Genomic DNA, 57,671 nt, shown 5'->3' on the forward strand with positions numbered 1-57,671 from the left:
TTCCATCATTTGAACTTACCAAATTGACTCCATCCCCATTACGGATATCTGCTGTATGGCATGTTCTTGATCTCTGTTTTCTATCACAAGTTCGTTGAAAGGTTTCGTGGGAAAGATTTGGTCGGTCATTGCGTAAAGTCCGCCGTCCACAAAAACCTCTATGGACGACCAATCCAAAAATATACTCACATCATACATTTTGTCTTCAAGTTTATCTATAGGTGCATGATGTTTTTTGTTTCCAAATTCCGACTGAAAACTCACTTGTCCCGATTTCATACGATTCAATATTAAAGATTCACTTTTGGAATCCATGCTTAAATCCACTACCTCTCCGGATGCATTTTTTATACTGATTTTAAAATCCTTGGACTGCGTTTTGAACCTAATCTGAGATTGATGCAATCCTTCCTGATAAATGGTTTCGGTCTTACCTGCCTTAACTTCATCTACACGGGCTAAAACCGATTTTGCCAAATCATCTACTACCTGTAATGGATAATTAACCAAGACTTGGTCGTCCCCTACTTTTCTCAATCCCAAATTCCTTGGAAGAGTCATAGCACTTCGCCACTTTTTGGTTGGCGTATCTCTTGCGTAGTCCCAATTGCTCATCCAGCCTATGAAAATGCGCTCGCCATTTGGGGCATTGTTATAAGTGACCCCGGCATAATTGTCTGTTCCATAATCCAACCATTTAGGCTCTTTTTGGTCAGAAACAAAACGTTTTCCATCAAATTCACCAATAAAGTACTGGGTCCCGCTACCACCATTGGGGGCACCGGGATTAATGCTAATAATCAAGACCCACTTCTGCTCTTCTGAGTCTTCCACTGGCAATGCAAACAGGTCTGGACATTCCCAAACCCCGCCATGGGCTCCTTGCCCTTTACCAAAATCACTTAGATATTTCCATTTTTTTAAGTCGGAAGAGCTGTAAAACTTAGCATGATCCCCAGCTACTAGAATCATAATCCATTGTTCGGTTTCTACATGCCAAAAGACTTTTGGGTCTCTAAAATCCCGAATTCCAGAATTTTTTATCACAGGATTTCCTTCATACTTTTCCCAAGTATCCCCGTTGTCCAAACTAAAGGCGATGCCTTGGGTCTGAAAATCATTTCGTCCTGATTTCTCCCCCTCCATCAAATGATACGTGAATATGGCCACCAAAGGTGTTTCCCCATTTTTGGCAAATCCTGAAGTATTGTCTTTATCCACCACGGCACTCCCAGAAAAAATAAGACCATGTTCATCAGGATACAAAGCAATGGGTTTGTGTTGCCATTTCACCATATCTGTGCTTACCGCATGTCCCCAATGCATGGGCCCCCAGACAATATCATCTGGATAATACTGATAAAAGAGGTGATAAAAGCCATCATGGTAAACCAGTCCGTTGGGGTCATTCATCCATTTTTCCTGTGGGCTAAAATGAAATTGAGGACGATACGCTTCGGTGTAGTCACGAGGTTTTTCAATACTCTCTTCTTCGACTTGTTTTTTAGGATTGCAGCTCAAAAACAAAAAAAACGCAAAAAAAACGAATGAAAATGGTTTCATCTTGGGCGGAAATAAAGTTAGGCTTAAGATAACTATAAATGTTCTCTTATAATTCAAAAATATCAGGGCGAGTCATTAATTTTGAATTCATGTTCAAGTTCTATTTTTTCTTTCTTAGTTTCTGTATATCCTTTTGTGCAATTGGGCAATCTTCAATCCATAAATCTCTAGATGCTTTGAATGTTGGAAGTGTAGAATACGTCCAGCCCAAAAACTTGTTCAACTATAAAGATGTAGTGATTCTGGATGCAAGAGAGAAAGAGGAATTTGAGGTCAGCCACCTAGAAAATGCTATTTGGGTAGGGTATTCCAATTTTGATTTTGATACGATTCAATCTCATTTACCAAAAAAAGAAAGTACCGTAGTAGTGTATTGTTCTATTGGGGTTAGGTCTGAGGATATTGGCGAAAAGTTGATTCGAGCAGGATATACAGATGTCAAAAACCTATTTGGAGGCATTTTTCTTTGGAAAAATCTTGGGTATCCGGTATTTGATTCATGCGGAGAAGAAACCGAAAAAATACATGCCTACAGTAAGGAATGGGGACTGCTTTTGACCAACGGAACTAAAGTGTACACAACCAAAAAAGAATAGCTTGAGCACAGAAGAAACTAACCTGCTACTTATTTTCACTCGTAATCCAGAACTTGGCAAATGCAAAACCCGATTAGCGGCCAAAACTGGTGACCGAGCTGCCCTTAATATCTATAAATTCTTATTGAATCACACTGTAACTTTTACCCATAGACTTAGTGCCAGTAAATTTGTGTACTATTCGGAGGAAATCTGGGAAAATGATATATGGGACAACTCCATATACCAAAAAAGATTACAAACGGGCAAAGACTTAGGAAAACGTATGGAGCAAGCTTTTGCCCATGGATTTGATTCTGGTTTTAAAAAAATCATTATCATTGGTAGTGATATGTATGACCTATCCCAAGCAGACTTGGAGGATGCTTTTTCCAGTCTTGATAAGCATGATTTTGTGATTGGTCCAGCTCAGGATGGGGGGTATTATCTTTTGGGTATGACCCTTCAAAATTCCAAGGTGTTCCAAAATAAAAACTGGGGCACTGAAACGGTTTTGGAGGACACGCTGAAAGACCTTGAAAAGGAAAACGTTTTTTTGCTTCCTGAAAAAAATGACGTAGACCATTACGAGGACATCAAAGATGTTGAGGCGTTTCAGCCCTTTTTAAAACATATGAAGAATGACTAAAAAACAAGTTGAAGAATCACTACAATACCTCAAAAAGAAAGGTTTTGAATCACCAGAAATTGGAATTGTTCTGGGTACCGGTTTAGGACAATTGGTAGATGAGATTGAAAATCCCATTGAGGCACATTATAATCATATTCCCTACTTCCCTTTAGCCACGGTTGAATTCCACTCTGGCAAGTTAATTTATGGTACTATTGAGGGTAAAAAGGTAGTTGTGATGCAAGGACGTTTTCATCTCTACGAAGGCTATGATTTTTTGGATATCACCTATCCCATACGCGTTATGCATGGTTTAGGCATTAAGAAGTTATTCGTGTCCAATGCTGCAGGAGCCATTAATCTCGACTTCAAAAAAGGAGACATTATGCTTATTGAAGACCATATCAATATGCAAGGAGGTTCTCCTTTGGCATTCAAGAATGTTGTGGAATTTGGTGACCGTTTTGTGGACATGAGTGAACCTTATGACCTGGAAATGCGTAAGAAAATAGAAGAAATCGCTGAAAAGGAAAACATCTCATTGCAAAAGGGAGTATACGTTTCCGTGGTTGGACCTCAGCTCGAAACGAAAGCGGAATATCGGATGTTAAAATTATTGGGAGCTGATGCCGTGGGAATGAGTACGGTTCCAGAAGTAATTGTGGCTAATCATTTACGACTACCTATTGTAGCGGTTTCAGTATTGACCGATGAATGCGACCCTGATAATCTTCAACCTGTTAATATTCAAGAGATTATTGAAATCGCAGGAAAGACAGAACCAAAAATGATACAACTGTTTAAAGAATTAATTAAGGAAATATGAGTTATTTAGATGCAACCCAAGATTTGTATAAAGAAGCAGCCTTAACACCAGATGTTGGTTTATGTTGTACTACAAATCCCGTATGGCAGTTCCCAGGATTGTCCATCCCGAAAATCATGCAGGAAATGAACTATGGCTGTGGAAGCACTGTTTCTGCACAGGACTTGGTCAACGACCCGAAAGTACTGTATGTTGGTGTGGGAGGAGGAATGGAATTGCTTCAGTTCGCCTACTTTTCACGTCAAGTAGGGGGTGTCACTGGAGTTGATTCCGTAGACGAAATGTTGGAAGCATCTAGAAACAACTTTAAAATAGCCGAGGAAGAAAACGACTGGTTCAAAAGTGAATACGTAAACCTGGTAAAGGGTGATGCTTTAAACCTCCCAGTGGAAGACGAAAGTATTGATGTAGCGGCCCAAAACTGTCTTTTCAACATCTTCAAAATGGAAGATTTGAAAAAAGCGGTTTCAGAAATGTATCGCGTACTTAAGCCCCATGGAAGATTGGTAATGAGCGACCCTACCTGCGAGCAGCCCATGAATGACGAGCTTCGCAATGACGATAGACTACGTGCCCTTTGTTTAAGCGGTAGCATCCCTATAAAAGATTACGTAAAGGTTTTGACTGATGCCGGTTTCGGAACCATCGAAATTCGAGCAAGAAAATCATATAGAGTCTTGACTCCCAATCATTATCCCACGGATGAGTTGATTCACATTGAATCTATTGAGATTGCTGCGATAAAAGACCCTATGCCCGCTGATGGTCCTTGCATGTTTACTGGAAAAACAGCCATCTACTATGGTGATGAAGAGTATTTTGATGATAAAAAAGGTCATGTTTTACTTCAAAACCAGCCTTTAGCGGTATGTGATAAGACTGCTGCGGCCCTAGCAGAGGCGTCAGACCAGATTCATATAAGTGAAAGTACGTGGCATTACGACGGCGGAGGTTGTTGTTAAAAATTTTAATAAGGGCAAAATGAAAGTTTTGCCCTTTTTTTTAGACTTCCTTTATATAAAGCCATAAAATCTTTTGCTATGAATTTTTGGGGTTACACTTTACTTTTTGCTTCTTTTTTTAATTGTCAGCCAGAACTTACCCACGAAACGGTCTTTGAATCCAATACTTTAGCGTATAATATTGAAACTAAAAACCCGGACCATACTGCATGGAACGATTTATTGAAAAAGCATGTGGATGGAGATGGCAATGTAAACTACAAAGGTTTTAAAGCTGACATCCAATCGCTGGAGGCTTATATAAACACACTCTCCAATACCCCTCCGACCAGTTCTTGGACCAAAAATGAAAAGTTGGCCTACTACATCAATCTATACAATGCAGCAACCGTAAAACTGATCGTGGACAATTACCCCACCAAAAGCATAAAGGACATTCCCAACAGATGGAAGAAGCAATGGATTGCCGTGGGCAATATAACAACCTCCTTAAATGATATTGAACACGAGGTGTTGCGCAAAATGGACGAACCCCGAATCCACTTCGCCATTAATTGTGCCTCCTATTCCTGTCCCAAGTTATTGAACACTGCTTTTACGGCTAAGAATATGGAAAGTCTTCTCTCAAAAACAGCTAGTGACTTCGTAAACGATAGGAAAAGAAATCGTTTTAATGATGGGAAGGCCCAACTCTCCAGAATCTTTAAATGGTACAAAGGTGATTTTACAGAAAATGGTTCCCTATTAGAGTACATTAACCAATATTTAGACAACCCGATAAACGAAAAAGCGAGCATTAGTTATCTGGATTACGATTGGAGTTTAAATGATGCAAAGTAGTCTGAAAATAAGTGTTCTCATTCCTGTACTGAACGAGGAAAAAGGCTTGGGCACTATCCTAAAGCATCTAAATTTAAGCATTACCTCTTCGCAAATAGAGGAAATTATTTGTATTGATGGAGGAAGTACAGACCGTACCATTGAAATCGCAAAATCCTGTGGAGCAACCGTAATTTCTTCCAAAAGAGGCAGGGCCACGCAAATGAACGCGGGTGCCAAATATGCCAAAGGAAGTATTCTTTACTTTTTGCATGCAGATACACTCCCTCCCCATGGTTTTGATAGTATAATCCTTAAGGCCATAGAAAAAGGAAGCCAATCCGGGTGTTTCCGTATGAAATTTGATTCAAAAAATCCAATGCTTCGTTTTTTTTCTTGGCTTACCCGAATTAATCACAGTCTTTGTCGGGGTGGAGACCAGTCCCTATTTATTGAAAAAGAACTTTTTGAACTAACCGACGGTTTTAACGAGGATTATTTCATTTATGAAGACACCGAGTTCATTCGGCGCTTATATGAACAAACAGAATTTAAAGTTCTTCCTGACTACGTAATCACTTCTGCTCGAAAATATCGGGACAAAGGTTGGGTCAAAGTCCAGTTTCACTTTGGCATGATTCATTTAAAAAGTTACATGGGAGCAGGTCCGCAAGAGCTGTATCGCTACTACCGAAAAAATCTGTTGACCTAGATGATCAATTGTATTCCTGATTTTTACTCTTCTATCTTCAGGTCGGCATAGTCCTTTAAGATTCCATTGGCCAACCATTGCGCCAAAATTGTCTTATTGGACACTACTTCGATGCCTTTGGTTTTGGATTCGGTGGAAGTACCATCAATATCCAATAAACTTACGGCCGGCAATACATTTTTGGCAAGGTAAAGTGTATTGTCGTCATTAATGATTGCCTCGATACTCTTGTACGAACGATTTGTAACACTGTTCTTTTGAAAAACTTCCCGTAGGTTTTTGGCCAATCGCTTTCCTTCATCACTTTTTTTATGATGATACACCGAAACATCCATTTTGCCCTTAATTTGTCCATTGGCACGAACAATTAACAGCCTTTGATATTTTCCAAAGTGTTTTAAATATCTTTTATTGATGGCTTCAACGTAGGCTCCCATAAGTTCCAAACCTTCTTGTTCTTTGTTGGAATATTCCAATCCCTGTTGTTCGAGTACGAAAACATGTGCTCCATTTTCCAAGAGGGTCTTTGCCAAATTAAGCTCTACATCTTTTGCAAAATCATTCGAAACTTTTTCCTTGTTTTCGGTAATGAGATAGTACACCACATCTTTCAAAGCATCACTTTTTCTGGAAAGATTTTGGAGTTCTTTTTCAAAAATTGGCGCTTCGGTATCTGAAGCTAAAAATATTCTCACTCCAACATTTTTAAAAGACTCAGAGGCATAAGGAATATAGTACTCTCGCCCAACATGCAGAAAACTACCATCTTTGATGTTCTCTTGATTGAGCTCTATAAATTCTTGATAGTGTTCTACGGGATCTAATCCCTGTTTTCGTAGAATGGAGTAAATGCCATCGCCAGATTGGGCAACGACCTTATAGGCTTTTTCTTGGGCCAACAATGTGCATACCAGAAAAACCCACAATACTAGTGCGAGTCTATATTTCATCGAAAGAAATTTTGCTGGGATGCTTTACAAATATCTAAAAAAAGATGGGAAAAACGCATTAAAAGTACTGCCCTATCCCAAAAACAATCCCTCGAGAAGAATTTGTTGTGATTCCTTGGCCGTAATCAATTCTAAAAATGGCATTAAAAATTCGTTTGTGAATAAAGCGGAGACCTATGCCTGGATAAATTCTCAAGTTTTGATCATCTCCAAAATCGCTGAAATCACCCCCTGGATTTCTCCATGAACCACCATCCACAAAAACATTGCTTTGAAGCACAAACCAATCCTTGTCAATCAAGGTATGGCGGTATTCTGTATTCAATACAATAGCGGCAGTACCCCGGTCTATAACGTTTCCCACACCGCGTATGTTTAAATTATTATCAACAGCAAATGGCGCGAATGGTGTGTCCAAATTGCTAGAAATTCCCAATCGTAATCGACTTGCCCAATTTCCTTTTTTGCCTACACGCACAAAGTAGGTGAAATCATTGAAGCCAATCCAAAATTCAGGAAGTTGCCCATCGTCACTTTGTACGTATTGTAGATTCAACGAACTTTTAAATCCGGATAGATATTGATAGTGAAATTTAATCGCATCATAATTGTACAGTAGTTTTAGCAAGTGCTTGTTCACTCGTAATGCCAAGGGAACGCTAGGGTCGGTTTCCCCAGAAAGGAATTCATAGTCTTCGGTAAAGAAGTTTATTCCAAACTCAAATCTATTTTTGAAATTAAGTTGAAATAGCACCAAAGCTTCTATGGATTCATTGTTATAGCGATAATCGGCGCTACCGTTATCCAAAAAAACTGGCTCTTCTGTGGTTAAATCCTGATAGCTCAGAGCTAAACCCCATCTCCGCCCAAAGATATTGGGTGCCCGTATGTGTGCCCCGAAAGAATCAAAAATATCGCGTTGGTAAAATCCTCCTAGAGTAATATTTCGACCTAATACATTGAACTCTTGCAACCCAATCCGGAACGCAAATTCATCATCATTTGAAGTAAAAATACTGGCAAAAGGAATCAATGTGAAGTTTTCTTCTATTCCGTATACCACCTCAACTTGATTTTCCTCAAAGGATTTCAAAACTTGGTAGTACGCATGGGAAACCGAAGGCAAGCGTTTTAACCGATACATGTCTTCTTCCATCTTGGTAGTGTCCAACGAAGCACCTACTTCAAGCTTAATGATTTTTTGGAGAAAGGAGGTCTTGGTTTTTTCGTTTCCCTGAATTTTTAGGCTAGCTATGGTAGGCGTTTGACCGTGTCCAAAGAACATACTCAAGAAAACAGTTAAGGTAACCAAGCTCTTACGTATCACAACAATTCTTTTTTGATAAAACAGAAGCTTGTTTACTGAAAACCCATAGCTCCATTGCAATACACTTTTTTATACTGAGCTTATTCAAATTCAAAGGGTATTTCGGAGAACAGATTCACCCAGTTATCTTCACTTACGGCAAGCAAGGTGAAGTTATATGGTGTTTCCTGGGTTAATACTGGAGGGGGTTCCCGAGTGATATTCAAAACCACATTGTCCAATTTGTAATATTGGAACCTTCTTTCAAAGGTATACGTTCCCGATAAAAAATCATTGTCGGCATCGGTAACCACGTGAAAATAGATTCTAGAATCTGTGAACATGCCATCTTCCCATGTAAACTCTGGCATATTTCCCATAGTAAGGTCGGTCATTATATTTTCGGACAGGTATTCGGTGGGTTTAGAAAGCTGTTTTAGTCGAATAGGGTTTGAAATATGGACCAAACCGTCTTCCTCGAAACTGATAATGACCCACTTCTCATCTTTGGGTTCAACCTCATATCTTAACAAATAGCCATTAAAGACATCCAACAATGGAAGCTCTCTACCAGTGTACTGAGAAAAATCATTCTTATCCACATCTGCCGTAGCCGTTTCAAAATATCTGATGTTGCTCACGCCAGGCCTGGGATACAAAAAAACACTTACAACTTCAGTATTTCTATTGCTTGCCGCACAAGCGATGACATTATCCAAAACCACTTCTCTTCCTTCCAAAAAGGAGTCCAATCTCACCTCATTCAAAACAACGTCTTCTTCATCTGAAGAACATGAAAGCAGCGTTAGAACAACTAGAGTAAAAATGGCTCTGTACTTATTCATTGGCTTTTGAAAAAAAATTGCGTATTGTTTTTTCCGCAGGTTTGTTCTGTGGTGTAAAACGGTTATCCTCAGCACCACCAGACCTATCATGATGTATGAACCATTTCCAGATAAAACCTCCAGCGAACCAATCCTCATTCCAGAATTCATCAAAAATAGCCTGGGTGGCATCTGACTGCGCTTGAAGGTTAACGTCCATTTGGTTTCTATCCACCAACCAAGGCTTTTTAGCCGTGTAATCCATACTTCTGTATCCAAATTCCGTGAAAAGAATCGGTTTATCGGTGGTATTGGACAAATTCACCAACTTGGTTTTCCAAGGTTGCCATCCTGATTTAAGCTCATCCATAGTGGGATAACGTTCTTCAGAAAGTGGAAAATAGGCATCTACCCCTATAAAATCCAGTTCTTTCCAAAACGGGGTTCTTGTGAATTCATCCCAATTAGCCGCATATGTCAACTTTCCTGTATAAATCTTTTTAATTTTTTTAATGAGATTGCTCCAATACTCTGGTCTATACTTCACAAACTCCTCCAACTCGGTTCCTATGCAGAGTATTTCGGCTTTGGTTTCTTCAGCTAGCTTTGCGAAGGTGAGAATAAAGTCTTCGTACGTGCGTTCCAAGGTTTTCCAATCTTCTTCAGACTCCATCATCATATCCCCTGTGAACTCCCCACGCCAAATCCATATCTGGGGTTTCATCATCACCTTGACCCCATTTTTCTTTAACATTTCAATATATTGCTTCGCTCCTTTTTTGGTTTCCCCAAACCATTGTCTTTCCGTATCAAAGATTATTTTGGGGGAACTAAGGTTCCTTGCAAAACCAAAAGGCATTACCGCCGCATAGTTGGCATTGACCTGTAATACCGGTTCTATATGGTTTTGGTCGACTTTTTCCCGTGACCCTACAAAACTTACCCCATTTATTTTCTCTTTCTTTTGACTGGTACAAGAAAACTGGAGCATGCATAAAAAAAGAAGTCCTAATTTCTTCATGTTTTAAGAATTAAGACTTCTAATTTAGGCTTTTATGTAAGGTTTAGACTAGAAAACTGCTCGCAAACCTATGTTAAAGGTCTCACCGAGGCCTGTATCCCTTCCTCTAACAAAATTGGTATAGAGGAATTCCACGTTCAATTCATCGGTCAACTGATATTTGGCACCACCACCAAGGGCTGTAAAGTTCTGACTGAAGTTGTTACCCAAATCTATTAATTCGGTATGTTGCCCCAATACCAACACGGTAAACTTGCTACTTGGAAAATAACTCAAGAATATCCCAGGGGTTAACCGAAGACTGTTGTTGGCAAAACTCCCTTCAACCGTAATGCCATTCTCATCTTGAACCGCATCATCCCCAAAGTTGTATTCAGAATTTATCTCTGAAAATATTTGCCACTTTTTACCTGGAAAGGTGTAATCGTAAAAGAAACGATTTTGCCAAGTAAATCCATCCTGATCGAGGAACACGCCATTGTCATCCACTTCCTGACTAATCAATGGAATGGAAAAAGAACTTAAAATGGAAAAGTTACCCACTCTTTTAAATGGAACTATCTTGACGGATGGCGCAATTGAAGTAAGACCTGAAGTATTTCTTCGCTCGGTTGAACCATTTTCTAGGATGAAATCCCTGCCATTAGCCCTATATTCTGCAATCACCCCAACATTAATTCGTTTGGAATCGGATACACCTGTAAACACTTCTAAGGTAGAGGTGAAAAAGTTTTGCCGAATACCATCTTCCTCTGCAAATGTACTCTCGTTTTGCGTGTACAGATTATTGAACAACTTAATGTCCCACTGTCCTTTTCCAATAAGCTTGGAAGGTGTCAGATTTTGAATATTACTGCCCGATTGATCATCGTTCTGCGCAGATATCAAGGTCGCTCCTAGAAAAAAAAGGGCGAAAAAAGTGTTTTTAAATATTGTTTTCATGATGTTTTGAATAGTTGTTTTTTCTTATTTGGTTTCATTCAAGGTCCAATCATAGCTGTAGTACCCCACTTTGGCTTTTGGATCCAGTTTTTCTTTACGGTATTGGTTTACATACTCTATCAAGTTTTTACCGCCTTGTGTAAAATCTTTGGTATACCATTCGAATATTTGAGACAGATTCACCTTTTTCCCTTTGATCTGTATGAAGTTTGGATTGTTCAAGGCCAATTCTGTTTGCTTTTGCAGTTGAGATTCCAACTTTGCAGGAGTGTAGGCTTCATTTATAATGGGAGGACACCCAAGTCCAGCACAAACCAGCACAAAGTGAAAGCGTGATTCCTGTGGGAAAACAGCACGTAACAGTTTGTTCTCGATATCATTCAGTGTAGTCTGCTCTCCGCCGATGTCATATGTTTTTTTATCAAAAAAACCGGCTTTATCCAAAGGGGATTTTATCGGGTAATTGTCCACAATTCCCTTTATGACGGAAAGATTATATCCATTAATCCAAAAAGCTTGGTAGGTCTTTGCATCGCTTTTGGAAACTCTAATGTTCTTGGCCAATGCTAAAAGTTCATTTAACGAATTTGGATTAGCTTTAATTTTTTTATAGGCCACCCTTCCATTGCTTACATACGCACTGAAAAAAGCATCGGCTTTAGAGAAAAAGTCAGAGGTCTTCTGACCAAACCCAAATTGAGTTAGAACCAGAAACATGAGTACGATTAGTGTTTTATTTGTTTTCATTTCAATTGCTTGTTGATTAAAACTGACCATTATGTCGAGGGTCATTTTAACACCATACAGCACTGTTAAATTTTTATGATATATTTAAGATTTTAATAATCAGAGCGTTACATGTTCGCTATTTGAAAAGCAACCTTACGACAACAATTGATATTTAAATCGTTTCTAAATAATTCACTTTTGATAAGTTTCTATCTTTAAAAACGACACAACCAACAACCAATAATACCTCATGGAGAACATTGTTATTATCGGGAATGGTATTGCAGGTGTTTCAGCTGCCCGCCATATTCGAAAACTATCCGACAAAAGAATCATTATTGTTTCTGCCGAGACCGATTACTTTTTTTCTAGAACCGCTTTGATGTATGTGTATATGGGTCACATGAAGTTTGAGCATACCCAACCTTATGAAAATTGGTTTTGGGAGAAAAATAGAATTGAACTTGTAAACGCTTTTGTCAATAAAGTCGATACGGAAAACAAGGCACTCACTCTTGACGATTCAAGAACACTGCATTATGATAAATTAATATTGGCCACGGGTTCCAAACCCAATAAATTTGGCTGGCCTGGGCAGGACCTTCATGGTGTGCAAGGATTATACTCCAAGCAGGATTTGGATTTGTTGGAAGTAAACGCTCCAAATAAAGAGGTTTGCAAAAGAGCCGTTATCGTTGGAGGGGGATTGATTGGCATTGAGCTTGCCGAGATGCTTCGGACCAGAGATATTCCAGTTACCTTTTTAGTTCGGGAAAATAGTTTTTGGAACGGAGTTCTACCTGAAGGAGAATCCCAAATGATCAATGAGCATATTCTAGAGCATCATATTGATTTGCGTTTGGCCACAAACCTTAAAGAAATCGTTTCGGATGAAAATGGCAAGGTAAAATCCATCATCATTGCAGAAACCGGTGAAGAATTACCTTGCGATATGGTTGGGTTGACCGCTGGTGTAACGCCCAATATGGATTTTCTAAAAGATTCAGGGATTGAGCTGGGAAGAGGAATCAAGGTGAACCGATATTTGGAAACCAACGTCCCCGATGTATATGCCATAGGTGACTGTGCCGAACAACACGAGGCCATTGGCAATCGAAGACCCATTGAAGCTGTTTGGTATACGGGACGAATGATGGGCGAAACTGTGGCGCAAACCATCTGCGGCAACCGCATAGAGTATAAACCTGGACACTGGTTTAATTCCGCCAAATTTTTGGATATCGAATACCAAACCTATGGTTGGGTGTTCTCGGAAAGGGGGATGAAAGATTATGAAGCACATTTTCATTGGAGACATCCTTCAGAAAAACTTTGTATTACCGTAGCTTACAATAAGGAAACGGAACAGTTTCTAGGCATAAATACCTTCGGAATTCGAATGCGACATGAACTGTTTGATAGATGGCTGACTGAAGAACGTGATGTTAATTATGTAATGCAGCATCTGCCAGATGCCAATTTTGATCCTGAATTCTATAAACATCATGAATCAGCAATTCTGACCAAATACAATTCTGACAGAGGCACTTCAATAAAGCCCAAAAAGAAAAGCATCAAAAGAATATTTCAACTGACATAAATACAACCCTAATATAATGAGCACTTACGATAGAAGTATGGCCCTTACCGGCCAGCCTCCAAAAGAAATCAATCTAAATCAAAAAATTGCATCCGTCGTGGGCATGCTTGGACTTGCCATCTTACTGCTGGCTACGTTCAATGTAAGTTTTCCCAATAAGACCCTTTGGCTTACCCTTTCGTTGGCTTCCATTTCGGGTGGAACTATATGGTTTGCCTGGGAACAGTATAAAGGAAAATATCCTGGAATCAAAAATGATGGGGTCTGGTTCAAATCGCTTACCAACCTTGGGTTTTGGGGCTGGATTGCAGGTCTTGCCATTACTACTTTCTATGTGATTCTGTATTTTTTTCCCGAATATCTTGGACTTGTAAATGGAGGGGACAATAAAGGAGTAATTGCTCTTTTTGACCCATTGAGCAAAGCTCTTAGCGGTAATCCCGCTAGCCAATGGTTTGTATATGGTGCATTGTATACTGTAGCCATACTAGTGTTTGGGATAAAATTCATGTGGAAATATCGCCACAATCGTTATGAAAGAATACGAACTATGAGTGTCATGTTCTTTCAAACTTCTTTTGCCTTTTTGATTCCAGAATTTATGGCTCGACTGAATGGAAGTTCTGTACTTCAAGGAGGAAGTCTTCCCTTTTTGGATTTGAAAAACATCTGGCCACTTAACTATTACAACTTTGAATCGTACAGAATAAAAGGCTTTCTAAGCTCTGGCGATATAGGCTTTGCAATGCTCGTTTTTGCCATCCTTTCTGTTTTTGTGATTACTCCTTTTTTGACCTATAAATTTGGAAAGCGCTGGTACTGCTCATGGGTCTGCGGTTGTGGCGGTTTGGCCGAAACTATTGGTGACCCTTTCCGTCAATTGAGTGATAAATCCGTAAAGGCCTGGAGAGTGGAACGCTGGGTCATTCATAGCGTAGTGGTTTTTGTTACCCTAATGACCACTGCAGTTATCTATTCCTATTTAGGAAATGATACTAGTAAATATTGGTTGACCAAGACCACCTTTCTTTTAGGAGTCGCTGCACTATTGACCTTGGTGTTTGCTTGGGTTATGATTTTTAAGCGCGACCAACTACAAAAAGATGCTAAATATGGTGCTGTTGGATATTTTGTAATTATCATTTCATTGATTGCCATTCATTTTTTCAGTGGTGAAGGACATGTCTTTTTATTCAAATCTGGCGCCCTTAGAAAAAACTACTCCTTTCTTATTGGAAGCATCTTTTCCGGGGTTATAGGAACCGGATTTTATCCCATTTTCGGGAACCGTGCCTGGTGTCGATTTGGATGTCCAATGGCCGCCATGATGGGCTTCCAACAACGACTCTTCTCAAAGTTTAGAATAACTACCAATGGAGGGCAATGTATTTCCTGTGGAAACTGTTCCACCTACTGTGAAATGGGTATTGATGTACGTGCCTATGCCCAAAAAGGAGAGAACATTGTACGTTCCAGCTGTGTGGGATGCGGTATCTGTTCTGCTGTATGCCCAAGAGGCGTTCTCAAATTGGAAAATGGTCCTCTTCAAGGAAGAATTGACAGCAATCAGGTCTTGTTAGGGAATGATGTGGACTTAATGGAATTGGTGAACTCAAAGTAAGATGTTGCGGGTTTTGCTGCTCTCCATTTTTTTTATTTTTCCCTTTTCCATAAATAAAGAGTACCATCGAGAATACCATAATAATGGTGAGATTAAAGCTCAAGGTTGGAAAAAAGGGGATTCCAAAGAAGATTTTTGGAAGTTCTACTTCCCTAATGGAAAAATCAAAGAACAAGGTCATTTCAAAAACAATCTTAAAGTTGGATATTGGTATTTTTACAACAAAGATGGCAAACTGGACATGGAAGGACATTATGTAAAGGGAAGTATGGTAAAATGGTGGTTGTTCTATGATGAAAATGGGAAAATCAATCATAAATGTCAATTGCACAAGGGAGTAAAAAATGGGTACTGTCTTAAATACAAAAACGAAAAGCTGAAGTCCGCCCAAAAGTATAGCAATGGAAAAAAAATCAAGGAATGGTATGATTTCCGAAGCTTCAAGAAAGAAAATAAACTTTCCGATTTAAAATAAATGGCAAATATTAAAGTTATCATCCCTGCGGTGAACGAGGGGGATTCCATTGCCAAAGTCGTTACTGAAATTCCAGATTCTGTTTCTGAAATCATTGTAGTGAACAATGGCTCTACCGACAATACGGTCGAAAATGCAGAAAAAGCGGGGGCTACCGTGCTAACGGAAAACAGAAAAGGGTATGGATATGCTTGCCTAAAAGGAATGGAATATGTGGACCAACAATCCAAAAAGCCCGATATCATCGTATTTATTGACGGAGATTATTCAGACTATCCAGAAGAATTGGATAAGCTGGTGGCTCCTATTTTGGAAAATGACATTGATTTTGTGGTAGGTGCACGAAAAAAAGCACTTCGCGAACCAGGTTCCATGACTCCACAGCAAGTTTTTGGAAACCAATTGGCCACTTTTCTGATGCAACTGTTTTTCAGGGCAAAATTTACGGATTTAGGACCTTTTCGTGCTATTAAATACGAAAAGCTCAAAGCTTTGGAGATGGAGGACAAAACCTATGGCTGGACTGTAGAGATGCAACTGAAAGTTTTACGCAAAAAAATGTCATATATCGAAGTACCAGTACGTTATAAACAAAGAATTGGTGTTTCAAAAGTTTCAGGTACCGTAAAAGGTACTATATTTGCTGGCGTAAAAATTTTGGGTTGGATCTTTAAATACAGTTTAAAATAATGGGACTAACAATTGCTTTTATCATCATTGCCATTTACAGTACCGCGCTGATATTGATTTTTTTCTACAGCCTTGCACAGTTGAATCTTTTGATCAATTATCTTGGTCAAAAAAAGCAAAACGAAGAAGCCCCAAAATTTAATCTTCTAGACCCAAAAGAAATACCATTAGTTACCATTCAACTTCCCATTTACAACGAGGAGTACGTAATGGAGCGGCTATTGGATAATATTGCCCTGATTGAATATCCTAAGAGTAAACTGGAAATACAGGTTTTGGACGACTCCACAGATGATTCTGTAATTGAGACGGCCAAACGAATCGAAGAGCTACAACAATCCGGTCTAGACATCCAGCACATCCGAAGAGAAAATCGTCAAGGGTTCAAAGCAGGTGCACTCAAAGAAGGTTTGGAAATTGCCAAAGGAGAGTTCATTGCCATTTTTGATGCTGATTTTCTTCCAGAAAGTGATTGGTTAAAAAAGACAGTCCCTTATTTTAAAGATGAAGAAATCGGTGTGGTTCAGACCCGCTGGGGACATATCAACAGAGACTACTCTACTCTTACCCGAATTCAGGCTTTTGCTTTGGACGCGCACTTTACCTTAGAGCAAGTGGGTAGAAATGCCAAAGGACACTTCATAAATTTCAACGGGACTGCTGGAATTTGGAGAAAAGAATGCATCCTTGACGCAGGAAACTGGGAAGGTGATACGTTGACGGAAGATTTGGATTTAAGCTATCGTGCCCAATTAAAGAATTGGAAATTCAAGTATTTGGAAGACGTTGAAACCCCAGCAGAACTACCTGTGGTTATCAGTGCTGCACGTTCACAACAATTTCGTTGGAACAAAGGTGGCGCGGAGAACTTTAGAAAAACCGTTTGGAGCGTTATTACCGCAAAAAATATCCCATTCCGCACCAAGTTTCATGGAGTAATGCACTTGCTCAATAGTTCCATGTTTTTATGTGTTTTTACCGTGGCTTTATTGAGTATTCCCATGCTCTACATCAAAAATACCTACGGACATTTGGGTTGGATTTTTGAAGTCACCAGTTTCTTCATTATCAGCACAATAATTTTGTTCATCTGTTACTGGTTTACTTATAAAAGTATCCAAGGTAGCAGCTTTGACAATTTTGTGGATTACATAAAACTATTTTTTACCTTTTTCTCAGTAGCATTAGGATTTTCCCTGCACAACTCCATCGCAGTTTTGGAAGGTCATATGGGCAAACGCAGCGAATTTGTAAGAACTCCAAAATTTAATATCAATAGCCTTACCGATAGCTGGAAAGGAAATAAATACCTTGCTAAAAAACTATCTCCAAATATGGTCATTGAGTTTGCTCTGATGGTCTATTTCCTCTTTGGAATGTATAGTGCTATTCCGTTGAATGATTTTGGGCTTTTCCCGTTCCACTTGATGTTGTTCTTAGGTTTTGGATTTGTGTTCTTTAAATCATTGACTGCAAAGGCGTAGACCTTTTTTGTTCTACATCGAGTCTATTTCTGAATCTCATTGGGTTTTTTGACCGCATAAAATGGCTACTTTTATCCTGTACCCTAGCCCATTTCAGGTAGCATGGAAGAAAAACCTAGACTCTCACGACTTACAGCCATATTGACTCAATTACAATCCTCTAGGATTGTTACCGCAAAGACTCTTGCTGAAAAGCACAATGTTAGCGTACGGACCATATACCGGGATATACGCACTTTGGAAAAATCTGGGGTTCCCATTGTCACTGAAGAAGGTAAAGGGTATTCCATGATGGAAGGTTATCAGCTACCTCCAGTGATGTTTACTGAAGATGAGGCCAACGCATTGATTACTGCCGAACAACTTGTCTTGAAAAACAAGGATGCCTCCTTCGTTCAATATTACTCAGAAGCCATCCTAAAAATAAAAGCGCTCTTAAAAGGTTCGCAAAAAGACAAGGCAAGTCTACTCAAAGACCGAATCTATTTTACCGATAACTTTTCGCGTCAAACCACCAGTAGTTATCTCATGCAGATTCAATCGGCATTGACCAATTTTCAGGTTTTGAACATTGATTACCTCTCCCTTGAAAACAAATCCACCAATCGAGACATAGAGCCCTTTGCTTTATACAGCACCCAGGAAAAATGGTTGTTAATTGCGTATTGTCGTCTACGAAAAGCTTTTAGAGTGTTCCGAATTGACCATATCCAAAAAGTCACAAACACCTACGAAGAATTTGAATCGCATAACATGACTTTGGAAGAGTATTATAAGTCGTATGACCATTACAATGGAAGCTATTCAGACTCAGAGAATCAATAAAGACTTGAAATAGCATGTATTGGTCATAACAAATACAAATTTCACAAACGTTTATTTTGTATCAACGAAAATTCAACACAGATGAATTCAAAACTCTTCTTCCATTAATTCCTGATATTTTGGGTGATTATAGCATTTCATCCAAATAGGGTCTTTGACTACCCGCCAGACATCATAGGCCTTTTCACTAATTGCAATTTTTAATAAATCAATCGCTTCAGATATCTTTCCTTGCAATAGGTAGTTTTCTGCCAATCCAACATAAGACCACTCATAGTCGGGATGTTCTTGAATTAGTTTATGAAACAATTCTTCAGCATCAGTGTACCTTGCGAGGTAAGCATATGCTAGGCCAAGATTAGAAAGTGCAGGCAGCCAATCTTCCTTTATGGATAGTGCCTTTTTGAAGAGTTTGGATGCTTTTTTGTAATCTTTGGTCATATAAAGCGCATAACAGCCCCGAACATTCTCTGAAAATAACGTGTTCTCCTTCACTTTTTTATCCCATTCCTGAAATTTTTCAAAATCTCCCAAGCCATAATAAAAAATTGAGATTTCTACGGTTATGATGTCACACTGCGGAAGTATCGAAAGCATTTTTTTTGCCTGATTCAATGCGTAATTAAATTCCCAATCAAACACGCCACTTTTGAGCAACTCCCCTTTTTTCTCCTGAAATTCTGAATGGGTAAATTCTTCTAATGAATCATAAACACTTTCATAAAAATGATTCCTAGAGGATGACAGCAGATTAATAGCTCGTGAAATAGGATTCGTTTCTTGCAATAGTTTCTCCAATTGTTGAACCCTTGGAAGTTCCTTTTTTTCTTTGGCTACAATTAGGGCCTCTAACAGGATTAGTTTATTATTAGTGTATGCAATATCGGCTGTATCTTTTAATTTATCCAAAGCTAATTGAGCCTCATTCAACTTGTTGTTACTGATATAATAATCAAGTGTTTTATCATTTGCTTTTTCCAATATAGAACCCAACCATTCTTCAATAAATGAAAAAAAGTTCGCGGAATGGGGGACCATTCCGCCTCGTCTATTATGCCAAACTTCCCCTCTATGCTTACCATTTAAAACCAAATGAAAATCCAATCCACATCCGGAATGTCCAATACGCAATGTCCCATCGGTTTCTTCATAATTATCCTGAAGGTCATAGATATATTCTTCAACGGAATCATCTTCTTTCAAAATTCCTGCCCAAATCAAATCATTTTTACAATCATCTAGGCAATCTTCATACAGGGGCAAATCTTTATCATTAAAATCCTCAAGGTCCCAGTTTTTGTAAAATGATTCTTTGGTACCACACCTTAACCATAGTTTATCCAAAGGAAACTGGCTTTTAAAACTTGAAAGATTAAAGGTCTGAATGCTTTTATTCAAAGCATACAAAGGATAATATGTGGGGCCTAAACCTCCATTACCAATCGTACTTAGAAAAAGCTTGTATTCATAAGGCAAATCTATTTCATAGTACTCTTCAATTTGTTGAATTTGGTTCAATGAGATAGGGTCTGGACTCCAATCGTATTGGTGCCCTTTTAGCGGAAAACCATAAATGGATTGGTATTGTTTAAGTTTTTCCTTGATTAAATCAATATCCATATTACCATTAGCATGTCACTAAAATTATAACCTGTATTTAGTTGGGTATATCAACTTGTTACATGAAGTTAAAGGCTTTTCAACTCAAAATCTAAATCAAACTAATGGTTACCCTATCTGAATTGACCAAATCCAAAAAAAACAGACGTAACAGAGATTTTTGAATGGTACAATATGACCCTCGACAGCTATTTTTAAGTTGTATAATAAAAGTAGTATAAGTGCTATTTGGACTAAGAAAAACGATAAGAAATTAGAATGCACTTATCGGTTTCGGCTATGATTTCGTTATGAACATTTCTAATGGAAATTGAATGTATAAAACATTAGGTAGTGGCGCAAAGATGGCAAATACGCGTTGAATTCCGATTAAGGAATTCAACTGTGAGCTATGCACCTTGTTGGCCATGGCATTTATGTAAATAGGTATGAGTTTTTTAGAAATTAAAATCTAACAATAATTTCCAAGTGTCAAGTTCTTTTTTCCAAATAAGAGTATACAGCCCTTTTCCTCCAACTTCAAATGTGCCGATATCATAAATAATATCATTACTTATTTGTAATACTTTTGAAGACTCCAGTTTGATTTTATATGATTCATTGTTCATATAGGAATATGCATCAGTTATTTCTTTTCCTTTGAACAGAGTGCCTCGATTAAAGTATTTCCCATTTTTTGAGAAAACTTCATTAACTATTAAATCGGGTCTATGAAGGTTAGAATATTTTTCCCAACTCTCTCTAGCCTGATTAACTAAACTAGCGCCGAGATTCGAATACTCAGCATTGAGATATATTACTTCAAATTCTTTTGTCCATTTACCTTTATTTTTCCAGCCAATAATTGTACTTAAGGTTATTCCATTTGAGGTATCATAGGTTCCAAGGACAAATTTTTCATTCTCTCTTAGTTGATAAACCTCGAAAGGGGTATAGTTATTTAACTGACCAACGTTCTTTATTAGGATTAAAAGTTGTTTGTTTATTTCTTCTAAACCTATATATAACTCATCATTAAGCATAATTCCACTACTTTCCGAATAAAAAGATGCTAAGCTTTTTGAACTTTTTAGTGATTTAAGCCAAGACATTTGTACTTTTTCTGATGATTCATTTTTCAATTGTTGGCCAATTATATCATTAGGTACAAAGGTTATTAAAAGGAATATTAGAAATTCAGTCCAATATTTGTTTTTCATAAGAGTATATTATTTTGAATAACGTCTTTGTATATGATTAGTTGCAGTTAGCAACCAAGATAGCAAAAGAGGACAAGTCAGCGGGAAATTCGAAGAATTTCAAATCGTAGAAATCGAACCAGTAAATAATTTATGAGTCTGAAGTTACTTAAAAAGTAGTAATGGATTGTAGCCCAGGTTACCTGTAGTTTTCATTAAATTCAATCCGATTTTCTACCTAAATGTTCAGTCAACAACTTCCAATTGTCATCTTCTTTTATTAAAACAGAAGTTCCAATTCCATTTCCAGAAACAGATTTTTCATTTACAAACCCGGTCCAAAAAAAGTCAAATAAATAAACAGCAAAATTTTCTTCTTTACTCAACCATCTCACATTGTCAATTTTATATTCTTCATTTTTAATTTTACTAAAATTCTTTTCAAATGCGGTCTTTACTTTGTTTTTTCCAAAATGAACAGTTCCATTCGAGAATGTAACGCTTATAGATTTAGAAATTAGAGGTTCAATATTTTTCCAATTCTGTGTTCCCAAAGCTATTTCATAGTCTTTTATAAATTCTTCTAGTTTCATTATACTGGAATTACAGGTAACGGTCTTGTGTATGGGCAGTAGTGGATTTTTATTCACTAAGTTATCAGTTTTACACTGACTCCTGTTTTATGTTCATATTTTCGTTTTATCACTTAAACCGCTATTTTTTAAATACCGTGTTAGCAACTGGGATTAATTCAAGAGTTGTTCTAATTTTTTTTCCAATTCCTTGCCTCTCAAATCTCTCGCAACAATAATTCCATTATCATCAATTATAAAACTGTCGGGAATACCTTCAACTCCATAAAGCATTGCAGCGTTGTTTCCTTGTCCTTTTAAGTCGTTAACGTGATACCAATTCAGGTTATCTTTCTCAATTGCGCCGAGCCATTTTTCCTTGTTTTCGTCTAAGGACACAGCAAATATTTCAAGTCCTTTCGGTTTGAATTTTTTATACGTTTTTACGAGGTTCGGGTTTTCTTTTCTGCAAGGCGCACACCAAGAAGCCCAAAAATCCAATAGAATGGTTTTGCCCTTTAAATCGGACAGCCTTTGGAAATTTCCATTCTGGTCAATCATTTCAAAATCCGCAAACTGTTCGCCAATTTTTGGTGCTTCGCGTATTTGAATGTAGTCAGAAACCATTTTGCCATATTTCGATGACTTGTTTTCATCGGACAACAAGTCAAAAAGCTCTTTTGTCTTTTCTTTACCATAGGTTGTTGAATAGGTTGAAAGTACTTCTGCGCTTACGATGCTATTGGGATGCTTCTTGATAAATGTTATTTCCCTTTCTCGTTGATTTTCTTCTGATAGGCTTTCAAGTTCTTTTCGTAAGGGTTGAGCTAAATTTTCTTCTTTTGAACCTGCGACGATTGCATTTTCAAAATTACTTTGCGAAGCATCAAAAGTCATTGGCTTTTCTTCCAACCACAAAAATCTGTAATTTGAACCGTCATTGATTGTAATGAAGACGTGTAAAGGTGAGTTTGGCAATTTTGTTTCAAACACGAATGAGTTGTTCCTGATTTCTGTGGAATCGATAAGGTCGGTAGTTTGGCTGTCTGCATTGTCCAGGTAGACCATTGTTCCGTCTTTGAGTCCGTTGGTTTTTCCAGTCAAGGAAAACCCACTTCCTGTTTTGGCGGTACAGGATGCCAATAGCAATATTAAAAGTCCGTAGATTGATATTTTCATTGATGTTTGTCTTTGCTTGTCGCTAACGATTAGGATATGCTTCGTTCCAATGAAGTATATCGAAACGATAAGTGAAGTTCGGGAATTTCAGCTAAAAATGCCAACTTAAGCTGATGGATATGGAATTTGAATTTACACTTACAAGACACCCCTGACATACCCTTGTCATAAACTGGATTTAGTTTTGTATAAATCCTAAAAAGCAATCATCATGACAAACACAAAAAAAGAAGAATTAACCATTGTTGGCATTGCAATCAGAACTTCAAACCAACCTGGAAAGGGAGACAGGGACATTCCGCAATTATGGGGAAGATTTATGGCAGAAAATGTGGTAAATCGTATCCCCAACAAAGTAGACAATACCATTTATGCTATATACACGGATTATGAAGGAGACCATACCCAGCCCTATACCATACTCATAGGTTGTAATGTTCACAGTTTAGATAACATTCCTGAAGACTTTACGGTAAAAATGGTTCCGGCATCGAACTACGCCCAGTTTACTGCCAAAGGAGACCTGACCAAAGATGCCGTTATCAATACCTGGATGGAGATATGGAATACAGATTTGAAACGAACTTTTACCACTGATATTGAAGTCTATGACGATAGAGCAGTAGACCCAACCAACGGAGTGGCCGAAATCTTAGTGGCTACCGCCTAGTATTCATCTCATCAGAAAACGAACAGTCATGAAAAACAAAACCCGTAAAAATCAGCAGTTCGAGTTTTTTAGTCTGGCAGACCGCACGTCTGTCGGACATAAACTTAGGAGCGGAACAAGCCAAAGTCCAGAAGAATATCGAGCAACTAGATTAAAGCAAAAAAGATGGTTCTCCATACACTTTATCCAAAAATCATCTTAAAAACAAAGGAACTGATGATTTCTCGATACGAACATTATTATGATTGGCTTGATCTAAGCCGAATCTAAATGTCGTTTGAGAGAAAACAAATTTTGGTATTGGCTAAGGTTTCACCCTTTCTTTTTAGCCAAATCCAGCACATAATCTATGGTTTGTTGTAGAGCGTCACTATCTCCGTCGTAAGTATAGTTCATTGCAATACTGCAATTGTATTCAGGAATATGTATAAAAACAGTACCCCAGAAGCCCGTATGTAGGTATGCTGTTAAACCGGTTTTTTCTCCAACAACACTAGTAAATCCCAATCGTTGATTAGGAAGTGCTTCTCCATTGGTCGAGTAGTTCTTTTTTAACAACATAATGTCCAGTGTATCCTCTTTTTCGAATATCTTTCCATTAAACAAGGCCTGAAGAAAAAGGGTCAAGTCTTCCGAGGTCGATACCAAGCCACCCCCTCCATACAAATCAACAGAGTTATCCCAATTGGAAGCATCCAGTTCACCCATGTATCGTTTCACATTGTTCAAAAGTCCTTCCGGCCGTTCTTCAAGACTTTCCAAATATGTAGATGACATCCCCAATGCATCAAACTTTAAGAGTGTTCGCAAGCTTTCAGCGAGACCAGAATTGGTTTGTCGTTCCAAAATTTCACCCAAAAGAACGTATCCCGTGTCACTGTAATGTTCTTCCTGTCCTGGCAGTGCATGTGGCTTTCCATGATCCATGGCAAACTTGATTTGCTCAGTGCGTGTCCATCGCTTCTTTGGGTCCTTTCTTGCCACAGCGATATACTCTTCCCCTCCTACCGCATAATCATAAAGTCCACTCGTATGATTCAGGCAGTGGCGTACCGTAATGCTTTCAGGGGTATAACCCCCGTCCTGCAACAATTTAATATGCGCATCAGAGATGTATTTAGTAATGGGGTCTTCTATTGAGATACGTTGCTGTTCGTGTAGACGCATAATTGCGGTAGCCACAAACACCTTGGTTACACTTGCAATTCTGAAAGGTTGTTTCGCATGTAATGGCATTGTTTTTTCCTTGCTGTCAAAACCACTGCTACCACTAAAGTTAATTTGGAGTTCAGACGACTTTACGCTCGAAGAAACTCCTATAATGGTATTTTTTTTCCTCTTGCAGGCCTTATCCAAAATCTTCTGCAAAGCTATATCATGATTTTTGACTTGGGCCGCACTATCTGAGGGCCCGAAGGTCATCGCAGCCAAAACCAAAACTAATAAACCGTGTTTCATTGGTATCTTTTTCGGAAAGATTGGTATTTGGAATCAAGTTACATTGTAAAAATTCGTCAACTATAATTCGGACGGAGTTCTATGAAGTTAGGAATCTGCACCAAGGCCGATGGAGAATGCCCGGTAAATCTTTTCATTTCTTTGATGAAATGGCTCTGATCATAGTACCCATACTGTAAAACATAATGCTGCCAATCTTGGTTTTTTGTTGTTGAAAGTTCTCGGAGCACTTTTTTGAAACGTTGTAAGGTTTGAAAAGCCTTGGGAGTTAATCCAGTTTCTTTTTTGAAATACCGTTCCAAGGTTGAATAAGAATAGCCCGTAGCATGCATAATGGTGCTCAAATCACAATCTTTACTTACTTCTTGAGACATTTCGACTATAAATCCTTCATCTTCCTTTCGGTAACGTTGCGCAAACCACTTATCCAATTCAGAAACCAATAATTCCGGGTCGCACGTTTTTAGATAATCGTTCAGTCTTTGCATTCCAAAACCAAAAATATCTTCCGTAAATGCAACCGAGTTCTTCATAATGGTATCAGCACCAACCCGAATAAATGGTTTTAATGAAGAAAGTGCCCTAGATTTGAACTTTACCACAATGCAACTTTTCAATGCTGAAAAATCAATATGTACCTTTTCATATATAAAACTAAACAGAAGACTTCGGTTTGACTTGAGCCTTTCGCCTCGATAGGAAATCGAATAATGCCCCTCAAGTACAATAATCATGTCAGGGGTAACACCAGGGTAAGCAAACATTTGGGTGCTGTTCAATGCCAAAAGGTCTGAAGCATTTAGAATCCAGTAGTGATCGATATGTTTTTGTACTTCAGAAAGTTGGGGTTCATAAACCATGAAACGATAAAATTGCTATGATAAAAGACGCCGACGTATGTAAATTGTTACGCAAAGCACTAAAATAATCAAATAGAAAAAAGTTGTAGAAAAAATGCAGATTCTCTTGACAGTAAATGGATAATGATTCATTCCAAAATCATTTTAAAGGTCTATTTTAGTATGCTTTAAGCCTACCCATAAATGCCAAACCAACTGCTCCGGTATATCGCGTTGCACAAAATACCCTTGTTATTGGTAGTGACAAGCATTGCTTTTTATTGGGTATTCGGTTATGACCTAGACCGAACAGACTTTCTGAAACTACTTCTTCTTTTTATCGCTCTTTTCATCTGTCATCTTAAGCTTATTCAGTTTGAAAAATGGAATTTTAAGCTCTTGTTCGTGACTGGAGTATTATTCCGCTTGGTTTTTCTTTTTGCAGAACCAAACCTGTCACAAGATTTTTATCGTTTTATCTGGGATGGACAATTGATTAAGAATGGTATCAATCCCTATCTGTATACCCCAAACCAGATTTTAGAATGGTCGCAAATTCCGATAGCAAATTATAACACCCTTTATACGGGCATGGGCGAGTTGAGTGCAAAACATTTTAGCAATTATCCTCCGTTAAATCAAATTATGTTCACCATTGCTGCTTTTTTTGGTGGAAAAAGCATACTAGGAAGCATAATAGCGCTGCGTGTCCAAATTATTTTGGCGGATATAGGTATCCTTTACTTTGGAAGTAGACTGTTGAAATTGTTGAATAGCAATCCCAATAAGGTCTTTTGGTATTTTTTGAATCCCTTGGTTATTTTAGAACTCTCTGGCAATCTTCATTTTGAAGGGGTTATGCTCTTTTTCTTTGTTTGGTCAATGTATTTGCTCTGTAAAGAACGATGGATGTCTGCAGCACCCATCTACGCCCTTTCTATTTTGACCAAACTGGTGCCGATACTCTTTTTGCCATTGTTCCTAAGATATCTGGGTTTTAGAAAAAGTGTGGGATTTTATTCCCTAGTTGTTCTTTCATGTGTCCTATTGCTTAGTCCTTTCTTTACCCCAATCTTCATTGATAACTATTCTGAAACCGTTGGACTTTGGTTTTCCAATTTCGAATTCAATGCAGGAATATATAATGTGGTCAAATCCATAGGGGTTAACTTTTTTGAAGCCAAACCTTGGGAACTGATAAAAACCTATGGTAAGATTATGGCTCTTTCGGTAATTGGGATAGCCCTGATTCTTTCATTTTTCAGGAAGAATGAAAACTTCAAAATCTTAATCCAATCCATGCTCTGGCTTCTTTTTGCCTATTTGGCGTTGTCCAGTACCGTGCACCCGTGGTACATTATTTTCTTGTTAACCCTGAGTCTATTCACCGAATACAAGTTCCCCATCCTATGGACTTTGATGGCTATATTGAGCTATTGGGCCTATTCCAATCCTGATTTTACCGAAAATCTATGGCTTCTGGCTATTGAATATTTTGTGGTGTTTGCCTTTTTCATTTATGAATTGACCACTAAGTCTGCAAAAAAGTTAGATTTCTTCAAAAAACCACCCTCAAATTAGGGTGGTTGGAATTAATTTGTACATTTAACCTCGTAATGAACGGACAAAACTACATATTAACTTCATTGAGCACCATTGCTCCACTACGTCCTTTCGCACCCCGCCGTCGCCCGTAAGGGTGCATACTAGTTATGGAAATAGGTGAGTCCATTTCCGCAAAAACCATCAAATCCTTAGTTCAAATTTTAGTTTAAATCGAATTGGCAATGGAAATTATAATTGCTAACGAATCACATTTTAAATACGCCCAGATAATCAGTGACACCATCTCGGACTCAGCAAAAGTCCGAGGAACGGGAATTGCGCAAAGATTCCCGGAATATATCATTCAGCGACTTCAAAATGGCAACGCGGTCATAGCCTTGGAGGGTGAAAAATTTGCAGGTTTCTGTTACATAGAAGTTTGGGGCAACAAAAACTTTGTGGCCAACTCAGGCTTGATAGTACATCCAGATTTCAGGAATCAGGGGCTTGCCAAAAAGATTAAAAAAGCAGTCTTCGAGCTTTCCAAAAAGAAGTTTCCTGATGCTAAGATTTTTGGAATCACCACAGGACTAGCTGTTATGAAAATGAACTATGAGCTCGGATACAAGCCTGTTACTTTCTCTGAACTTACGGACGACCCGGAATTCTGGAAAGGCTGTCAGACCTGTAAAAATTTCGATATTCTCACCCGTACCGACCGTAAAATGTGTCTATGTACGGGAATGCTACATGACCCCAAAGCCAATAAATTCAAATCACGAAAATTGAACGGGAAGGCATTCCAACGATTAAAAGAAATGAAACAAAGCCTTTTTCTTAAAAAGAAAACAAAATGAAAAAATTAGTACTGGCCTATAGTGGTGGCTTGGATACCTCCTACTGTGCCAAATACCTTTCCAAGGAAGAGAATTTCGACGTGCATGCCGTTAGTGTGAACACGGGAGGGTTCACAGAAACAGAAATTCAAGAAATCGAAGAAAAAGCGCTGCAATTGGGAGCAGCGTCCTATACTTCCATTGATGCCATTGCGACTTTTTACGAGAAGGTGGTCAAATACCTCATCTTCGGAAATGTGTTACGAAACAACACATACCCCCTCTCGGTTAGTGCAGAACGAATTGTACAGGCCATTGAAATTGTAAATCATGCGCGAAAGATTGGTGCCGAATACATAGCCCACGGAAGTACTGGAGCAGGAAATGACCAAGTTCGATTCGATATGATTTTTCAAATCATTGCTCCGGAAATTAAAATCATCACCCCAATCAGGGACAACAAACTATCTAGAGAGGCTGAAATAGCCTACCTGCAAGAAAACGGGGTGGAGTATTCTTGGGAAAAAGCAAAATATTCCATTAATAAAGGGCTATGGGGAACATCCGTGGGAGGTGATGAAACACTGACTTCTCATTTATCCTTACCCTCTGAGGCCTATCCAAGTCAGTTGGAAAAAGAAATTTCCAAAGTTTTGAAGTTGACTTTTGACAAAGGAGAATTGGTTGCCGTAGATGGGGAAAAAGCAAGTCCTATTGAGAATATTGAGAAATTATCTGAAATCGCTTCCAAATATGCTATTGGAAGAGATATTCATGTGGGCGATACCATCATTGGTATAAAAGGCCGGGTTGGTTTTGAAGCTGCGGCTCCCTTAATTATTATAAAAGCACACCATTTATTAGAAAAACACACCTTAAGCAAGTGGCAACAATACCAGAAGGAACAGTTGGGCAACTTTTATGGTATGTTGTTGCATGAAGGCAACTACTTGGATGAAGTTATGCGAAACATTGAAGCCTTTTTGACGGACACCCAGAAAAATGTATCCGGTGATGTGTTGGTTACCTTGCATCCGTATCGATTTGAGCTAAATGGCATCAATTCAACACACGATTTGATGAATGCTTCTTTTGGTAGTTATGGTGAAATGAACAAAGGGTGGACTGCCGATGAAGCAAAGGGGTTCATCAAAATCCTGTCGAATCCAGGAAAAATTGCGAACCACGTAAACAACAAAGAGTAAGGATTATGTCATATCGAAATCCTGAGCAAGGTCGAAGGTGAGATATCTAGATTTCTCGCCAAAAGGTTGGACTCGAAATGACAAAAAACGAAAAATATGATTCAAGCAGGAATAATAGGCGGTTCGGGATATACAGGTGGAGAGCTCATCAGAATATTGCTCAACCATCCTGATGTTGACATTGATTTTGTCTTTAGCACAACACGAGCGGGAAAACCAATTTCAAGTGCACACCCAGACTTGTTGGGGGTAACCGAACTTGAATTTACCGGAGAATCCAACCCTAAGGTTGATGTTGTTTTTCTGTGCTTGGGTCATGGGAATTCTTCCAAATTTTTATCCGAAAATGAGTTTAGTGCCCAAACCAAAATCATAGACCTCAGCAACGAATTCCGATTGGAAAATCATGCCGAATTTCAGGGTAACAAATATGTTTACGGTCTCCCTGAGTTACAAAAAGAAGCTATTGTCAAAGCCAATCATATCGCCAATCCAGGCTGCTTTGCAACGGCCATTCAACTGGCTTTGCTTCCATTGGCCAAGGAAGGAGCTTTGTCTCAAGAGGTGCATATCAATGCAATGACAGGAAGTACAGGCGCCGGAGTAAGTTTATCTCCTACCTCCCATTTTAGCTGGAGAAACAACAATATCTCCTGGTACAAACCCTTTACCCATCAACATTTGGGAGAAATTGGGGAAAGCTTAAATTCTCTCGGGAATACTATTGGCAAATTACGGTTTTTGCCCAATCGCGGGAATTTCACACGAGGTATTTTGGCCACAGCTTATACAGCTTATGAAGGAAGCTTGGAAGAAGCAAAAGCTTTATATCATGAGTTTTATCAGGACGCTTTGTTCACGCATATCACTGATGAATCCATTCATTTAAAACAGGTGGTGAACACCAATCAGTGTCATATTCATTTGCACAAACATGAGGATGTTTTACTCATCACTTCAGCGATTGACAATTTATTGAAAGGCGCTTCGGGACAGGCGGTGCAGAATATGAATTTGATGTTTGGACTAAAAGAAGATTTGGGATTACAACTTAAGGCGGGAGTCTTTTAAAAAAATACGAATGAAAATAGCGATCATAGGAGCAGGAAATTTAGGTCTATCCATAGCCAAAGGGGTTTTGCACAGCAATGGTGCCACAACCATGTACTTGACCAAAAGGAATCTGGATGACATCAAGAATTTTGAAAAATATGGAAATGTAACGGTTACTTCCGACAATCGTGAGGCAGTAAAACACTCGGACATATTGATTTTTGCCGTTCAACCAGGGCATTTTAAAGCTATACTGGAACAGGTAAAGGATTTGCTCACCGAAAAACATGTGGTCATCAGTACCATTACGGGTTTTAGCATTTCCAAAATGGAAGAAACAATAGGTTCAGACAAATACATCATTCGAAGTATGCCGAATACGGCAATCTCGGTTAGTAATTCCATGACCTGCATATGTAGTAATGAATTGGGCAAAAAGCGAATCGATTTGGCCAAGGCCATTTTTAACAGAATGGGGCATTCCTTGGAAATACCAGAAGAACAAATGCAGGCGGCTACGGTTATTTGCGCTAGTGGAATCGCATTCTGGATGCGACTCATTCGAGCAACGACTCAAGGTGCTATTCAATTAGGGTTTGATGCAAAAGAGGCCCAAGAATTAGCTATGCATACCTGTAATGGAGCAGCCAATTTATTGATTGAATCAGGTACTCATCCAGAAGAAGAAATTGACCGGGTAACCACACCAAAAGGATGTACCATTGAAGGGTTAAATGAAATGGAACATCAAGGACTCAGTTCATCGTTGATTCGAGGAATTGTTACCTCGTTCGAAAAAATAAGTCAAATTAGAAAAGGCTAATTGAAATGTCATATCGAACAAAAGTGAGATATCTTAAAATAGATTTCTCTCTGCTTGCAACAGATTCGAAATGACAAAAAAAGAAGAAAATGAAACTATTCGATGTATATCCCTTATATGATGTTGCTCCGGTTTCCGCTAAGGGAATCGAGGTAAAGGACGACAACGGAAAGACCTATCTGGATTTTTACGGAGGTCATGCCGTTATTTCCATTGGGCATTCGCATCCGCATTATGTGAATCGAATTAAAACACAGCTGGAAAAAATCGCTTTCTACAGCAATTCAGTACAAAATCCTTTGCAACAGGAACTTGTCAGCCTTTTGGGTAAGCTTTCGGATTGTGAGAATTACAACTTGTTTTTGTGCAATTCAGGAGCTGAAGCCAATGAAAATGCCTTAAAATTAGCTTCGTTTCATACAGGAAAATCCAAGGTCATTTCGTTTTCCAACGCTTTTCACGGTAGGACTTCGGCTGCTGTGGCCACTACGGACAATCCTGCTATCAATGCGCCTATAAACAAGCAACAGCAGGTTACTTTTTTGCCTTTGAATGATTTTGAAGCTTTTGAAAAGGCCATCGAATCCGACAGCTATTGTGCAGTCATTTTGGAAGCCATTCAAGGAGTTGGCGGATTGGATGAACCCACCAAGGAATTCTATCAGTTTATAGCCAAAAAATGCAAAGAAAATGGCGTAGTTCTAATTGCTGACGAAGTACAATCCGGATTTGGACGTAGTGGTGCTTTTTTCGCTTTTCAGCATCATGGAATCCAGCCCGATATTATTTCCATCGCTAAGGGAATGGGCAATGGTTTTCCAGTGGGCGGAATCTTGATTCATGAATCCATAAAGGCATCCTATGGTTTACTGGGAACCACTTTTGGCGGCAATCATCTAGCCTGTGCGGCAACCTTGGCCGTACTAGAGGTTTTGGAACAAGAACACTTGATTGAAAATGCCGAAAGCTTGGGAGAATATTTTAAACAGGAGGCAGCTAAAGTTCCACAAGTGAAAAAAATTAAGGGTAGAGGATTAATGCTGGGGTTGGAATTTGATTTTGAAGTTGCTGACCTGCGTAAAAGATTGATTCACAACCAGCATTTTTTCACTGGAGGTTCAAAGAACAAGAAGCTGTTGCGCATCTTGCCAGCCTTGAACATTTCCAAAGACCATATCAATCAATTCTTTGAAGCCTTAAACAAAGAACTTTCATGAAACATTTTCTTTCTCTACAAGATATCGATTCCCTGCCCAATTGGGTAGACGAAGCCATTACACTAAAAAAAGACCCGTATCAATTTAAAAACATGGGACAGGGCAAAACCATTTGTTTGCTGTTTTTCAATAATAGCTTGCGTACGCGTTTGAGCACACAAAAAGCGGCCATGCATTTAGGTATGGAAGTCATGGTCATGAATTTTGGAAATGAAGGTTGGGCCTTGGAATATGAAGATGGAACCATTATGGACCAAGGCACTTCGGAACATATTCGAGAGGCTGCTCAAGTGGTTTCACAATATGCTGACATCGTTGCTATTAGGGCATTTGCTGGATTAAAGGATAAAGCAAAGGATGAAGCCGAAGAAGTTCTGAATGGATTTGCCAAATTTGCTTCCATTCCCATTGTGAACATGGAAAGCTCCACCGCACATCCTTTACAGGCCTTGGCAGACGCGATTACCTTAGCAGAAAATAAAACTAAGGACAAACCTAAGGTGGTTTTATCCTGGGCTCCACATCCAAAAGCTTTACCGCATGCCGTGGCCAATTCGTTTGTGACCCTGATGAAAGGTCAAGAAGTGGAATTTATAATTACACATCCAGAAGGCTATGAACTCAATCCAGAGATTACCGAAGGTTGTCAAATTGAAACCGATCAGGAAAAAGCCTTGAAAGATGCGGATTTTGTCTACGTAAAAAATTGGAGTAGCTACCAAGATTATGGCCAAGTACTATCCAAAGATTCCAATTGGATGATGACAAAGGAAAAGTTAGGAAATGCCAAATTCATGCACTGTCTTCCTGTACGCCGAAATGTGGTAGTGGAAGATGCCGTATTGGATGGCAACCAAAGTTTGGTGATTCAACAAGCCAATAACCGGACCTATTCAGCGCAAATAGTATTAAAAAAGATATTGGAGAATATGAAATAGTCATTTCGACAGAGTCCCAAAGAAATTTGGGGCGACGAGAAATCTAGATTTCTCACCTTTGCTTTCGCTCTGGATTCGAAATGACAAAATAATAAAGATGAAACAAAAACTATCCATAGTAAAGATTGGAGGGAATGTCATTGGAAATTCAAGTTCATTATCCCAGGTTTTGGAGTTGTTTTCCAAAATGGAAAACCATACCATCTTGGTGCATGGAGGTGGAAAAAAAGCCACTGAACTGGGCAACCGACTAGGAATTAAAGCACAAATGACCAACGGAAGACGAATTACCGATGCGGCCAATTTGGATGTTGCGGTGATGGTCTACGGAGGTTTGGTCAATAAAAATATTGTTGCAGAGCTTCAAGGCATGGGAACCAACGCCATTGGGATGAGCGGTGCTGATGGCAATACCATTCATGCACATAAAAGACCTATAAAAGATATCGATTTTGGTTTTGTAGGGGATGTGGATGGCGTACATGGAGAAAATATCTCAAAGCTTTTGGTAGCTGGTTTCACACCCATTTTTTGTGCCTTAACGCACGATGGAAACGGACAGCTGTTCAACACCAATGCGGACACTATAGCAGCTGAATTGGCAGTGGGTCTTTCTTCAAATTATGAGACTACCTTGTACTATTGTTTCGAAAAAAAAGGAGTGTTGCGCGAGGTATCCGACGAAGATTCTGTAATTGAACATATCAACTCAGAGAGTTATAAAAACTTACTCGAACAAGGTATCATTGCCGATGGCATGTTGCCCAAAATGCACAATTGTTTTTATGCCCTACAAAATAACGTTCATCAAGTATGTATTGGCAACGAAAGTATGTTATCCAATACCACATCAAAATATACACGCTTGACATTATGAGTCACAATCAAAAAACATTGACCGAGAAAGCTATTGCCCTATTGAAGGAGCTGATTTCCACCCAATCTTTTTCTGGTGAGGAGGATAAAACGGCAGATACCATTCAAAATTGGTTGCAAGATTTTGGAATCGAAACCCAAAGGCAAATCAACAATGTATTTGCTTTCAATCAACATTTTGATGCCTCCAAACCGACCCTTTTACTGAATTCCCATCACGATACGGTAAAGCCAAATACCGCCTACACCAAAGACCCCTTTCACCCCCATGTGGAAGATGGAAGGCTTTATGGATTGGGCAGTAATGACGCGGGTGGATGTTTGGTTTCGCTTTTGGCCACCTTTGCGCACTTTTACCATCGGGATGATTTAAATCATAACATCATAATGGCGGCAACTGCGGAAGAAGAAAGTGCGGGTCCAAACAGCCTGCTTTCCCTTTTACCAAATCTGCCAAAAATTGATGTGGCCATAGTGGGAGAACCTACCTTAATGGACTTGGCGATTGCAGAAAAGGGGCTTATTGTTTTTGATGCCGTAGTGGAAGGAACACCTTCCCATGCTGCCCATCCGAACAACAACAATTCTATCTATAACACCATCGATGTATTGGAGTGGTTTAAGAACTATCGTTTTGAAAAGACTTCGGAGGCTTTGGGAGAGGTAAAAATGACTGTTACTCAAATCAATGCGGGCAAACAGCATAATGTTGTCCCAGCGCATGTGGATATGGTAGTGGACGTTCGTGTAAACGACTGTTATTCCAATGCCGAAATTGCAGAACTATTGCAAGCGGAAGCACCATGCCAAATGACGCCGCGCTCCTTGCGACTAAATTCCTCGGCCATTGATCCCAATCACGATTTGGTAAAAAGTGGGCTGGCCCTAGGTAGAAAAACCTATGGTTCGCCTACCCTTTCAGACCAAGCGGCCCTAAGTTGTCAATCCCTTAAATTGGGACCTGGCGACAGCACACGTTCCCACTCGGCCGATGAATATATTTTCGTGCATGAAATTGAGGAGGGCATTGACTTGTACATTAAAATAGTAAACGGATTTATCACCGTATAGCAAGAGAAAGATGTCAGGTAAAACAGAGTTAACACTATTGCTTAATGAAATGGAGCCCATACTTCATTCGGGCGAATATGTGTTTGTTTCTTCGGAACATTCCTTGCCGTTGGATTTCAGGGAAATCATTGCCAGTTTTAAGGAAGAAGAGGGCACTACGCTGATTCTAAAGAAAGAAAAAGCAGATGCGCTACATTTAGACTATGACTACGTGGCTTCCTGGATTACGCTGAACGTACATTCTTCTTTGGAAGCTGTCGGGCTAACAGCAGCTGTTTCCAATGCCCTAGCTCAAGAAGGAATATCTTGCAATGTGGTGGCGGCCTACTACCACGACCATATTTTTGTAGCTCAAACAGAAGCTAAAGCTGCTATGCAAGTTTTAACCACTTTAATGAATACTAAAAGAGAAACACCATGAAGCTTTGGGATAAAGGATTCAGTACCGAAAAGAAAATAGATCACTTTACCGTAGGCAACGACCGCCAATTGGATTTGGTCCTTGCTAAATACGATGTGATTGCCTCCAAGGCGCATGCGCAAATGTTAGGAAAAGTGGGGCTCATTGGTGAAGAGGAGGCTAAAAGTTTGGTCAAAGAGTTGGAAGTCATCGGTAAATCCATTGAAAAAGGAACCTTTACCATAGAAGACGATTTTGAGGATATGCACTCTAAAATTGAATATTTGTTGATTGAAAAATTAGGAGATGTGGGCAAAAAAATCCATACTGCACGTTCCAGAAACGACCAGGTTTTGGTAGCAACCCAGCTCTACCTTAAAGACGAACTCATTGAAATCAAGAACCAAGTAAAAACCCTCTTCGACCTCTTATTAAAATTGGCAGACAAGCATAAAAACGTTTTGCTCCCGGGATACACCCACTTACAGATTGCCATGCCCTCCTCTTTTGGGTTGTGGTTTTCCGCGTACGCCGAAAGTTTGGTGGACGACCTCTATTTTATCCAAGCGGCCTATAAGGTAGCTGACCAGAATCCGTTGGGCAGTGCAGCAGGCTATGGAAGCTCTTTCCCCATAGACCGAAGTTTTACGACTCAAGCTTTGGATTTCGAAACCCTTAAATATAATGTAGTAGCCGCCCAAATGGGAAGAGGAAAAGCGGAGCGGGCCACGGCATTTGGAATCGCAAGCGTCGCCTCTACTTTGGGGAAACTGGCCATGGATATCTGTTTGTATATGAGTCAGAATTTTGATTTTATCTCCTTTCCCAATGAGCTGACTACCGGAAGTAGTATCATGCCCCACAAAAAAAATCCGGATGTGTTTGAGTTGATTCGAGGTAAATGCAATAAACTGCAGTCCATCCCCAACCAGCTGAGTATAATTATGACGAATCTACCAAGCGGCTACCACAGAGATTTACAATTGGTGAAAGAAGTCATTGTACCAGCGATTCAAGATATGAAAGCCTGTTTGGAAATGATGGCTTTTAGTTTGAAGGAAATTCAGGTAAAACCCAACATTTTGGACGACTCCAAATACGATTATCTCTTCAGCGTGGATACCCTAAACGAGATGGTAAAGAATGGGGTTCCCTTTAGGGATGCCTATAAAAGCATGGGTATGGCTATAGAAAACGGGAATTTTAAACCCAAAAAGGATATTGAGCATACGCATGAAGGCAGTTTGGGCAATCTATGTTTGGAAGAAATCAAGGTCAAAATGACTCAGGTTTTGAGCTGATTCTCTCTTTACTAGCCCCGTGCATTTTAACACACCTAACCATAACCAACGCATTTAGAGGTTATTGGTTTATAAAATTGTGTTTTCGTTTCATGTATCTTTATCCAAACGTTGGCGGTATTTAAAAAGATGAAGGAAATAGAAAAATCTTGGATTAAAAAAGGCTATCGATTTTTCGCCTACGAAGGACCGAATGGACTTAAAATAGAACGCCTTTCAAAAGAAGTAGGTAAGAACAAGTCTTCCTTTTACCATTTATTTGCTGACTTAGAAGTCTTTAAGGACAGACTACTAACTTATCACTTTACTCAAGCCAAAATTATTGCTGAGAAAGAATCAAATTCACTTAATGAAAATGAATTAATTGAGGTTATTCTTGAACACAAAATTGACCTTTTATTCAACCGACAACTTAGAATTCATAGAGAAAACAAAGAATTTGAAAATTACTTTAATCAAATCAATCAGATTTCTATTCCCGCAATACTTCCGTTATGGAAAAAAATAATCGGACTTTCAGAAAATACTTCATTAGCACAAATGGTACTAACACTCAGTTTAGAAAATTTTTATCTTCAAATCACGGATGAAACCCTAAACGAGTCTTGGCTTAAGACCTATTTTGCAAATATTCGTCAATTGGTTACTCATTTTAGGCAATCTCAGAATACAATCGCAATAGACGGTAGCGTCTAAAACTTCATATGCAAAGGCTCTAATTTTGACCAAAACAATAAGGTCAAAAATGAAAACGCCAATTTACAAAACACATAAATTTCATAAACAGTATCTGAAAATTTCAGGCTTTTTAGTTGCTCTTTTTGGTCCAATATGCTTTCTTGGGACGATTCCTGAACTTGCAGAACCAGCAAGACTTACATTGGATTTACTAAGTTGGCCGATTGATGGGAGAGAATCACTTGACGATTCAACTGTAAAATTGGTCTCTGCTTTATTGGGTGGTTTTCTTCTAGGCTATGGAGTTACAATCTGGTCGCTTTCTTCTTTGGTTTATGATAAAGCACCAGAAATGGTTAGAAGAGCTGTTTTAATCGGTTTATGTTCATGGTTTGTATTAGACAGTTCAGGTTCTATTGCAGGTGGACACGCTTCAAATGCTCTTTGGAATATTCTCGTACTCATTTTATTTGTTGGCCCGCTTTGGTTACCCGCAAAGGGTCAAATTAAAACAACTTAAACTATGAATAATAAACTATATGCATTAAAAGTACTGCTTGTAATTCAAACCATTGGACTATTAATTTATAGCGTCATTGCCATACACAATGACGGGATTGATTTTTTAACCAGATTTCAAGAGTTTGCTACTTCATTGACGTGGATGGGGCAATTTGCTCTAGACTTTCAATGTTATTTAATGCTTTCTGCTCTATGGATTGCTTGGCGAAATAAGTTCTCAATTAAATCGATTCTGATAGCAGTTGTCGCTATGATTCTAGGAATAATTGTTTTCGCCCCTTATTTACTGTTTCTCCTAACGAAAGAAAAAGGTAATTTGAAAAAAGTTTTAATTGGGAATAGGGAATAAAAACTACCGCCAACAAGGCATAAAAGCAATAGCGGTTTGGGGAAGAATTCTTCCCCAAAACAAACATTATTAATCAAAAATTGTTGAATTTAGAGTTGTCCTATTTTTAGTGAAGGCTACAGCTACTTATCGCCGGACCAAATATCGGAAATGGACAATCTGTTACAAAGCTTAACGGCGAGTGGACTTGAAAAAAATTATAGCTCCTCTGAACTAAACTCCAATGGAATTTATCCGGAAGTATGGCACGATGACGAATCTTACGACCAGGCATTCAATAAAAGACATATTCTGGAAGGGATAGAACGATTAAAGTCTATTTTCGGTAGCGCAAAAAATAATGGACATTACATGTTTGTCTTTTCAGGCTGAAAAAAACGAATGCACAACATTGGCTTTAATTCATTGCCAATCCCGAGCAAAAAATAAAAAACCTTAACTTCAAACGAACTAAAAACAAACCGGAATTGTTTCTATATACGCCTTTGGCTCATTAGAAAATCACAGCATCCAACGCGTAACGTTGTCTAGTAGCCAAACCGCAACAAGATTATAACCGAGACCATTTTAAGCAATTTGTTTGGTCTTATGGGAAAGCAAGCACGAATAGACGAAATACCTGCGCAATACAAGCAGTATGGATAAGTATAGGTGACATGGGAGAAAACTCCACAACACAACCGACTTGGAAGGGCTATCATAAAATTGGATTCCGTTATGCCCTGATATTCTTTGTCCTGTTCATCATTTTTATGGATTGGTCAGTAAACCCCATTTTAACTCAACTATATTATTATGGGCCGCTCCCGACTTTATTGGATAACGTAGTTTCCTGGGTTGGAAAAGACCTATTTAATATTCAATACCTTATCATATCTCCATATGATGGGGAACACAATGATAGAACTTACGTCTATCTACTTTATTTCACGATAGCGCTTGTGGCCGCTTTGGGAACTATCCTATGGAGTTTACTCGATAGAAAACGCCAAAACTATCAAGTGCTTTATTATTGGCTCACCACTATCATACGCTACTATTTGGCGTTTACACTATTTCTGTTTGCGCTATATAAATTTTTTAAAGTCCAATTTCCCAACCTTGGATACTATACGTTGACAGAGCAGGTGGGAGACATGTCATCCATGCATTTGGCTTGGGCTTTTTTTGGTCATTCTTATGAATACAATGTTTTCATGGGCTTAGCAGAAGGAGCGGCGCTGCTACTGTTTTTTCGAAGAACAACTGCCCTCGGAGCAATCCTAATTATGGTAGCTCTTCTCAACGTAATGGCCGTAAACTATAGTTATGACGTTCATGCTAAAATGTATCCCACAGCTTTGTTTGTCATGGCTCTTTTTTTATTCCTTAAAGATGCTAAAAGTATCATTCGGTTTTTCTTGACCGGCCAAGCCATTTCGCTTTCGGTTATTCAAGCGCCTGTATATAAAAAAAGATGGGTGCGTATTTCAAAAACGGTATTAAAAATTGGTGTAATCGGCTATTTCTTAATTGTCTCAGTTAAAGAGAATATGAGCTACAAGAAGAGCTCTGAAGAAAGTTTACAGGCTAAATCTGAATATGCTGGGCTTTATGACATTGAGTTATTCACCTTGAATAAAGATACCTTATCGCTAGAGAATTCCCAGCGTTGGCAGCAGCTCGTTATTGGAGATAGAATACTTGAAGCAGTACGCTTTAGGAGGGATAGTGTCGCATTCATAAATGTTGACGTCGATAAAAAAGAACTTATTCTATATGGAGACCCAAAGGACCTATCTGAAAAAACGCAAGAGGTTTATAATGAACTAGGCATCGCTGATAGCATTTACTATGGGATGGATTCCATATTGATCGCTCGGAAAAAGATCAGTAGGCTTTATTTTGAAAAACTTGATTCAACTACGCTAGTATTAAAGGGAATGATCAAAAACGATTCTGTCTTTATAACTGCTAAGCGAAAACCTCTAGACATAAATGAGTTCAGGTTAATGAAAAGACGTTTTCATTGGATAAACGAATCAAGTTATTTTTATTAATGATTTATGTTTAATTGGAATCTACTACGAACTCTACTTAACCACTAAACCGAATCAAGATAAAACTGCTAAAAGCAAAGGCTATAATTTATAGCTGCAATTCGTTAACTTCAAACCTATAAACCATTCACGGCAGTATTTGCCCCGGCAGGAATTCTAACGATTTCCAAGCCGCTACAAATCATAGCCGACACTGTTATCTACAATTATGAACAACCTGAAGAAAATGAAATATCCCTTACTAATTACCCTACTGTTTTTAACGGTTAATTGCAGAGGACAGAAATCCTACGAACTCACTGAATTAAAATCCATTATTGCTTCAAAAACATATCCTAACATTGATGGAGTAATCATCTCTCAAAATGGAAAGGTACTGTTCGAAGAATATTTCAATGGTTTTGAAAAAGACAGCCTCCACGATACGCGCTCTTCATTTAAGTCAATCACAAGTTTGCTTGCTGGTATAGCTATTGACAAAAGACTATTTACTGTCAATGATGAAATAGAAAAATTCATAACTGAATGGAAAAATGATCCAAGAGGAAAGATAACAGTAGGAAACCTTCTGGAAATGAAATCAGGATTGGCCTGTGAGGGTTTTTTTGGCATTGGACCTGATTGCGAATCAGAAATGTGGGAAACCAAAGATTGGCTGAAGTACATTTTAAACATTCCGCTACGTCACGACCCAGGCCTGAATTGGGCTTACACATCAATGGAACCTGAACTCATAGGTATCATTATCTCAAGAACAAGTGGTTTGACACTTATGGAATTTGCCAAACGACATCTTTTTCAACCCCTTGAAATTGAAAACTACAAATGGTATATAACCCCTAACGGTGGAGGCTATGCTGCTGGTTCATTTTTTATGAAACCCATCGATATGCAAAAAATCGCTCAACTAGTTTTGGATAAAGGCAAATGGAAAGGTCAACAAATTGTTAGGGAAAAATGGATAAAAGAGTCAACCAATTGCCAGACCGATGTTGAAATGTCCTTTACACGTTTTGGTAGAACTGAAAACGCAAAATACACCACTGCAAAGTATGGTTATTTATGGTATCGCGAAAAATTAAAGTACAAGAATATCGAAACCGAATTATTGTTTGCTTCCGGTAATGGCGGGCAGTACATGATGGTCTTAGAAGACTACAACACAGCAATAACATTTACAGGTAGCAACTTTGGAAATTGGCGTGGGAAATTGGCGTTTGATATTCTATTAAAACATATCATTCCAATAGTAGAGACCGAAAAATAACTATAGGTAAGACGATATATAAAATAGCGTTTGAAGTCATAAAACGAAAGTATAAACAGAAAACAAAAGTCACTTTGAAACCAAAGGGTTTGTGAGTGAAAATCCATTACTACTCTTACGCGAAACTGCTACAGATAATTAAATCATTGATAAACCGAATAAGAAGACTGATAAAATAAAACTAGAAAATGAAAAAAAATAGACGCGAGTTTTTGGGAATGGGGCTTGCTTTAGGATTAACATCAATCGTAGATGCTAGTCCGGTAAAAAGCCTAATCGATTATAAATGGAATGACAAAAAACTAAAAATCCTCATTCTTGGAGGAACCAGTTTTTTAGGTCCGCATCAGATTGCATACGCTCTAAATCGAGGGCATAAAGTAACCACCTTTACGAGAGGAAAAACCATTCCCAGTGTTCACCAAAAGCTTTTTTCAAAAGTTGAACAACTCGTTGGGGATAGAGAGGATAATCTGGAAGCACTTAAAAACAGAACATGGGATGTGGTCATAGACAACTCTGGACGTAAAACGAAATGGACAGAAGATACAGCTCAATTACTAAAGGACCACGTCGGATATTACATGTACACTTCGTCTATAAGTGTTTATTATCCGTATTATGGAGAAGATTTTTCAGAAGAACGTTCGGTTGTATTGGAAGTGCCCAAAGAAGCAGAGGGAGATGCAAAATATACCTACGAATATGGCGTGATGAAGGCCAACTCGGAATTGGCGACGATAAACCATTTCGGAGCTGATAGATCTATTATCGTACGACCATCATTGATTGTTGGCCCTGGAGATCGTACAGATCGTTTTCCATATTGGTTAGCCAGACTTGAAAAAGGAGGAGATATAATCATTCCAGGAGACAGAAATGAGGTGGTCCAGTACATTGATGTAAGGGACTTGGCAGAATGGATGATACGCTTGCTTGAAAATAAGTCAGCAGGGACTTACAATGCTTCGGGCCCCGGTTTTCCCATGACAACCAATGCTTTTGTCCACGGAGTTCATGCCTGCTATAATTCTCCAGTGAACTACATACAAATTGATGACCTCAATTTTCTTAAAGACAATGAAATCATCGGAATTCAGCCATGGGTTATCCAATTGCCGGAGTATGCGGGTATGTCCCAAAGTGATAATAGTAAAGCCATTGCGGCTGACCTCCAATTTAGACCACTGGCAGACACCGTTATGGCCACTAAAGATTGGTGGTATTCGGATGCCATTACACAAGAACGCCGGGATAACATATTGAATGGCGAGCGCTCCTTTATGAATAGGGAAAAAGATATATTAACCAAATGGAAGGCAAGGAAATAATTTATAGCTTCACGGTTGAATGCTATAATGTAAAAATGGTTTAAAAAACAACAGATATTCCTCATGCAAAAACCTTTCATTTTTTTGATTGTATTGTGCTTTACAATTTGCCTAAGCGCACAAAAAAGAGCCATGACCACGGACGATGGCCTTAATATGGTCCGATTACAAGGTTCTTATATTTCTCCTGATGGCGGTCAAATTCTTTACGGTAAATCCGAATTGGATTGGGCAAAAAATAAACGTAATACCAAATACCATAGCATTCGTCCTCATGGGTCTGATGATTATCAATTTCTAGGTAAAGACGGTGGAAGTAACATCCAGTTTTCACCTGATGGAAAGTATATCAGCTTAATCCGCAGCGTAGAAAAAAAGTCACAATTGTTCTTACTCCGAGCCAATGGTGGTGAAGCCGTTCAGTTAAGTAAACACAGTGAAAGTGTTCGGTCATATCAGTGGTCTCCCGATGGTAAAAAAATCTATTTTTTAGCCAATCGCACACTTTCCAAAGAGGCGCAAAAGGACAAAAAAGATGGGTATGATCATGTAGTTGTGGACGAGGGTCCCAACGGACAGCGTGAGTCCGAATGGAGGCATCTGTTTGTGATTGATGTGGAGGATAAAAAGATTCAGCCGCTTCTAAAGAAAAAATTACTCATGGGCAATATGAAAGTGAGCCCTGATGGAAAACATATCGCCTATACGGCACGCACGGAAAATCGCAGAAATCAGGGAAATCTATCAGAGATTTTCTTGTATCATGTCGCAGATAGCTCTACTGTCCAGCTTACCGACAATAGGGCTCCAGAAGGAGGATTAGCTTGGTCTCCAGATAGTAAAATGCTCAGTTTCACAGCCGCGGATGATAAGACATGGGAGCTGAAAAACGCCAAGATTTGGACAGTGGATGTGAGTACAAAAAGTATCCAGATTCGTTCGGAAAAGTTTGAAGGAAACATACGCGGCCATTATTGGGCACCCGATGGAAAATCCATCTTCTTCAGCGGACAACAAGGAGTCAACTCCAACGTCTATCGCTTAAATCTGGAATCAGGGGATTACACCAATATTAGCAACGGAACAGGGACTTGGAGAATTCTCGGAATGGACAAAAGCCGAAGTAAAATGGTTTTAAGCTTCAGTGACTTTGATACGCCTACCGATCTTTACTTCTCGACCGTCGCTCCCTTCCAACCCAAAAAACTGACCAACCTCAACCCTTGGATTGAAAAAGATATCGAACTGGCCAAAATGGAACCCGTTCAATGGGAGTCAACCGATGGATTAGCAATTGAAGGATTGTTATTTCAACCCGCGAAATCCAATTCCAAAAAATCTCCTTTTCTACTTCATATCCACGGCGGTCCTGCTGGCGTGTTTTCCAATTCATTTAGTTATCGCTATCACGTATGGGCAGGTCTGGGTTATGTACAACTGGCCCCCAACGTTCGCGGAAGTAGTGGGTATACCGACACGCTCTTGCGTGGCAATATGAAAGATATTGGTGGAGGAGATTATAATGACCTCATGAGTGGAGTGGATTTTGTAATTGACAAGGGCTTAATTGACTCCAACAAAATGGCCGTACGTGGATGGAGTTATGGAGGAATTCTAGGAGGTACGGTGATTGGTAAAACCAATCGCTTCAAAGCTGCTTCTTTGGGTGCTATGGTATCGGATTGGCGCTCAGAATATGGTATCGGCTTTAACTTTGATGTTAGGCTATGGTACATTGGTGGAACGTTTTGGGAGAATCCGGAAGGATATCGCCAAAAGTCTGCCTTAACCCATGTTGAAAAGGTAGAAACGCCACTCCTACTCCTTCATGGAGACAAAGACATCACGGATACCGAAGCACAGAGCATGATGTATTTTGCCGCACTCAAAGATCTTGGAAAAACGGTACGATATCTAAAGTTTCCCCGTGAACCCCATGGTTTTAGGGAACCGCGCCATATTCGTACCAGGGATATCGAAGAGATAAAGTGGGTTCAAAAGTATACCCTTGGAAAAGATTGGAAGCCTTGGGAACGCAAGAAGGATAAAGAAGAAAAGAAAGAGGAAAACGAAAAGGATAGCAATTAGCAGATACCTCCTTGATCAAATTGTTCAATATAAAGCAGAGACAATGATTCAGCACGACCTCTCTACTCATAAATAATTTGATTTCTTGGCCTTAAAAAAATCAAAGAATTTTCCTGACTAAAATAATATGTGAGACCTTTTAGGTCAATTTACCCATGGTAAGCCCATGTCAACACATTGTCCTAAAGCAATATTCCCGTTCTAGTGGAAATGGACCTAAAAGTTCAAGTTTACACTGCATAAATCGCATTGGTCATGTTTAATGGAAAATCCGGGCAACCATTTAATTAGTCTTTTCGTCTTGTATAAACAACTAGAAATTGAAACAACATATTATGACTTCCACTAAAAGTACCATTCATAAAATAGAAATAATTGGAGCGATATCTGGTATACTATCAATCCTTTTTTATTTTAGTGTGGCTGCATTCTCATTTTTACCCGAGCCACTTGTCAGATTGTTTGGGTTTTCATTTCCCCTCCTTTGGATAGTTTCTTTTATGGGGTTATATAGCTTTTTAAGAAAAGAAGCCCATACCGCAACCCTTGAAATTGCTTATATATTTGGCATAATAGGAGGAGTCCTTGTTTTATCTTTAATAGTAATTCAGCTAGCGAACAATATCTGGCATAGTGAAGCTATGGAAGCTGCAAATTCAGAAGAAACCAAAAATTTACTAAAAGCAACTTTTAGAGGGACAAATAGGGTTCAATTGGGTTTAGATATTGCTTTTGATATTTTTATAACTATTTCCTGGTTTCTATTTGGTGTTAACATCATGAAAAGTCCGAGTTTCAATAAAATATTGGGAGGTGTAGGGTCTTTGCTTTCAGCTGGATTATTGGTGTTAAATATGACCACTTTCCCCAAACCCCCTGCTGAATCCGGGTGGTTTGATTTAGGGCCTTTTTTAGGTATTTGGGCACTTGTGTTTTATATTTGGTTTACTGCAGTCTTGTATAAAAGAAGAAATTCCATTGATTGAAACTAGATGTAATAATCTCTCAGCCATATCCGAGATAATAGAAAACTAATGGCTGTAGTCCTCTTGAATTTTCTTGTAAGAAGTGGTTACAGCCTACAATTGCCTAGTATTCTTTCACCTACTTTTAAGCAGGATCAACAAAAAAATTTATATGCCCGTACCTAGATTTTTATTGGTGATTTTAATACTTAATAGTTTGTTTTCCTTTTCCCAAAACAAAAGGCTAAGGGATTATGGTGTTGAGATTGGTGTTTTAAAAACCGGGAAGTACAATGCCATCACGGATGTTGATGGGGTCAAAGTGGGTCATACCACATTGATTAGTGGTAATAGTATACGAACAGGTGTAACAGCAATTCTGCCCCATGCTGAGAACATTTTTCAATTTAAAGTTCCCGCGGCTATTTATATTGGAAATGGTTTTGGGAAGTTGGCAGGTTATAGCCAAGTCAAAGAATTGGGAAATATTGAAACACCCATTATCCTAACCAATACGTTGAGCGTTCCGGTCGCTTCGGATGCGCTGATTACCTATACCTTGGAGGCTAATGAAAATGTACGCTCAGTAAATTCAGTAGTTGGAGAAACAAATGATGGTTGGTTAAATGATATCAGAGGGAGGCACATTAAATCCGAACATGTGTTAAGCGCCATACAAAGCGCTCAAGGAGGAATTGTAGAAGAGGGCAATGTGGGAGCAGGAACAGGAACCATTTGTTTTCAATACAAAGGGGGCATTGGGACTTCTTCCCGTATTATTCCCAAAGAATTTGGCGGATATACCGTTGGTGTTTTAGTCCAATCCAATTTTGGTGGGGTGCTGGAGATTAACGGAGCTCCCATAGCCAAAGAACTGGACAATTACCCCTCCCAATTCAAATATGATGTGGATGGTTCGTGTATGATGGTGGTGATGACCGATGCCCCACTGGACTCAAGAAACCTTGAAAGATTGGCCAAAAGGGCCATCATGGGATTGGCAAAAACCGGTGGAATCGCATCCAATGGAAGTGGGGATTATGTGATAGCAGTATCAACCGCAAAAGAGAACCGCATTCCCCATTTAAGTGATTCATTATTTAACGAGACCAAGGTATTACGCAATGGAGTAATAACACCCTTATTTTTAGCAACTATTGAAGCCACCGAGGAGGCCATTTTAAACTCCCTATTTGCCGCAGAAACAATGACTGGAAGGGATGGTCATACGATAAACTCCATTCCTAAGGATAAGATTCTTGACATTTTGAAGAAATACAATAAAATTAGTGAGGATTGACATCATCAGTGTCTATATGGAATAAACAGCATTACTATAACCATCCATTGGGTTCATGGTGAGTCAAAAAAATGAGATAAATGATTTTTGAACTTGACAAAGCGATTGAAATTCTTGAGAGAACACCGTCAACAATCGAGACTTTATTGGATGGAATCTCCAAAGAATGGCTAAAGCACAATGAAGGTGATAATACATGGAGTCCTTATGAAATTGTGGGACACTTAATTCATGGCGAAAAAACGGATTGGATACCAAGAGCCAAAATAATTCTCTCGGAATCACAAAACAAAACCTTTGAACCTTTTGACAGATTTGCGCAAAACAAGCAAGGTCAAAAAAAGACCATCTCAGAATTACTGAAAGAGTTTAAAAAATTAAGGACTGAAAATATAAAGGAACTACAATCATTGAACATCGACGAGCAAGCTCTAAAAAAAAGGGGTGTTCATCCGGAACTAGGTGAGGTGAACTTAAAAGAACTTCTATCTACATGGGTAGTACATGATTTAGGGCATATCTCCCAGATTTCAAGAGTCATGGCAAAACAGTACAAAGAAGAAGTGGGAGCATGGAAAGCGTATTTGGGAATCTTAAAAAGATAACGAACACAGAAAACAAGAATGCGGAAGCTACAATTTGAGCAATGAATACACAGACTATATATTTATTGAATAACATCTATAGTCATAAAGGTTATAATGCTATTAAGCTTTATCTTTAAGATTGTTGGGGTTTAACGCTGAAAAACCTTCGTGAATTTCCCAAGTAAGAACCATAACCAAGACCGTTATAAACTATTAAAATCAACCCGGATAATGACCTTGCACAACAGTAATAGTTACTAGTTGAACAGAACCAATGAAAAAGTATTTGCCAATAATCTTTACCCTGTCATTTCTAAAGCTACTAATTCAATGGTTTGGCAACAAGAACTATGGGTTTCATCGTGATGAGCTACTTCATCTATCGGTAAGTGAACACCTAGATTGGGGATTTATGGAATTTCCGCCACTTATAGGAGCGATTGGAAAAGTATCCTATTGGTTTTTTGATTATTCACTTTTAGGAGTTAGGCTTTTTCCGACCCTAGCCGGTATCGCCATTTTGATTTTATGCTGTTTGATAGCAAAAGAACTTGGAGGAAAGTCCAGGGCTATATTGCTAGCTGGAATTTGTGTCCTGGCTTTCCTACCATTTTATAGAAACCACACCTTATTTCAACCTGTTGCATTTGACCAACTTTTTTGGACACTAGGGTTTTACTTTTTTATAAAGTATATTAATTCAGAGCACAAAAAATTCTTGATTCTATTGGGAATAACTCTGGGGTTAGGGTTAATGAACAAATACACCATATTGGTTTGGGCGTTTGGCCTTTTTGTTGGTCTATTTTTCTACAAAAAAGGTAATCTATTTAAAAGTAAATGGCTCTACCTCTCTGCATTGATTTCATTGTTAATTTTCTTGCCCAATATTGTGTGGCAAACCCAAAATAAGTTTCCTCTTTTAAAACATTTACAAGCTTTAAATCAAAATCAACTTCATGAAATAAACCCATTTGAGTTTGGGCTTGAACAATTAAATTTCCCATTTACTTTAATAATCAGCCTTTTTGGTCTTTTTGCACTATTAATAGATAATTACTTAAGGAAATACAGAGCGGTTGGAGTTGCATTCATAGTAATCTTTTCTGCTATGTGGTTCCTCAATTCAAAGGCATACTATGTATTTGCAATTTATCCGGCTCTTTTTGCAAGTGGAGCAGTCAAGATAGAAAGTTTATTATCCAAAAAGCCTGTTTGGACTTATGTAATTGCATTTATCACCTTAACAGCTTCCATATATTTTATCCCAGAAGCTACGCCTATACTACCAATTGAAAAGTATGTTGAATACAAAAATCTTGAAGAAAAGAATGGACGCGTAGAGTTAACCGGAGATTACGCAGATATGTTTGGCTGGGAAGAACAAGTCAAACTAGTTGATAGTGTTTATCAGTCCCTAAGTCCAAAAGAGAAAAAAAATTGTGTCTTATGGGCTGAAAACTATGGAGAAGCTGGAGCACTTAAAATCTTGGGTAAACCCTATGGTTTACCTGATCCTATAAGCAGACATGGTAGTTTTTGGACTTGGGGACCTGGAAATAAAGATGCTGATGTTTGGATCAGTTTAGGTAACGAAAAACCATCGGTTGAATATGTTTTTGAAAAAGTTGAATTAGTAAAAATAATTACTCACAAATACGCAATTGGAGAAGAGAACGGAATTCCGCTATATATATGCAGAAAACCAAAAATTGATATAGAAGCATGGTGGAAAGATTATGAGGAACACATATTTGACTAGAAAAGATAAGGGCCAAAAGTTTATAAATATGAAGAACCCTAAAATACCCATTGTTGCTGTATTGCTCTTTTGGAATACCTTGTTCTTCGCCCAAAACAGTAGTCCATCAGAATATTTGGTGCTCAACACAGGTGACACCATATTTGGTAAGGTGCAATATTTCAAAGAAGGAAAGGTAATAAGCAAATTCTACAAAAAAGTTAAAATTATAGATGCCGAGGGTAAAAGAAAAAAATATGGAAGAAAAAAAGTCTCATCCTTCAAAGTAGATGGTTCTAGTTATGAAAGCTTTTGGTTAAGTCAACATTCGTACACCGCTCCAAGACTCTCTTTGGGCAATTCTAGGTATGATATTGATGTTAAAAAAGGAGAGCGGCACTTTTTAAAAGTACTCAGCAAAAGTGAGGTGAGCCACTATGAATTAGAGTGGATAGATTATGACAACAACGATTTACGGTCAATGGACTTGCTCAAAAAGGAAGGAGATTCTTTTTTCATAAGGGCGGATAAGGGTCTTCTTGGATTAAGAAGGAACGTTTTGATTAATTATTTCTCTAACTGCCCCTTAATCAAAGAAGCTATTAAAGAGAAAAAAATAAGAACAGTTGGACAAGTGGTTGGATATTACGGTAATCATTGCGTAGATTGAAGGTTGTTTAAAAAACAGTAACAAAACCAAAGCTGAAATCGTAAGGAAAAATATGAAAATCAGAAATCTATTAGTACTACTAACATTGGCAGCAATAAGCGTAATAAGTTGTAAAGAAAAAGAGGAAGTCAACCCTAAAGAAGAGATTGCACAAGAACCAAATCTTGAAGTGGAAAAACGGGCTATTTTAGAAAGGTTAAACAATGAAACAAAAGATGCTTTCCAAAGAGATTATGAGGCTTGGATAGAGAATTGGGTACATGATTCCACGATTTCAAAAATCTACGTAAACTTTGCGGACAGTACTTTTTCTGAATCAATAGGGTGGAAGAAAATAAGCCAGTTTGTCAAGACATACATTGAAGAACATCCTGAACCTGAACCCGTTCCAGAATTGTTGAATGACATTAATGTTCGTCTATACGGAAATGGAGCTTGGGTTACCTATGAACAACAAGATTCACTGCGAGGACTAAAACGCGAAACAAGGCTTATGGAGAAGGTAAATGGTGAATGGAAAATAGCTGGGATGCAAACTACTATCTACGGATTTAAAACCAACGAAAAGTAAAAAACAATTGCCACCAGTTATATAAACCATTAGGCTTTCTTGTTAACTTTATATAGCAACCATAAACCAGGCTGAATTTCCAAAGACTATAACCATGAAGAAAATAAATATACTCCTTGTGTTTATAGCGGTAGCATTCTTCTTTCAATGCAAGCAAAACACCTCTCAACAACTAAAAACGGTTACTTTAAAAAAACTGCCTAACGAGGGGGTTGTTGCTGCAAATGGTATGGTGGTCACAGCACATCCTATCGCTACAAAAATAGGGTTGGACGTTTTAAAAAAAGGGGGCAACGCTTTTGATGCAGCGGTCGCCGTAAAATATGCATTATCCGTTGTTTTGCCCAAAGCCGGGAATTTAGGTGGTGGTGGTTACATGATCTATAGAACTGCCGATGGCAAAAAGGGAGCACTTGATTTCCGGGAAACTGCTCCCTCCGCAGCTAGTCGAGATATGTTCATTGATACGAAAACCGATTCAGTAATAAAACAAAAAGCGCTTTTGGGGCATTTGGCAGCTTGCACCCCTGGTACAGTGGACGGTATGGACAAAATCTATAAAAAATTCTGTACTCTACGCTTTGACACTTTAATTCAACCTGCCATTGATGTAGCGAAAAACGGTTATCCTGTTTCAAAATATGATGCATGGACTTTTAATCGAGCTCAAAAGGATTTTCGTGCAGTTAATGATTCAACTATGCTGTTTATCAAAGATAAACCATGGATTCAAGGGGATTCCTTGATTCAAAAAAATCTGGCTAAAACTCTTGAACGCATTAGAGATTTTGGAAGAGATGGTTTTTACAAGGGAGAAACGGCTCAACTCCTTTTGGACGAAATGAATTCTGGTGGAGGTATAATCAGCAAAGAAGACTTGGAAAACTACAGTTCTGTGTGGAGAGTACCCATTGAAGGTGTTTATCGGGATTCTTTTAACATTATTTCAATGCCTCCTTCATCAAGCGGCGGCATTATCATCGTGCAACTCTTAAAAGGTTCCAATGCATATGACATCAAGAAAATGGGGCATAATACTCCAGAAACCGTTCATGTGATGACAGAGCTGCAACGCCGTGCATATGCGGATAGAGCTGAACACTTGGGGGATTTGGATTTTTATGATGTGCCCATTGAAATGCTTTTGGATGAGGACTATATCGCGGCAAGAAACGCTTCGATAAATATGGAAAAGGCTACCCCCTCGGCAGAAATTAAAGCAGGAAAAGTAGATAAAATCGAAAGCCTTGAAACTACCCATTTTTCAATAGTTGACAAGGAAGGAAATGCAGTTTCCATTACCACGACTTTAGTGGGTTATTTTGGCTGTAAGGTATTAGTAGATGATGCCGGATTCTTTCTAAATAATGAAATGAACAATTTTAGTCTAAAACCCGGTTTCCCAAATATTTTTGGCCTTGTAGGTGGAGAGGCCAATGCCATAGCTCCTGGAAAACGGATGTTGAGTAGTATGAGTCCAACCATTGTAGAGAAAAATGGAGATTTATTTATGGTCTTGGGTACACCTGGGGGCTCAACCATTATAAATGTCAATTTCCAAAACATAATCAATGTGATTGACCATGGCATGACCATGCAAGAAGCCGTTGATGCCAAAAAACACCATTCACAATGGTTACCGGATACTATTGTAATGGAAGAAGAAGCTTTGGATAGTTTGACTGTTGCTAGACTAAAAGAATTGGGACATGCCTCTTTTAGAGTAGTGGAACAATTAGGTCGTACAGAGGCTATTTTGGTAAGACCTGACGGCTCCTATGAAGGTGCAGCAGATAATACTCGAACCGGTGATGCTGTAGCTGAAGGGTATTAATTTGGATTCTGACAGGCTCCTAAACCAGTTTCCGTTCTCTTAAAAAATCCGTGGCTAAAATGGTCGGATTATAGTATCTTTAAGGTGTTTGCCTTTGATGGAAAGGCTACAAAACGACTAACGAAAACACCTTCCAAATGAAAAAAGCCTTCCCTAGCGCATTCGTATGTGCTCTACTCGCTTGTTTTTTCAATTCATCTGCTCAAGAATCAACGCAAAATGTTGAGATTGATACCAGTTTTTACAGTGGTCTAAAATGGCGAAATATTGGTCCCAAACGTGGAGGGCGCTCACTAGGTTGTGCGGGTAGCCCAAGCCGCACCAATGAGTATTATTTTGGAGCCACAGGTGGCGGATTGTGGAAAACCATAGATGGTGGCAATGAATGGAAACCTGTGACCGACGGTCAAGTAACAAGCTCTTCGGTTGGTGCTGTCGCCGTAGCTGAAACCAATCCGGACATCGTTTACATCGGTATGGGCGAGGTACAACTCCGTGGTAGCATAACCCAAGGCGATGGGGTATACAAATCTGAAGATGCCGGGAAAACTTGGAAGCATTTAGGGTTAAAAGAAACTCAAGCCGTGGCGAGAATAAGAATTCATCCTACAAATCCTGACTTGGTCTATGTGGCCGCATTGGGCCATCCCTATGGTGATAATGAAGAACGAGGCGTGTTCCGAAGCAAAGATGGAGGTGAAAATTGGGAAAAAGTATTGTACGTAGGACCAAAAGCAGGTGCTGTGGATTTAATTATTGATAGAAACAATCCTGATGTTTTATATGCTACCACTTGGCAAGTGTATCGCAAGGCTTGGAAGATGTGGGGCGGTGGAGGCCAAAGCAAGCTTTGGAAATCTACAGATGGTGGTGACACTTGGACTGACCTCAACCAAAATTCTGGGATGCCTAAAGGCCCCATTGGAAAAATCGGGGTTACGGTTTCTCCCGCAGATTCTAATCGGGTGTGGGCCATTGTTGAAGCTAATGAAGGAGGTGTCTTTCGTTCCGATGATGGGGGTAAAACCTGGGAAAAGACCAACGATGAACGTAAACTGAGACAGCGGGCCTTTTACTATTCCAGAATTTATGCCGACCCTTTGGACAAAGAAACTGTGTATGGATTGAATACACGAATGTACATGTCCACAGATGGAGGTAAAACATTTGATTCTATCATTCAAACCCCACATGGAGATAATCATGATTTGTGGATTGATCCAAATAACCCAAAACGCATGATTAATTCTAACGATGGAGGGGGCAATGTGACCATCAACGGGGGTAAAACATGGACAGAGCAAGATTTTGTCACCACGCAGTTCTATCACGTGATGACCACTAATGATGTACCATATCATGTTGCTGGAGCACAGCAAGATAACAGTACCTTGGCCATGCCAAGCGATGGTTGGAGCCACATGCAAGCCAGAGGCCATAACAAAGGTTGGTATTATGCTGTTGGGGGCGGCGAAAGTGGATGGATTACCCAACATCCTGAAAATTTGGATATTTTCTATGCAGGTAGTCAAGGAGCCCTACTAACGAGATATGACCGAAGTAATGGTCAAATTCGAGATATTCAAGTATATCCCCGATTCTTCTCTGGGGAACCTGCTGAGGCACTTCCAGAAAGATGGCAGTGGACCTTCCCTATAATGTTTGCACCTCAAGACAGTAAGGTAATGTACACCTGTTCCCAACACGTTTGGAAAACCACAAATGATGGACAGACTTGGGAAAAGATAAGTCCGGATTTAACCTATGCCGACCCAAGCACTTTAGGAAAAACTGGTGGGGTAATCACAATGGATATGAATGGTCCAGAGATTTATGCCACCGTCTTCGCATTGGCACCTTCTTTCCATGATATCAACACCATTTGGGCAGGTTCAGATGATGGGAAAATTCATATTACCCAGGATGGAGGTAAAACTTGGGAAGATATTACCCCTTCGGATTTACCGAAATTCTCAAGGGTAAGTATTATTGACGAATCAAAACACCGACCTGGTACTTTATATGTGGCAGCAAATCGCTATCAAGTGGATGATAGGCAACCGTATGTGTTCAAGACCCATGACTATGGTAAGACGTGGACCAAAATCATCAACGGAATTGAAGATGGACATTTTGCCAGAGCTATCCGCGAAGATCACGTACGGGAGGGGCTCTTGTTTTTAGCAACGGAACACGGTGTATATTTTTCAATGGATGACGGCGCACAGTGGCAAAGCCTACAATTGAACCTTCCGGATACGCCCATTCGTGATTTAGTCATTAAGGATAACGATGTGGTTCTGGGTTCGCATGGCCGTGGGTTCTGGATATTGGATGATATTCTTCCGTTACGTCAATTCAAGCCTGAAATGTTGAACCAGTCGGTAGTCCTTTTTGAACCCAGAGATGCTATTCGTGGTATTTCGGAAGCTTCAGTGCAATATTACCTGAAAGAACAACTGGACACCATTACTTTTGAAGTTCTGGATGTCAATAACAACCTCATTGATACGTTTACGGGGAGTAAAACGAAATATAAAGTGGATAAGAACATTCCCTGGTGGCGACGGGGCGGCTCTTCCAAACCAACCACCGCCAAAGGACTGAACACCTTCACCTGGGATTTGCGTTATAAAGGTGCCACGGATTTTGAGGGGATGATCATTTGGAGTGCACGACCTACGAGAGGTCCAAAAGCGCCCATTGGAGATTACAAAGTGAGAATCAAATCGGGAGACTACGAAAAGACCTATCCTTTTTCAATTCATATGAATCCTAATTTGAAAGGAATCACCAAGGAAGATTTGGACGAACAGTTTCAATTGGCGAATAATATTATGCAGAAAACAAGTGAAGCCAATGAAGCAGTTATTCATATTCGAGAGATAAAAAATCAGCTCAAGGAACATGAAAAAAAACTGTCCAGTACTATCATGAAAAGGACAATCACTCCTTTTATCGATAAACTAAGTGCTATTGAAGAAAACTTATATCAAGTTAAAAATCAATCGGGACAAGACCCATTGAACTTCCCTATTAAGTTGAACAATAGATTGGCTTCATTGCGACGCAGTGTCGAAAACGGGGATGCCAAGCCAACGGATGGCGCCTATAAAGTATTTCAAGAGCTTTCTGCCGAACTGGAAACTGAACTCAGCAACCTGAACACTATTTTGAAAAAAGATGGAGCAAAGGTGAACAAAGCTCTTCAGGGTATAGGAGCAGACAGTATAGAAATCACGAAATAGGAAGCTTAATATGGTTTGATTTCTAGATTCAAAAACCTTAGGCAATTTCCATTTAGAAATTAGTGCCATAATACTGAAAAACTCTGTGAAATATTTAATGCTGGTTTTATGTTTGGTTCTTACAGGCTGTAAAACTGAAAAGAAACCTGAACCGAAAATTATTGCGGAAAAGCAAAAGAATGATCAAATTGGAATTGATATTTCTCCCTCTGCAATGTGGAAAGATTATACTGAATCAAATCCTAGAGCAGAAAACGAGCAAATTCCCGAATCTGATTTTTTTCATAATAATCGAGAAGATGCAAATCGTCTTGCAGAATTAACTTTGAAGGGTAAAAAGAAGGCTTCTTCCGGGCTTTATCGCTTGTACAAACAATACAATGCGGACTTACCCACTGTTGGGGCAAAACAGATAATCACAGATTTTGATGGGAAAGCAAAAGCCATAATAAAGAATGTAAGTGTTGATACAATTCCGTTCAATAAGATTTCCAAAGAATATGCGGAACTGGATATGGGAACAGATATTGAACCTCTTAAAAAATGGAAAAAAGCACACTGGGACTTTTTTGAAAACTTTTTAAAGGAAAGTGACGAGAAGCCAACCCAAGAAATGCTGATAGTCTGCGTAAGATTTGAAAAAATATGGCCCAAGTAACATACTAAAAGCAGCATCATTTGTGATTGATTACTGACCTCAGCAACGAGCAAATTTCATTAAATTTATAGTACAGAGAAATCAAGGCTTAATCTAGGCCCTTAGGCTACATTCAAACAGCAAAAAGTGAAAAAATTAATTGAATTAAACCTCGAAAATATCGATTCAGAGCACATCTGTTGCGCCATATCAGACAAGAAATGTGCAGATAGCTATCAGGCAAAAAAAGATTGGTTGAAGAAAGAGTTTGCCAATGGATATGTTTTTAGAAGACTCGATGAGAGGGCAAAAGTATTCATAGAATACGGCCCTGCAGAAAATGCCTGGATTCCTATAACAGCACCCAATTACCTTAATGTCAATTGTTTTTGGGTTTCTGGAAAATATAAGAAGAATGGTTATGGAAAAGCCCTTTTGCAATCGGCAGTGGAAGATGCAAAAGCGCAAAACAAAAATGGCCTTGTAACCGTGGTAGGTACAAAAAAGT

At 38.9% G+C, this 57,671-nt stretch carries 56 protein-coding genes (1 of these 56 only partly in view); 43 read left to right on the plus strand and 13 right to left on the minus strand.

Features of this window, described 5'->3' with window-relative positions:
• Positions 1-15: 15 nt before the first annotated feature.
• A complete protein-coding gene (locus ACOKFD_RS09730) occupies positions 16-1,563 on the minus strand; it encodes a glycoside hydrolase family 32 protein (RefSeq protein ID WP_422857753.1) in 1,548 nt (515 codons plus the stop codon).
• An 89-nt stretch (positions 1,564-1,652) separates the two neighbouring features.
• Here ACOKFD_RS09730 and ACOKFD_RS09735 point away from each other — a divergent pair, with 89 nt between their 5' ends.
• The 6 genes from ACOKFD_RS09735 (at position 1,653) to ACOKFD_RS09760 (ending at position 6,088) form a co-directional block, all read left to right on the plus strand.
• Positions 1,653-2,159, plus strand: coding sequence for a rhodanese-like domain-containing protein (locus tag ACOKFD_RS09735; RefSeq protein WP_422857754.1), 507 nt, complete (start codon positions 1,653-1,655; stop codon positions 2,157-2,159).
• A 1-nt stretch (position 2,160) separates the two neighbouring features.
• Positions 2,161-2,787: a TIGR04282 family arsenosugar biosynthesis glycosyltransferase gene (locus tag ACOKFD_RS09740; RefSeq protein WP_422857755.1), complete on the plus strand. Its 627-nt coding sequence runs from the start codon at positions 2,161-2,163 to the stop codon at positions 2,785-2,787.
• Positions 2,780-3,595 carry a purine-nucleoside phosphorylase gene (locus ACOKFD_RS09745; RefSeq protein ID WP_422857756.1) on the plus strand — a complete coding sequence of 272 codons (816 nt, stop codon included), beginning with the start codon at positions 2,780-2,782 and terminating at the stop codon, positions 3,593-3,595. The genes ACOKFD_RS09740 and ACOKFD_RS09745 overlap by 8 nt, the downstream gene beginning before the upstream one ends.
• Positions 3,592-4,557, plus strand: a complete 966-nt coding sequence (gene arsM / locus ACOKFD_RS09750) for an arsenosugar biosynthesis arsenite methyltransferase ArsM (protein ID WP_422857757.1) — start codon at positions 3,592-3,594, stop codon at positions 4,555-4,557. Before ACOKFD_RS09745 ends, arsM begins: the two co-directional genes overlap by 4 nt.
• A gap of 78 nt (positions 4,558-4,635) precedes the next feature.
• Entirely contained in the window at positions 4,636-5,397 is a 762-nt protein-coding gene (locus ACOKFD_RS09755; RefSeq protein ID WP_422857758.1) for a DUF547 domain-containing protein, read from the plus strand.
• Positions 5,384-6,088: a TIGR04283 family arsenosugar biosynthesis glycosyltransferase gene (locus ACOKFD_RS09760; RefSeq protein ID WP_422857759.1), complete on the plus strand. Its 705-nt coding sequence runs from the start codon at positions 5,384-5,386 to the stop codon at positions 6,086-6,088. The genes ACOKFD_RS09755 and ACOKFD_RS09760 overlap by 14 nt, the downstream gene beginning before the upstream one ends.
• A 23-nt stretch (positions 6,089-6,111) precedes the next feature.
• Here the strand turns inward: ACOKFD_RS09760 and ACOKFD_RS09765 are convergent, their stop codons facing one another.
• From ACOKFD_RS09765 to ACOKFD_RS09790, 6 genes are all read right to left on the minus strand, one after another.
• Positions 6,112-7,038, minus strand: a complete 927-nt coding sequence (locus ACOKFD_RS09765) for a LysM peptidoglycan-binding domain-containing protein (RefSeq protein WP_422857760.1) — start codon at positions 7,036-7,038, stop codon at positions 6,112-6,114.
• A 58-nt stretch (positions 7,039-7,096) separates the two neighbouring features.
• Positions 7,097-8,365 carry a POTRA domain-containing protein gene (locus tag ACOKFD_RS09770; protein ID WP_422857761.1) on the minus strand — a complete coding sequence of 423 codons (1,269 nt, stop codon included), beginning with the start codon at positions 8,363-8,365 and terminating at the stop codon, positions 7,097-7,099.
• Positions 8,366-8,445: 80 nt separating this feature from the next.
• A complete protein-coding gene (locus tag ACOKFD_RS09775; RefSeq protein ID WP_422857762.1) occupies positions 8,446-9,189 on the minus strand; it encodes a hypothetical protein in 744 nt (247 codons plus the stop codon).
• Entirely contained in the window at positions 9,182-10,189 is a 1,008-nt protein-coding gene (locus ACOKFD_RS09780) for a glycoside hydrolase family 113 (protein ID WP_422857763.1), read from the minus strand. Before ACOKFD_RS09780 ends, ACOKFD_RS09775 begins: the two co-directional genes overlap by 8 nt.
• Before the next feature lie 48 nt (positions 10,190-10,237).
• Complete coding sequence (locus tag ACOKFD_RS09785; RefSeq protein WP_422857764.1) at positions 10,238-11,131, minus strand: hypothetical protein; 894 nt, start codon at positions 11,129-11,131, stop codon at positions 10,238-10,240.
• Between the two features lie 24 nt (positions 11,132-11,155).
• Entirely contained in the window at positions 11,156-11,878 is a 723-nt protein-coding gene (locus ACOKFD_RS09790; RefSeq protein WP_422857765.1) for a DUF547 domain-containing protein, read from the minus strand.
• A 232-nt stretch (positions 11,879-12,110) separates the two neighbouring features.
• Between ACOKFD_RS09790 and ACOKFD_RS09795 the strand changes: the two genes are divergently transcribed.
• The 6 genes from ACOKFD_RS09795 to ACOKFD_RS09820 all read left to right on the plus strand — a co-directional run bounded on the left by ACOKFD_RS09795 (position 12,111) and on the right by ACOKFD_RS09820 (position 18,555).
• A complete protein-coding gene (locus tag ACOKFD_RS09795) occupies positions 12,111-13,460 on the plus strand; it encodes an NAD(P)/FAD-dependent oxidoreductase (RefSeq protein WP_422857766.1) in 1,350 nt (449 codons plus the stop codon).
• Positions 13,461-13,476: 16 nt separating this feature from the next.
• Positions 13,477-15,081 carry a 4Fe-4S binding protein gene (locus tag ACOKFD_RS09800; protein ID WP_422857767.1) on the plus strand — a complete coding sequence of 535 codons (1,605 nt, stop codon included), beginning with the start codon at positions 13,477-13,479 and terminating at the stop codon, positions 15,079-15,081.
• Between the two features lies 1 nt (position 15,082).
• Positions 15,083-15,556, plus strand: a complete 474-nt coding sequence (locus tag ACOKFD_RS09805) for a toxin-antitoxin system YwqK family antitoxin (RefSeq protein WP_422857768.1) — start codon at positions 15,083-15,085, stop codon at positions 15,554-15,556.
• The gene (locus tag ACOKFD_RS09810) at positions 15,557-16,246 is read left to right on the plus strand and encodes a glycosyltransferase family 2 protein (protein ID WP_422857769.1); all 690 of its coding nucleotides are present in this window, start codon (positions 15,557-15,559) and stop codon (positions 16,244-16,246) included.
• Positions 16,246-17,730, plus strand: a complete 1,485-nt coding sequence (locus ACOKFD_RS09815) for a cellulose synthase family protein (RefSeq protein WP_422857770.1) — start codon at positions 16,246-16,248, stop codon at positions 17,728-17,730. The genes ACOKFD_RS09810 and ACOKFD_RS09815 overlap by 1 nt, the downstream gene beginning before the upstream one ends.
• A 102-nt stretch (positions 17,731-17,832) precedes the next feature.
• Positions 17,833-18,555, plus strand: a complete 723-nt coding sequence (locus tag ACOKFD_RS09820; protein ID WP_422857771.1) for a helix-turn-helix transcriptional regulator — start codon at positions 17,833-17,835, stop codon at positions 18,553-18,555.
• Positions 18,556-18,642: 87 nt separating this feature from the next.
• Here the strand turns inward: ACOKFD_RS09820 and ACOKFD_RS09825 are convergent, their stop codons facing one another.
• The 4 genes from ACOKFD_RS09825 to ACOKFD_RS09840 all read right to left on the minus strand — a co-directional run bounded on the left by ACOKFD_RS09825 (position 18,643) and on the right by ACOKFD_RS09840 (position 23,104).
• Positions 18,643-20,175, minus strand: a complete 1,533-nt coding sequence (locus ACOKFD_RS09825) for a tetratricopeptide repeat protein (RefSeq protein ID WP_422857772.1) — start codon at positions 20,173-20,175, stop codon at positions 18,643-18,645.
• A 437-nt stretch (positions 20,176-20,612) separates the two neighbouring features.
• Positions 20,613-21,374 carry a hypothetical protein gene (locus ACOKFD_RS09830; protein ID WP_422857773.1) on the minus strand — a complete coding sequence of 254 codons (762 nt, stop codon included), beginning with the start codon at positions 21,372-21,374 and terminating at the stop codon, positions 20,613-20,615.
• Positions 21,375-21,574: 200 nt separating this feature from the next.
• Positions 21,575-21,946 carry a nuclear transport factor 2 family protein gene (locus ACOKFD_RS09835; protein WP_422857774.1) on the minus strand — a complete coding sequence of 124 codons (372 nt, stop codon included), beginning with the start codon at positions 21,944-21,946 and terminating at the stop codon, positions 21,575-21,577.
• Between the two features lie 153 nt (positions 21,947-22,099).
• A complete protein-coding gene (locus tag ACOKFD_RS09840; RefSeq protein WP_422857775.1) occupies positions 22,100-23,104 on the minus strand; it encodes a redoxin domain-containing protein in 1,005 nt (334 codons plus the stop codon).
• Between the two features lie 211 nt (positions 23,105-23,315).
• Between ACOKFD_RS09840 and ACOKFD_RS09845 the strand changes: the two genes are divergently transcribed.
• Positions 23,316-23,774 (plus strand): GyrI-like domain-containing protein, encoded by a 459-nt coding sequence (locus tag ACOKFD_RS09845; protein WP_422857776.1) that lies wholly within the window; start codon positions 23,316-23,318, stop codon positions 23,772-23,774.
• Positions 23,775-23,802: 28 nt separating this feature from the next.
• Positions 23,803-23,976, plus strand: a complete 174-nt coding sequence (locus ACOKFD_RS09850) for a hypothetical protein (protein WP_422857777.1) — start codon at positions 23,803-23,805, stop codon at positions 23,974-23,976.
• Between the two features lie 110 nt (positions 23,977-24,086).
• On the opposite strand, the gene ACOKFD_RS09855 is transcribed toward ACOKFD_RS09850, so the two are convergent.
• Both ACOKFD_RS09855 and ACOKFD_RS09860 read right to left on the minus strand, forming a co-directional pair.
• Positions 24,087-25,232 carry a serine hydrolase domain-containing protein gene (locus ACOKFD_RS09855; protein WP_422857778.1) on the minus strand — a complete coding sequence of 382 codons (1,146 nt, stop codon included), beginning with the start codon at positions 25,230-25,232 and terminating at the stop codon, positions 24,087-24,089.
• 56 nt (positions 25,233-25,288) lie between these two features.
• Entirely contained in the window at positions 25,289-26,092 is an 804-nt protein-coding gene (locus ACOKFD_RS09860) for a helix-turn-helix domain-containing protein (RefSeq protein ID WP_422857779.1), read from the minus strand.
• 183 nt (positions 26,093-26,275) lie between these two features.
• Here ACOKFD_RS09860 and ACOKFD_RS09865 point away from each other — a divergent pair, with 183 nt between their 5' ends.
• The 29 genes from ACOKFD_RS09865 to ACOKFD_RS10005 form a co-directional block, all read left to right on the plus strand.
• Entirely contained in the window at positions 26,276-27,652 is a 1,377-nt protein-coding gene (locus tag ACOKFD_RS09865) for a mannosyltransferase (protein ID WP_422857780.1), read from the plus strand.
• Between the two features lie 206 nt (positions 27,653-27,858).
• A complete protein-coding gene (locus ACOKFD_RS09870) occupies positions 27,859-28,473 on the plus strand; it encodes a GNAT family N-acetyltransferase (protein ID WP_422857781.1) in 615 nt (204 codons plus the stop codon).
• Positions 28,470-29,657, plus strand: a complete 1,188-nt coding sequence (locus ACOKFD_RS09875) for an argininosuccinate synthase (RefSeq protein WP_422857782.1) — start codon at positions 28,470-28,472, stop codon at positions 29,655-29,657. The genes ACOKFD_RS09870 and ACOKFD_RS09875 overlap by 4 nt, the downstream gene beginning before the upstream one ends.
• Before the next feature lie 96 nt (positions 29,658-29,753).
• Entirely contained in the window at positions 29,754-30,728 is a 975-nt protein-coding gene (gene argC / locus ACOKFD_RS09880) for an N-acetyl-gamma-glutamyl-phosphate reductase (RefSeq protein ID WP_422857783.1), read from the plus strand.
• A gap of 10 nt (positions 30,729-30,738) precedes the next feature.
• Positions 30,739-31,533 carry a pyrroline-5-carboxylate reductase gene (gene proC, locus ACOKFD_RS09885; RefSeq protein WP_422857784.1) on the plus strand — a complete coding sequence of 265 codons (795 nt, stop codon included), beginning with the start codon at positions 30,739-30,741 and terminating at the stop codon, positions 31,531-31,533.
• Positions 31,534-31,622: 89 nt separating this feature from the next.
• Positions 31,623-32,750 (plus strand): aspartate aminotransferase family protein, encoded by a 1,128-nt coding sequence (locus ACOKFD_RS09890; RefSeq protein WP_422857785.1) that lies wholly within the window; start codon positions 31,623-31,625, stop codon positions 32,748-32,750.
• Entirely contained in the window at positions 32,747-33,688 is a 942-nt protein-coding gene (locus ACOKFD_RS09895) for an acetylornithine carbamoyltransferase (protein WP_422857786.1), read from the plus strand. The genes ACOKFD_RS09890 and ACOKFD_RS09895 overlap by 4 nt, the downstream gene beginning before the upstream one ends.
• Before the next feature lie 97 nt (positions 33,689-33,785).
• Entirely contained in the window at positions 33,786-34,565 is a 780-nt protein-coding gene (argB, locus tag ACOKFD_RS09900; protein WP_422857787.1) for an acetylglutamate kinase, read from the plus strand.
• Entirely contained in the window at positions 34,562-35,635 is a 1,074-nt protein-coding gene (locus tag ACOKFD_RS09905) for a M20 family metallo-hydrolase (RefSeq protein WP_298997116.1), read from the plus strand. The genes argB and ACOKFD_RS09905 overlap by 4 nt, the downstream gene beginning before the upstream one ends.
• Before the next feature lie 10 nt (positions 35,636-35,645).
• On the plus strand, positions 35,646-36,056 hold the full coding sequence (locus ACOKFD_RS09910; RefSeq protein WP_422857788.1) for an ACT domain-containing protein: 411 nt from the start codon (positions 35,646-35,648) through the stop codon (positions 36,054-36,056).
• The gene (argH, locus tag ACOKFD_RS09915; protein WP_422857789.1) at positions 36,053-37,336 is read left to right on the plus strand and encodes an argininosuccinate lyase; all 1,284 of its coding nucleotides are present in this window, start codon (positions 36,053-36,055) and stop codon (positions 37,334-37,336) included. Before ACOKFD_RS09910 ends, argH begins: the two co-directional genes overlap by 4 nt.
• 129 nt (positions 37,337-37,465) lie before the next feature.
• Positions 37,466-38,032, plus strand: a complete 567-nt coding sequence (locus tag ACOKFD_RS09920; protein WP_422857790.1) for a hypothetical protein — start codon at positions 37,466-37,468, stop codon at positions 38,030-38,032.
• 49 nt (positions 38,033-38,081) lie between these two features.
• Entirely contained in the window at positions 38,082-38,534 is a 453-nt protein-coding gene (locus ACOKFD_RS09925) for a hypothetical protein (protein ID WP_422857791.1), read from the plus strand.
• Positions 38,535-38,537: 3 nt separating this feature from the next.
• Positions 38,538-38,885 (plus strand): hypothetical protein, encoded by a 348-nt coding sequence (locus tag ACOKFD_RS09930; RefSeq protein ID WP_422857792.1) that lies wholly within the window; start codon positions 38,538-38,540, stop codon positions 38,883-38,885.
• 102 nt (positions 38,886-38,987) lie between these two features.
• Positions 38,988-39,257 carry a DUF1877 family protein gene (locus ACOKFD_RS09935; RefSeq protein WP_422861017.1) on the plus strand — a complete coding sequence of 90 codons (270 nt, stop codon included), beginning with the start codon at positions 38,988-38,990 and terminating at the stop codon, positions 39,255-39,257.
• 284 nt (positions 39,258-39,541) lie between these two features.
• A complete protein-coding gene (locus ACOKFD_RS09940) occupies positions 39,542-40,924 on the plus strand; it encodes a hypothetical protein (RefSeq protein WP_422857793.1) in 1,383 nt (460 codons plus the stop codon).
• A gap of 226 nt (positions 40,925-41,150) precedes the next feature.
• On the plus strand, positions 41,151-42,191 hold the full coding sequence (locus ACOKFD_RS09945) for a serine hydrolase domain-containing protein (RefSeq protein WP_422857794.1): 1,041 nt from the start codon (positions 41,151-41,153) through the stop codon (positions 42,189-42,191).
• Positions 42,192-42,379: 188 nt separating this feature from the next.
• A complete protein-coding gene (locus tag ACOKFD_RS09950) occupies positions 42,380-43,522 on the plus strand; it encodes an NAD-dependent epimerase/dehydratase family protein (RefSeq protein ID WP_422857795.1) in 1,143 nt (380 codons plus the stop codon).
• Between the two features lie 132 nt (positions 43,523-43,654).
• Positions 43,655-45,610 (plus strand): prolyl oligopeptidase family serine peptidase, encoded by a 1,956-nt coding sequence (locus ACOKFD_RS09955; protein WP_422857796.1) that lies wholly within the window; start codon positions 43,655-43,657, stop codon positions 45,608-45,610.
• A gap of 335 nt (positions 45,611-45,945) precedes the next feature.
• Positions 45,946-46,596 carry a hypothetical protein gene (locus tag ACOKFD_RS09960; protein ID WP_422857797.1) on the plus strand — a complete coding sequence of 217 codons (651 nt, stop codon included), beginning with the start codon at positions 45,946-45,948 and terminating at the stop codon, positions 46,594-46,596.
• Positions 46,597-46,747: 151 nt separating this feature from the next.
• Positions 46,748-47,875 (plus strand): P1 family peptidase, encoded by a 1,128-nt coding sequence (locus ACOKFD_RS09965; RefSeq protein WP_422857798.1) that lies wholly within the window; start codon positions 46,748-46,750, stop codon positions 47,873-47,875.
• Between the two features lie 80 nt (positions 47,876-47,955).
• Positions 47,956-48,480: a DinB family protein gene (locus ACOKFD_RS09970; RefSeq protein ID WP_298997098.1), complete on the plus strand. Its 525-nt coding sequence runs from the start codon at positions 47,956-47,958 to the stop codon at positions 48,478-48,480.
• A 256-nt stretch (positions 48,481-48,736) separates the two neighbouring features.
• Positions 48,737-50,224: an ArnT family glycosyltransferase gene (locus ACOKFD_RS09975; protein ID WP_422857799.1), complete on the plus strand. Its 1,488-nt coding sequence runs from the start codon at positions 48,737-48,739 to the stop codon at positions 50,222-50,224.
• 28 nt (positions 50,225-50,252) lie between these two features.
• Positions 50,253-50,873, plus strand: a complete 621-nt coding sequence (locus tag ACOKFD_RS09980; RefSeq protein WP_422857800.1) for a hypothetical protein — start codon at positions 50,253-50,255, stop codon at positions 50,871-50,873.
• 52 nt (positions 50,874-50,925) lie between these two features.
• Complete coding sequence (locus tag ACOKFD_RS09985; RefSeq protein WP_422857801.1) at positions 50,926-51,444, plus strand: hypothetical protein; 519 nt, start codon at positions 50,926-50,928, stop codon at positions 51,442-51,444.
• Positions 51,445-51,538: 94 nt separating this feature from the next.
• The gene (ggt, locus tag ACOKFD_RS09990) at positions 51,539-53,278 is read left to right on the plus strand and encodes a gamma-glutamyltransferase (protein ID WP_422857802.1); all 1,740 of its coding nucleotides are present in this window, start codon (positions 51,539-51,541) and stop codon (positions 53,276-53,278) included.
• 137 nt (positions 53,279-53,415) lie between these two features.
• Positions 53,416-56,526, plus strand: a complete 3,111-nt coding sequence (locus ACOKFD_RS09995; RefSeq protein ID WP_422857803.1) for a WD40/YVTN/BNR-like repeat-containing protein — start codon at positions 53,416-53,418, stop codon at positions 56,524-56,526.
• A gap of 85 nt (positions 56,527-56,611) precedes the next feature.
• Complete coding sequence (locus tag ACOKFD_RS10000; RefSeq protein ID WP_422857804.1) at positions 56,612-57,184, plus strand: ASCH domain-containing protein; 573 nt, start codon at positions 56,612-56,614, stop codon at positions 57,182-57,184.
• A gap of 126 nt (positions 57,185-57,310) precedes the next feature.
• On the plus strand, positions 57,311-57,671 hold the start of the coding sequence (locus tag ACOKFD_RS10005) for a GNAT family N-acetyltransferase (RefSeq protein WP_422857805.1). Its footprint extends 413 nt past the window's final position; only the first 361 of its 774 coding nucleotides appear in the window; the start codon lies at positions 57,311-57,313; its stop codon lies beyond the right edge, outside the window.

The sequence above is a fragment of the Flagellimonas ulvae genome (assembly GCF_049333175.1).
In the GTDB taxonomy this organism is placed as follows: domain Bacteria; phylum Bacteroidota; class Bacteroidia; order Flavobacteriales; family Flavobacteriaceae; genus Flagellimonas.

What these genes read in the sequence shown, in the direction of transcription:
- ACOKFD_RS09730 (WP_422857753.1), bottom strand. Translation starts at nt 1,563, where the DNA reads ATGAAACCATTTTCATTCGTTTTTTTTGCGTTTTTTTTGTTTTTGAGC.
- ACOKFD_RS09735 (WP_422857754.1), top strand. Translation starts at nt 1,653, where the DNA reads ATGTTCAAGTTCTATTTTTTCTTTCTTAGTTTCTGTATATCCTTTTGT.
- ACOKFD_RS09745 (WP_422857756.1), top strand. Translation starts at nt 2,780, where the DNA reads ATGACTAAAAAACAAGTTGAAGAATCACTACAATACCTCAAAAAGAAA.
- arsM (WP_422857757.1), top strand. Translation starts at nt 3,592, where the DNA reads ATGAGTTATTTAGATGCAACCCAAGATTTGTATAAAGAAGCAGCCTTA.
- ACOKFD_RS09755 (WP_422857758.1), top strand. Translation starts at nt 4,636, where the DNA reads ATGAATTTTTGGGGTTACACTTTACTTTTTGCTTCTTTTTTTAATTGT.
- ACOKFD_RS09760 (WP_422857759.1), top strand. Translation starts at nt 5,384, where the DNA reads ATGATGCAAAGTAGTCTGAAAATAAGTGTTCTCATTCCTGTACTGAAC.
- ACOKFD_RS09765 (WP_422857760.1), bottom strand. Translation starts at nt 7,038, where the DNA reads ATGAAATATAGACTCGCACTAGTATTGTGGGTTTTTCTGGTATGCACA.
- ACOKFD_RS09775 (WP_422857762.1), bottom strand. Translation starts at nt 9,189, where the DNA reads ATGAATAAGTACAGAGCCATTTTTACTCTAGTTGTTCTAACGCTGCTT.
- ACOKFD_RS09780 (WP_422857763.1), bottom strand. Translation starts at nt 10,189, where the DNA reads ATGAAGAAATTAGGACTTCTTTTTTTATGCATGCTCCAGTTTTCTTGT.
- ACOKFD_RS09785 (WP_422857764.1), bottom strand. Translation starts at nt 11,131, where the DNA reads ATGAAAACAATATTTAAAAACACTTTTTTCGCCCTTTTTTTTCTAGGA.
- ACOKFD_RS09790 (WP_422857765.1), bottom strand. Translation starts at nt 11,878, where the DNA reads ATGAAAACAAATAAAACACTAATCGTACTCATGTTTCTGGTTCTAACT.
- ACOKFD_RS09795 (WP_422857766.1), top strand. Translation starts at nt 12,111, where the DNA reads ATGGAGAACATTGTTATTATCGGGAATGGTATTGCAGGTGTTTCAGCT.
- ACOKFD_RS09800 (WP_422857767.1), top strand. Translation starts at nt 13,477, where the DNA reads ATGAGCACTTACGATAGAAGTATGGCCCTTACCGGCCAGCCTCCAAAA.
- ACOKFD_RS09805 (WP_422857768.1), top strand. Translation starts at nt 15,083, where the DNA reads ATGTTGCGGGTTTTGCTGCTCTCCATTTTTTTTATTTTTCCCTTTTCC.
- ACOKFD_RS09810 (WP_422857769.1), top strand. Translation starts at nt 15,557, where the DNA reads ATGGCAAATATTAAAGTTATCATCCCTGCGGTGAACGAGGGGGATTCC.
- ACOKFD_RS09815 (WP_422857770.1), top strand. Translation starts at nt 16,246, where the DNA reads ATGGGACTAACAATTGCTTTTATCATCATTGCCATTTACAGTACCGCG.
- ACOKFD_RS09820 (WP_422857771.1), top strand. Translation starts at nt 17,833, where the DNA reads ATGGAAGAAAAACCTAGACTCTCACGACTTACAGCCATATTGACTCAA.
- ACOKFD_RS09825 (WP_422857772.1), bottom strand. Translation starts at nt 20,175, where the DNA reads ATGGATATTGATTTAATCAAGGAAAAACTTAAACAATACCAATCCATT.
- ACOKFD_RS09830 (WP_422857773.1), bottom strand. Translation starts at nt 21,374, where the DNA reads ATGAAAAACAAATATTGGACTGAATTTCTAATATTCCTTTTAATAACC.
- ACOKFD_RS09835 (WP_422857774.1), bottom strand. Translation starts at nt 21,946, where the DNA reads ATGAAACTAGAAGAATTTATAAAAGACTATGAAATAGCTTTGGGAACA.
- ACOKFD_RS09840 (WP_422857775.1), bottom strand. Translation starts at nt 23,104, where the DNA reads ATGAAAATATCAATCTACGGACTTTTAATATTGCTATTGGCATCCTGT.
- ACOKFD_RS09845 (WP_422857776.1), top strand. Translation starts at nt 23,316, where the DNA reads ATGACAAACACAAAAAAAGAAGAATTAACCATTGTTGGCATTGCAATC.
- ACOKFD_RS09850 (WP_422857777.1), top strand. Translation starts at nt 23,803, where the DNA reads ATGAAAAACAAAACCCGTAAAAATCAGCAGTTCGAGTTTTTTAGTCTG.
- ACOKFD_RS09855 (WP_422857778.1), bottom strand. Translation starts at nt 25,232, where the DNA reads ATGAAACACGGTTTATTAGTTTTGGTTTTGGCTGCGATGACCTTCGGG.
- ACOKFD_RS09860 (WP_422857779.1), bottom strand. Translation starts at nt 26,092, where the DNA reads ATGGTTTATGAACCCCAACTTTCTGAAGTACAAAAACATATCGATCAC.
- ACOKFD_RS09865 (WP_422857780.1), top strand. Translation starts at nt 26,276, where the DNA reads ATGCCAAACCAACTGCTCCGGTATATCGCGTTGCACAAAATACCCTTG.
- ACOKFD_RS09870 (WP_422857781.1), top strand. Translation starts at nt 27,859, where the DNA reads ATGGAAATTATAATTGCTAACGAATCACATTTTAAATACGCCCAGATA.
- ACOKFD_RS09875 (WP_422857782.1), top strand. Translation starts at nt 28,470, where the DNA reads ATGAAAAAATTAGTACTGGCCTATAGTGGTGGCTTGGATACCTCCTAC.
- argC (WP_422857783.1), top strand. Translation starts at nt 29,754, where the DNA reads ATGATTCAAGCAGGAATAATAGGCGGTTCGGGATATACAGGTGGAGAG.
- proC (WP_422857784.1), top strand. Translation starts at nt 30,739, where the DNA reads ATGAAAATAGCGATCATAGGAGCAGGAAATTTAGGTCTATCCATAGCC.
- ACOKFD_RS09890 (WP_422857785.1), top strand. Translation starts at nt 31,623, where the DNA reads ATGAAACTATTCGATGTATATCCCTTATATGATGTTGCTCCGGTTTCC.
- ACOKFD_RS09895 (WP_422857786.1), top strand. Translation starts at nt 32,747, where the DNA reads ATGAAACATTTTCTTTCTCTACAAGATATCGATTCCCTGCCCAATTGG.
- argB (WP_422857787.1), top strand. Translation starts at nt 33,786, where the DNA reads ATGAAACAAAAACTATCCATAGTAAAGATTGGAGGGAATGTCATTGGA.
- ACOKFD_RS09905 (WP_298997116.1), top strand. Translation starts at nt 34,562, where the DNA reads ATGAGTCACAATCAAAAAACATTGACCGAGAAAGCTATTGCCCTATTG.
- ACOKFD_RS09910 (WP_422857788.1), top strand. Translation starts at nt 35,646, where the DNA reads ATGTCAGGTAAAACAGAGTTAACACTATTGCTTAATGAAATGGAGCCC.
- argH (WP_422857789.1), top strand. Translation starts at nt 36,053, where the DNA reads ATGAAGCTTTGGGATAAAGGATTCAGTACCGAAAAGAAAATAGATCAC.
- ACOKFD_RS09920 (WP_422857790.1), top strand. Translation starts at nt 37,466, where the DNA reads ATGAAGGAAATAGAAAAATCTTGGATTAAAAAAGGCTATCGATTTTTC.
- ACOKFD_RS09925 (WP_422857791.1), top strand. Translation starts at nt 38,082, where the DNA reads ATGAAAACGCCAATTTACAAAACACATAAATTTCATAAACAGTATCTG.
- ACOKFD_RS09930 (WP_422857792.1), top strand. Translation starts at nt 38,538, where the DNA reads ATGAATAATAAACTATATGCATTAAAAGTACTGCTTGTAATTCAAACC.
- ACOKFD_RS09940 (WP_422857793.1), top strand. Translation starts at nt 39,542, where the DNA reads ATGGGAGAAAACTCCACAACACAACCGACTTGGAAGGGCTATCATAAA.
- ACOKFD_RS09945 (WP_422857794.1), top strand. Translation starts at nt 41,151, where the DNA reads ATGAAATATCCCTTACTAATTACCCTACTGTTTTTAACGGTTAATTGC.
- ACOKFD_RS09950 (WP_422857795.1), top strand. Translation starts at nt 42,380, where the DNA reads ATGAAAAAAAATAGACGCGAGTTTTTGGGAATGGGGCTTGCTTTAGGA.
- ACOKFD_RS09955 (WP_422857796.1), top strand. Translation starts at nt 43,655, where the DNA reads ATGACCACGGACGATGGCCTTAATATGGTCCGATTACAAGGTTCTTAT.
- ACOKFD_RS09960 (WP_422857797.1), top strand. Translation starts at nt 45,946, where the DNA reads ATGACTTCCACTAAAAGTACCATTCATAAAATAGAAATAATTGGAGCG.
- ACOKFD_RS09965 (WP_422857798.1), top strand. Translation starts at nt 46,748, where the DNA reads ATGCCCGTACCTAGATTTTTATTGGTGATTTTAATACTTAATAGTTTG.
- ACOKFD_RS09970 (WP_298997098.1), top strand. Translation starts at nt 47,956, where the DNA reads ATGATTTTTGAACTTGACAAAGCGATTGAAATTCTTGAGAGAACACCG.
- ACOKFD_RS09975 (WP_422857799.1), top strand. Translation starts at nt 48,737, where the DNA reads ATGAAAAAGTATTTGCCAATAATCTTTACCCTGTCATTTCTAAAGCTA.
- ACOKFD_RS09980 (WP_422857800.1), top strand. Translation starts at nt 50,253, where the DNA reads ATGAAGAACCCTAAAATACCCATTGTTGCTGTATTGCTCTTTTGGAAT.
- ACOKFD_RS09985 (WP_422857801.1), top strand. Translation starts at nt 50,926, where the DNA reads ATGAAAATCAGAAATCTATTAGTACTACTAACATTGGCAGCAATAAGC.
- ggt (WP_422857802.1), top strand. Translation starts at nt 51,539, where the DNA reads ATGAAGAAAATAAATATACTCCTTGTGTTTATAGCGGTAGCATTCTTC.
- ACOKFD_RS09995 (WP_422857803.1), top strand. Translation starts at nt 53,416, where the DNA reads ATGAAAAAAGCCTTCCCTAGCGCATTCGTATGTGCTCTACTCGCTTGT.